Raw genomic sequence first — 54,310 nt, forward strand, 5'->3', positions numbered from 1 at the left:
GTCAAGATTAAATTCCAAAAACCCTCATCGCTTACGCGTTGAGGGTTTTTGTTTTGCGCGCTTAAAAACCTCGATGAAAACACATTTTCGTTTCTATGCATCATGCTCCTGCGTGGCTATGATGCGTGCCTTATTGCCGGGCGATTCTAAATGCTGACCTTGTTAAAGCTTCTTGCTGATGGTGCATTTCATTCTGGACAGGTCCTGGGCGAATCCCTCGGCGTAAGCCGTAGCGCCGTCTGGAAACAGCTTCAGCAGCTTGAGTCGGATCTCGGTATCGAGGTTCATAAAGTGCGTGGGCGTGGCTATCGACTGGCGACGCCTATAGTTCTTTTAGACCCTGCTGCCATAGTCGAGTCTGGAATGCCTGGCGAATGGTCTGTGCGCACATACGACTCTATCGATTCAACCAATGCAGAGGCTTCGCGGCTTATCGCCCTTGGGGCTCCAATGCCACTGCTCGTTGTTGCCGAACAGCAAACGGCCGGCAGGGGGCGGCGTGGTCGCAAGTGGGTAAGCCCATTTGCCGAAAACCTGTATTACAGCCTTGTGCTGCGCATCGATGGTGGGATGCGTCAGTTGGAAGGGCTCAGTCTGCTGGTAGGGCTTGCGGTGATGAATGTCCTGCGTGATATGGGGGTTCAGGGCGCGGGTCTTAAATGGCCCAACGATGTGCTGGTCGGGCGACAAAAAATCGCCGGTATCCTGCTTGAGCTTATTGGCGATCCCGCAGATGTGTGTCACGTGATCATCGGGGTCGGCGTGAACGTCAACATGCGTGTGTCTACCGAGGTCGATCAGTTGTGGACGTCGGTCAGGCTGCAAACGGGCGCGCCTGCCGATCGCAATACTATCGCGGCCCGCATAAGTGCTCAGCTTGAGGCTCTTCTGACTGTTCATCGTCAGGAAGGCTTTTTAGCGTTCCAGAAGGAGTGGGAGCAAGGGCATTTGTGGCAGGGAGCTGCAGTGAAGTTGCTTTCGGGAATCGAGACGGTGGAAGGGGTGGTGTTAGGCGTCGACTCACTTGGAGCGTTGCGGTTGGAAGTCAATGGTTTGGAAAAGAGCTTTAGTGGTGGTGAGCTCAGCCTGAGGTTGCGCGATGATTCTTGAGCTCGATTGCGGCAACAGCTTTATCAAGTGGCGGATAATCACAAAGAGTTGCTCAACGTTGGTCAGCGGCGGAGTAGTGGACTCGGACACAGCCTTGCTGGAGTGCCTGGGCAATCTGTCAGGCGCAGCATTCAGCGATTGCCGTCTGGTAAGCGTTCGTAGCGCGGAAGAAACGGCGAAGCTGGTTTGCGCGCTGGCAGATACCTTTTCCATTAGCCCTGTCTGTGCAGCGCCGGCGCCAGAGCTTGCCGGGGTAATCAATGGATACGACGATTTTGCACGCTTGGGGCTGGATCGCTGGTTGGCATTTGTAGGGGCTTACCACCTTGTTAAGGGTGCCTGCCTGGTGATCGATCTGGGCACCGCCATTACGTCTGACTTTGTTGAAGCGTCAGGAAAGCATCTGGGTGGTTTCATCTGTCCTGGCATGCCACTTATGCGCAATCAGCTGCGTACCCACACCCGTCGCATTCGATATGACGATGCAGAGGCTGAAAAAGCCCTGGTACGACTCGTGCCTGGCCGTGCGACGGCCGAGGCTGTGGAGCGAGGTTGTTCTCTCATGCTTCGCGGATTCGCAATGACTCAGATCGAGATGGCTCGCGAATACTGGGGGGACGACTTTGCTATTTTCGTGACAGGAGGCGACGCTGTCTTGGTTGCTGATGTGTTACCGGGCGCTCGCATCGTCCCTGATTTGGTATTCGTTGGCCTGGCTCTCGCTTGCCCTTTACGTTGAGGTCCTTATGCGTTGGTTGTTTCTTCTGCTGTTGATGCTCAATGGCTTCTATTACCTGTGGCATCAGCAGGAGGCTCCGTTGAGGGCCAAAGAGGTCATGCCTCTATCGCTGCATCGCGCCACGCAGCAGGATATCCGCCTGCTTAGCGAGTCAGATGCAAATCGAGTGTCGCAAGATGCCGACACGAAGTGTCTCTATCTGGGTGGCTTCCCCAGGCAGGAAGACGCTCGGCTGGTTGAGCAGCGATTGAACAGCCTGGATATCCAGTCACAATTTCGGCCCCTGCAATCCGGTGGCTCGACAGCCTATTGGCTGAAAATCATCCCGGAAAGTCGTCGTCTTGTAGAGGCGAGTGTCATGACTCAGCTGAGCCAGGATTTTCCGCAATTAAAAAATCAAATAATGTCGTGTGAGGCCATTGCAACTGCCGAGTAGTTTACATAGAATGGCGCCCGCTTCGCAGTGAGGTGAAAGTCTCGCGAACGAAGCAGTTAGTAGTCAACGCATGTAACCTCAGGTTTTTACTGAGAAAAAGGTTGACAGAAGGGTAGCATGAGTTGAGAATGCTGCCTCGCTTAGGAGGGGTTCCCGAGCGGCCAAAGGGATCAGACTGTAAATCTGACGTCTACGACTTCGAAGGTTCGAATCCTTCCCCCTCCACCAGATTTAGCGCGAGCTGCAAATTGCGCGGGTATAGTTTAGTGGTAGAACCTCAGCCTTCCAAGCTGATGATGCGGGTTCGATTCCCGCTACCCGCTCCATGTTTGCGGTTCATGCACTGTGTTTTGCTCTTGTAGCTCAGTTGGTAGAGCACACCCTTGGTAAGGGTGAGGTCAGCGGTTCGAATCCGCTCAAGAGCTCCATTGCTAAAGGCAGATATGAAAATATCTGCCTTTGTTTTAGGTGGTTCAGCATTGCGTGATCTGCTTGAAGCTTGTTTGAGATGGGCTGCGTGTAAGGCCTGGTTTGAATAAGGTGTTGAAAAACTCTCGTCAGGTCCGCATAATGGTCGGCCTGATTTTGCTTTTAGGTCAGTAGCTCAATTGGCAGAGCGACGGTCTCCAAAACCGTAGGTTGGGGGTTCGATTCCCTCCTGACCTGCCAGATTCCCTAGATGTAATCTGGCTTTCTTTTCACAGGATCTCCGTAGATGAATCCCAAGGCTGAAGCATCAGACTCTCGCTTTGATTTGCTGAAATGGCTCCTGGTAGTCATTTTGGTAGTCGTGGGTGTTGTCGGTAATCAGTATTACTCTGCTGAGCCGATCCTGTACCGTGTTCTCGCTCTCCTTGTGATTGCCGCAGCAGCTGCATTTGTAGCGCTGCAGACTGGCAAAGGCAAAGCTTTCTTCGTTTTGGCGAAAGAAGCGCGTGCAGAGATCCGTAAAGTCGTTTGGCCTACTCGCCAAGAAACCACGCAAACCACGTTGATCGTTGTGGCTGTTGTGCTGGTTATGGCGTTGCTGTTGTGGGGGCTTGATTCCCTGCTCGGCTGGCTTGTTTCCTCGATAGTTGGCTAAGGGTGTCCCGTGGCTAAGCGTTGGTACGTAGTGCATGCATACTCGGGTTACGAGAAGCATGTCATGCGCTCGTTGGTCGAGCGTGTGAAGCTGGCAGGCATGGAAGATGGCTTCGGCGAAATTCTGGTTCCCACTGAAGAAGTGGTTGAAATGCGTAATGGCCAGAAACGCAAAAGCGAACGCAAGTTCTTCCCTGGTTATGTGCTGGTTCAGATGGACATGAATGAAGGTACTTGGCATTTGGTCAAGGATACCCCTCGTGTCATGGGCTTCATCGGTGGTACTGCTGATAAGCCTGCTCCGATCACCGACAAAGAAGCAGAAGCGATTCTGCGTCGCGTTGCTGACGGTAGCGACAAGCCGAAGCCGAAGACGCTGTTCGAGCCGGGTGAGGTTGTTCGTGTCACTGACGGTCCGTTCGCCGATTTCAACGGCACCGTTGAAGAAGTTAACTACGAAAAGAGCCGTATCCAAGTGGCGGTGCTCATTTTCGGACGCTCTACCCCGGTAGAGTTAGAGTTCAGTCAGGTCGAGAAGGCCTAGCTGAGCTGAAATCCCATACCCCGCAGCTTAAGGCTGTGGGGTTTTTTCGTCACTGGGATATACGCGTACGTAACCGGGGAGCCTTTATAGGCGCTTGAACCCGTAATTGGAGTGCCTCATGGCCAAGAAGATAACCGCATACATCAAGCTGCAAGTGAAAGCCGCTCAGGCTAACCCTAGCCCGCCAGTTGGTCCTGCTCTGGGTCAGCACGGTGTGAACATCATGGAATTCTGCAAAGCGTTCAACGCCCGTACTCAGGGTATTGAGCCAGGCCTGCCGACTCCAGTGATCATCACTGTATACAGCGACCGTAGCTTCACTTTTGAAACAAAAAGTACTCCTGCATCGGTTCTGCTGAAGAAAGCTGCAGGCTTGACCAGCGGCTCGGCTCGCCCGAACACCGTTAAAGTCGGCACCGTGACTCGTGCTCAGCTGGAAGATATCGCTAAAGCAAAAAATGCGGATCTGACTGCAGCTGACATGGAAGCGGCCGTGCGTACCATCGCCGGTTCCGCTCGTAGCATGGGCCTTAACGTGGAGGGTGTGTAATGGCTAAGCTGACCAAGCGTCAAAAGGCAATCGCCGAAAAGATTGAAGCTGGCAAGTCCTACAACTTTGTAGACGCCGCTGCTCTGCTGACCGAGCTGTCGACTGTCAAGTTCAGCGAGTCTATCGACGTCGCTGTCAACCTGGGTGTTGATCCTCGTAAATCTGACCAGGTTGTTCGTAGCGCTACCGTACTGCCGCACGGCACCGGTAAAACTGTACGCGTTGCAGTTTTCACCCAGGGGCCTGCTGCTGAAGCTGCTCTGGCTGCTGGTGCTGATCGCGTTGGTATGGACGATCTGGCTGCTGAAATGAAAGCCGGCGATCTGAACTACGACGTCGTCATCGCTTCCCCTGACGCAATGCGCGTTGTGGGTCAGCTGGGTCAGGTTCTCGGTCCTCGTGGCCTGATGCCTAACCCAAAAGTCGGCACTGTTACTCCTGACGTGGCTACCGCTGTCAAGAACGCCAAGGCTGGTCAGGTTCGTTATCGCACCGACAAAAACGGCATTATCCACACTTCCGTTGGCAAGGTCGGTTTCGACGCAGTCAAGCTGAAGGAAAACGTTGAAGCCCTGATCGCTGATCTGAAGCGTATCAAGCCTGCTTCCTCGAAAGGCATTTACGTCAAGCGCATCACCCTGAGCACCACTATGGGTCCGGGCCTGGTCATCGACCAAGGTTCGCTGGAAGCGTAAGACAGAAATGGCGCGGCGTTGTTTGCCGCTCCGTTTTAAAGATTGGGGTCCCTGCCTGGCGGGGGCTATCCAAGACCGTAGGCGACGCAAGTCTTAAACCTCAAGCCTACGCAGATGGTGCTCCCGGTTCCTTACCGAATCAGACACCAAAACGACATCTGACTCCGGTCGGATGAAACGGTAACAAGCAGGAGTTAAACCCGTGGCAATTAAACTCGAAGACAAGAAGGCCATCGTCGCTGAAGTCAACGAGGCTGCCAAAGCTGGTCTGTCCGCTGTCGTGGCTGATGCCCGTGGTGTGACAGTCGGCGCTATGACCGGACTCCGTAAAGAGGCTCGTGAAGCTGGCGTTTACGTACGCGTTGTACGTAACACCCTGCTCAAGCGCGCTGTTGCTGACACTGAATTCAGTGTCCTCAACGACGTGTTCACCGGCCCGACCTTGATCGCGTTCTCCAACGAACATCCTGGCGCTGCTGCCCGTTTGTTCAAGGAATTCGCGAAAGGTCAGGACAAGTTCGAGATCAAGGCAGCTGCGTTCGAGGGCAAGTTCCTCGCAGCTAATCAGATCGACGTACTGGCAACCTTGCCGACCCGTAACGAAGCAATTTCTCAGCTGATGAGCGTGATTCAAGGCGCTACCAGCAAATTAGCTCGTACTCTGGCGGCTGTTCGCGACCAAAAAGAAGCAGCTGCAGCTTAAGGCTGAGTCAGATCTTTTCGCGTATTTTTGTTTATTTTGATGGTCGCGTAGGCCGTCCCCCAATTCAGGAAATTGAGTCATGTCTATCTCTCAAGACGATATCCTTAACGCCGTAGCTGAAATGTCCGTTATTCAGGTTGTAGAACTGATCAAGGCATTCGAAGAGAAGTTCGGCGTTACTGCTGCTGCCGGTTCTGCTGGTCCAGCCGCTGCTGCTGCTGTTGTTGAAGAACAAACTGAATTCAACGTCATGCTGCTGGAAGCTGGCGAGAAGAAAGTTAACGTGATCAAGGCAGTACGTGAGCTGACCGGTCTGGGTCTGAAAGAAGCCAAGGCAGTCGTTGACGGCGCTCCAGGCATCGTTCTGGAAGCTGTTGCCAAAGACGCAGCTGACAAAGCCAAAGCTACTCTGGAAGAAGCAGGCGCTAAAGTCGAGCTGAAATAAGCATCGATTTTGAGTGTCCAGCCCACGCGTTTAGCGAAAGGCTGATGGCTGGTGGCTTTTGCCACCGGCCTTTTTCCGTTATAGACGGTTGGCGCGACCAACGTTTGTAACGTGCTGTATCCACCGATGGCGGTGGCGCAAACCAAGGGGTTTGCAAGATTTTCTGGCTGCTTCCGTCGGGAGGGAGCCAAACAAGCAGGTGACCAAGCTGGGGAACGCTGATGGCTTACTCATATACTGAGAAAAAACGTATCCGCAAGGACTTTAGCAAGTTGCCGGACGTAATGGATGTGCCGTATCTCTTGGCCATCCAGCTGGATTCGTATCGCGAATTCCTGCAGGCGGGAGCGACCAAAGATCAGTTCCGCGACGTCGGTCTGCATGCAGCCTTCAAATCCGTTTTCCCGATCATCAGCTACTCCGGCAATGCTGCGCTGGAGTATGTAGGTTATCGCTTGGGCGAACCGGCATTTGATGTCAAGGAATGCGTGCTGCGCGGTGTGACTTACGCAGTACCTCTGCGAGTCAAGGTCCGTCTGATCATTTTCGACAAAGAATCGTCGAACAAAGCGATCAAGGACATCAAAGAGCAAGAAGTCTACATGGGTGAAATCCCCCTGATGACTGAAAACGGTACCTTTGTAATCAACGGCACCGAGCGCGTTATCGTGTCTCAGCTTCACCGCTCGCCAGGCGTATTCTTCGACCACGACCGTGGCAAGACGCACAGCTCCGGTAAGCTGCTTTATTCCGCGCGTATCATTCCTTACCGTGGTTCGTGGCTGGACTTCGAGTTCGATCCGAAAGACTGCGTATTCGTCCGTATCGACCGTCGTCGCAAGCTGCCTGCGTCCGTGCTTCTGCGCGCGCTGGGCTACACCACCGAGCAAGTGCTCGATGCTTTCTATACCACCAACGTATTCCATGTTCGCGGCGAAAACCTGAACCTGGAGCTGGTGCCTCAGCGCCTGCGTGGTGAAATTGCCGTTCTGGATATCCTGGACGACAAAGGCAAGGTCATTGTCGAGCAGGGTCGTCGTATCACTGCCCGTCACATCAACCAGCTGGAAAAAGCCGGGATCAAAGAGCTGGAAGTACCTCTGGACTACGTCCTGGGTCGTACGACTGCCAAGGTCATCGTGCATCCGGCAACCGGTGAGATCATTGCCGAGTGCAACACCGAGCTGAACACCGAAATCCTCGGCAAGATTGCCAAGGCTCAGGTTGTTCGTATCGAGACGTTGTACACCAACGACATCGATTGCGGCCCGTTCGTTTCGGACACGCTGAAAATCGACTCCACCAGCAATCAGCTGGAAGCGTTGGTCGAGATCTACCGCATGATGCGTCCTGGTGAGCCACCGACCAAGGATGCAGCAGAAACGCTGTTCAACAACCTGTTCTTCAGTCCTGAGCGCTATGACCTGTCTGCTGTAGGTCGTATGAAGTTCAACCGTCGTATCGGTCGGACCGAAATCGAAGGTTCGGGCGTGCTGTGCAAGGAAGACATCGTAGCGGTCCTCAAGACCCTCGTTGATATCCGTAACGGCAAAGGCATCGTCGATGACATCGACCACCTCGGTAACCGTCGTGTTCGTTGCGTAGGCGAGATGGCCGAGAACCAGTTCCGTGTAGGTCTGGTCCGTGTTGAGCGTGCAGTCAAAGAACGCCTGTCCATGGCAGAAAGCGAAGGCCTGATGCCTCAGGACCTGATCAACGCCAAGCCTGTTGCGGCAGCGGTCAAGGAATTCTTCGGTTCCAGCCAGCTTTCCCAGTTCATGGACCAGAACAACCCGCTGTCCGAGATTACTCACAAGCGTCGTGTGTCTGCACTCGGCCCTGGTGGTTTGACTCGTGAGCGTGCCGGCTTTGAAGTTCGAGACGTTCACCCGACTCACTACGGTCGCGTGTGCCCTATCGAAACGCCGGAAGGTCCGAACATCGGCCTGATCAACTCCCTGGCGGCCTATGCCCGCACTAACCAGTACGGTTTCCTCGAGAGCCCGTACCGTGTTGTTAAGGAAGGTCTGGTCACCGACGAAATCGTGTTCCTTTCAGCGATCGAAGAAGCTGACCACGTCATTGCACAGGCTTCGGCCGCAATGAACGACAAGCAAGAGCTGATCGACGAGCTGGTTGCTGTGCGTCACTTGAACGAATTCACCGTCAAGGCGCCAGCCGATGTCACCCTGATGGACGTTTCGCCCAAGCAGGTTGTTTCGGTAGCCGCTTCGTTGATTCCGTTCCTCGAGCACGATGACGCCAACCGTGCGTTGATGGGTTCGAACATGCAGCGTCAGGCTGTACCAACCTTGCGTGCCGACAAGCCGCTGGTGGGTACCGGCATGGAGCGCAACGTTGCTCGCGACTCCGGCGTTTGCGTCGTGGCCCGTCGTGGTGGCGTGATCGACTCGGTTGATGCCAGCCGTATCGTTGTTCGCGTTGCCGATGATGAAGTTGAAACAGGTGAGGCCGGTGTAGACATCTACAACCTGACCAAATACACCCGTTCGAACCAGAACACCTGCATCAACCAGCGTCCGCTGGTAAGCAAGGGTGATCGTGTTCAGCGTAGCGATATCATGGCCGACGGCCCGTCCACCGATATGGGTGAGCTGGCGTTGGGTCAGAACATGCGTATCGCGTTCATGGCCTGGAACGGTTTCAACTTCGAAGACTCCATCTGTCTCTCTGAGCGTGTAGTTCAGGAAGACCGCTTCACCACGATCCACATTCAGGAACTGACCTGTGTGGCGCGTGACACCAAGCTTGGGCCTGAGGAAATCACAGCTGACATCCCGAACGTGGGTGAAGCTGCTCTGAACAAGCTGGACGAAGCCGGTATCGTTTACGTAGGTGCCGAAGTCGGCGCTGGCGATATCCTGGTGGGCAAGGTCACCCCGAAAGGCGAGACCCAGCTGACGCCGGAAGAAAAACTGTTGCGCGCTATCTTCGGTGAGAAGGCCAGCGACGTTAAGGACACTTCCCTGCGTGTGCCTACCGGCACCAAAGGTACTGTCATCGACGTTCAGGTCTTCACCCGTGATGGTGTCGAGCGTGATGCACGTGCTCTGTCCATTGAGAAGTCGCAGCTCGACGAGATCCGCAAGGATCTGAACGAAGAGTTCCGTATTGTCGAAGGCGCTACTTTCGAACGTCTGCGCTCTGCGCTGGTCGGTCGTGTAGCAGAAGGCGGTGCTGGCCTCAAGAAAGGTCAGGAAATCACCAACGAAGTGCTCGACGGCCTTGAGCATGGTCAGTGGTTCAAGCTGCGCATGGCTGAAGACGCTCTGAACGAGCAGCTTGAGAAAGCACAGGCTTACATCGTTGATCGTCGTCGCCTTCTGGATGACAAGTTCGAAGACAAGAAGCGCAAACTGCAGCAGGGCGATGACCTGGCTCCAGGCGTTCTGAAAATCGTCAAGGTTTACCTGGCAATCCGTCGCCGCATTCAGCCGGGCGACAAGATGGCCGGTCGTCACGGTAACAAGGGTGTGGTCTCTGTGATCATGCCGGTTGAAGACATGCCGCACGATGCCAATGGCACGCCGGTTGATATCGTCCTCAACCCGCTGGGCGTACCTTCGCGTATGAACGTTGGTCAGATTCTCGAAACTCACCTGGGCCTTGCAGCCAAAGGTCTGGGCGAGAAGATCAACCGCATGCTTGAAGAGCAGCGTAAAGTTATCGAGTTGCGCAAGTTCCTCAACGAGATCTACAACGAAATCGGTGGTCGCCAGGAAGCCCTGGAAGACCTCACCGACAATGAAATTCTGGACCTCGCCAAGAACCTGCGTAACGGCGTACCAATGGCTACCCCGGTTTTCGACGGTGCCAAGGAAAGCGAAATCAAGGCAATGCTCAAACTGGCAGATATGCCGGAAAGCGGCCAGATGCAGCTGTTTGACGGTCGTACCGGCAACAAGTTTGAGCGCCCGGTTACAGTCGGCTACATGTACATGCTGAAGCTGAACCACTTGGTGGACGACAAGATGCACGCGCGTTCCACTGGTTCGTACAGCCTGGTTACCCAGCAGCCGCTGGGTGGTAAGGCACAGTTCGGTGGTCAGCGTTTCGGGGAGATGGAAGTGTGGGCGCTGGAAGCATACGGCGCGGCGTACACTCTGCAAGAAATGCTCACAGTGAAGTCGGACGATGTGAACGGCCGTACCAAGATGTACAAAAACATCGTGGATGGCGATCACCGTATGGAGCCGGGCATGCCCGAGTCTTTCAACGTGTTGATCAAAGAAATTCGTTCGCTCGGTATCGATATCGATCTGGAAACCGAATAACACGTGACGCGAATCGGGGGCAGGGCGGTATTGCCTGCTCCCCTGCTCCGCCAGGAGGAAAGCCTTGAAAGACCTACTGAATTTGCTGAAAAACCAGGGTCAAGTCGAAGAGTTCGACGCAATCCGTATCGGACTTGCATCGCCTGAGATGATCCGCTCTTGGTCGTTCGGTGAAGTTAAAAAGCCGGAAACCATCAACTACCGTACGTTCAAGCCTGAGCGTGACGGTCTGTTCTGCGCCAAGATCTTTGGCCCGGTAAAAGATTACGAGTGCCTGTGCGGTAAGTACAAGCGCCTGAAGCACCGCGGTGTCATCTGCGAAAAGTGCGGTGTTGAAGTGGCTCTGGCCAAGGTTCGCCGCGAGCGCATGGCTCACATCGAACTGGCTTCGCCGGTTGCCCACATCTGGTTCCTGAAATCGCTGCCGTCCCGTATCGGCTTGCTGATGGACATGACCCTGCGCGATATCGAGCGTGTTCTCTACTTCGAGAGCTATGTCGTTATCGATCCAGGCATGACCACCCTTGAAAAAGGTCAGCTGCTGAACGACGAGCAGTACTTCGAAGCCCTCGAAGAGTTCGGTGATGATTTTGACGCCCGCATGGGTGCCGAAGCTGTCCGTGAACTGCTGCACGCTATCGATCTGGAGCACGAAATTGGCCGTCTGCGTGAAGAGATTCCGCAAACCAATTCCGAGACCAAGATCAAGAAGCTGTCCAAGCGTCTGAAACTGATGGAAGCTTTCCAGGGTTCCGGCAACCTTCCTGAGTGGATGGTGCTGACCGTTCTGCCGGTTCTGCCGCCAGATCTGCGTCCTCTGGTTCCGCTTGACGGTGGTCGTTTCGCAACGTCCGACCTCAACGATCTGTATCGTCGAGTGATCAACCGTAACAACCGTCTGAAGCGTCTGCTGGATCTGTCTGCTCCCGATATCATCGTGCGCAACGAAAAGCGCATGCTGCAGGAAGCGGTCGATGCATTGCTCGACAACGGTCGTCGTGGTCGCGCAATCACCGGTTCCAACAAGCGCCCTCTGAAATCCCTGGCTGACATGATCAAGGGTAAGCAGGGTCGTTTCCGTCAGAACTTGCTCGGTAAGCGTGTTGACTACTCAGGTCGTTCGGTAATTACCGTAGGTCCGACCCTGCGTCTGCACCAGTGCGGTCTGCCGAAGAAAATGGCTCTCGAGCTGTTCAAGCCGTTCATTTTCGGCAAGCTGGAAATGCGTGGCCTGGCCACGACCATCAAAGCAGCCAAGAAAATGGTAGAGCGCGAGCTGCCAGAAGTCTGGGACGTTCTTGCCGAAGTCATTCGCGAACACCCGGTGCTTCTGAACCGTGCGCCAACGCTTCACCGTCTTGGCATCCAGGCATTTGAACCGGTTCTGATCGAAGGTAAGGCTATTCAGCTTCACCCGCTGGTCTGCGCCGCGTACAACGCCGACTTCGACGGTGACCAGATGGCTGTTCACGTTCCTTTGACGCTGGAAGCCCAGCTCGAAGCGCGTGCACTGATGATGTCGACCAACAACATCCTGTCGCCAGCCAACGGTGAGCCAATCATCGTTCCTTCGCAGGACGTTGTACTGGGTCTGTACTACATGACCCGTGAAGCGATCAATGCCAAGGGCGAAGGTCGTGTGTTTGCGGACCTGCAGGAAGTCGACCGGGTATTCCGCGCCGGCGAAGCGGCTCTGCACGCCAAGGTCAAGGTTCGTATCCACGAAACGGTCAACGACCGTGATGGTGGCAGCGTCAAGAACACCCGTATCGTCGACACCACTGTCGGCCGTGCGCTGTTGTTCCAGGTGGTTCCGGCCGGCCTGTCCTACGACGTCGTCAACCAGCCGATGAAGAAAAAGGCGATCTCCAAACTGATCAACCAGTGCTACCGCGTGGTTGGTTTGAAAGAGACCGTTATCTTCGCTGACCAGTTGATGTACACCGGTTTTGCCTATTCGACCATTTCGGGTGTCTCCATCGGCGTTAACGACTTCGTTATCCCTGATGAGAAAGCTCGCATCATCGACGCAGCCACCGAAGAAGTTAAAGAGATCGAAAGCCAGTACGCTTCCGGCCTGGTAACCCAGGGCGAGAAGTACAACAAGGTGATCGACCTTTGGTCCAAGGCGAACGACGAAGTCTCGAAAGCGATGATGTCGAACCTGTCCAAAGAACGCGTTATCGACCGTCACGGCGTCGAAGTTGATCAGGAATCCTTCAACTCGATGTACATGATGGCTGACTCCGGGGCGCGTGGTTCTGCTGCCCAGATTCGTCAGCTGGCCGGTATGCGTGGTCTGATGGCCAAGCCTGATGGCTCCATTATTGAAACGCCGATCACTGCGAACTTCCGTGAAGGTTTGAGCGTACTTCAGTACTTCATCTCCACTCACGGTGCTCGTAAGGGTCTTGCGGATACCGCGTTGAAAACTGCTAACTCCGGTTATCTGACACGTCGTCTGGTAGACGTGGCTCAGGATCTGGTCGTTACCGAAGTGGATTGCGGTACCGAGCACGGCCTGCTGATGACTCCGCACATTGAAGGCGGCGACGTTGTAGAGCCGCTGGGTGAGCGCGTACTGGGTCGAGTCATTGCCCGTGACGTGTTCAAGCCGGGTACAGAAGAAATTATCGTGCCTGCAGGCACTCTGGTTGACGAGAAGTGGGTCGAGTTCATCGAGCTGAACAGCATCGACGAAGTGATCGTTCGCTCGCCAATCAGCTGTGAAACCCGCTATGGCATATGCGCCAAGTGCTACGGTCGCGACCTGGCTCGTGGTCACCAGGTCAACATTGGTGAAGCTGTCGGCGTAATTGCTGCACAGTCGATCGGTGAGCCAGGTACCCAGCTGACAATGCGTACCTTCCACATTGGTGGTGCGGCAAGCCGGACCTCGGCAGCTGACAGTGTTCAGGTGAAGAATGGCGGTACTGTCCGTCTGCATAACCTGAAGCACGTCGAGCGTGTCGACGGTCACCTGGTTGCGGTATCCCGCTCTGGTGAGCTGGCAATCGCAGACGATTTCGGTCGTGAGCGCGAGCGTTACAAGCTGCCTTACGGTGCAGTGATTTCGGTGAAGGAAGGCGACAAGGTCGACGCTGGTTCGATCGTGGCCAAGTGGGATCCTCACACCCACCCAATCGTCACCGAGATGAAAGGTACTGTTACCTACGTCGGCATGGAAGAGGGCATCACGATCAAGCGTCAGACAGACGAATTGACCGGTATGACCAACATTGAAGTGCTTGATGCGAAAGACCGCCCGGCTGCTGGCAAGGACATTCGTCCTGCTGTGAAGATGGTGGGTCTGGATGGCAAGGATCTGTTGCTGCCGGGTACTGACGTGCCTGCCCAGTACTTCCTGCCGGCTAACGCCCTGGTTGGTGTGGCTGACGGTGCGCAGATCGCGATCGGTGATGTTATCGCTCGTATTCCGCAAGAGACTTCGAAGACCCGTGACATCACCGGTGGTCTGCCGCGTGTTGCCGACCTTTTCGAAGCACGTCGTCCGAAAGAGGCTTCGATCCTTGCAGAAGTCAGCGGTACCATCGCATTCGGTAAAGAGACCAAAGGCAAGCGTCGTCTGGTCATTACCCCGAACGACGGTAGCGATCCGTACGAGGAGCTGATTCCGAAGTGGCGTCACCTGAACGTCTTCGAAGGCGAACAAGTGAACCGCGGCGAAGTTATCTCTGACGGCCCTAGCGATCCACACGATATCCTGCGTTTGCTGGGTGTCAGCGCGCTGGCCAAGTACATCGTCAACGAGATTCAAGACGTATACCGTCTGCAAGGCGTGAAGATCAACGACAAGCACATCGAGACCATTCTGCGTCAGATGTTGCGTAAAGTTGAGATTGCCGAGTCTGGCGATTCCAGTTTCATCAAGGGCGACCAGATGGAATTGACTCACGTTCTGGTAGAAAACGAGCGTTTGGGCGCAGACGACAAGTTTGTCTCCAAATTCACTCGTGTGTTGCTGGGTATCACCAAGGCATCGTTGTCCACCGAGTCGTTCATTTCCGCGGCCTCCTTCCAGGAGACAACCCGCGTACTGACCGAAGCGGCTGTGACAGGCAAGCGCGACTACCTTCGCGGCCTGAAAGAAAACGTGGTCGTGGGTCGTTTGATCCCGGCCGGTACCGGTCTGGCTTATCACAGCGAGCGTAAGCGTCGCCGTGAAATGGACAAACCGACCCGTGTCAGCGCGAGCGAAGTAGAAGCTGCTCTGACCGAAGCGTTGAACTCCAGCGGTAATTGAGATTAAAGCCTCGGCATTTTCATTCGGCAGGCAGCACAATTTGTGTTGCTTGCCTTGTGAGGAGGCCGGGGCTTTGTCTTGACTGGGGGCGGGATCCTCTTTAGACTCTTGTACCCCTAAATTTGGCGGGGCTTGTGCCTCGTCATTTGCTTTTCTTGTAAGACAATAGCGTCGCAAGACAACAGTGGAGCTAGTAGATGGCAACTATCAACCAGCTGGTACGTCAGCCGCGTAAGCGTATCGTCGAGAAATCCGACGTGCCTGCGCTGCAGAACTGCCCGCAACGTCGCGGTGTGTGCACTCGTGTGTATACCACCACGCCGAAAAAACCTAACTCGGCATTGCGTAAAGTCTGCCGTGTGCGCCTGACCAACGGTTTCGAGGTTTCCTCGTACATCGGTGGTGAAGGTCACAACCTGCAAGAGCACAGCGTGGTACTGATCCGTGGCGGTCGTGTAAAAGACTTGCCAGGTGTTCGCTATCACACCGTTCGTGGTTCTCTGGATACCTCCGGCGTCAAAGGTCGTAACCAGGGTCGCTCGAAATACGGTACCAAGAAGCCTAAGTAGTCTTTGGCTTCTGTTTGAAATTGCAGATTTCTATTTTTCTGAGTCGATAAGAGTAAGGTCGGGCGCATCCTTTTCAGGATGGTGGTCCCGAGCTAACCTGAAGACCGTTTGAGGGCTTATCCATGCCAAGAAGACGCGTAGCAGCCAAGCGCGAAGTGCTTGACGATCCAAAATACGGCAGCCAGATCCTGGCCAAGTTCATGAACCACGTAATGGAAAGCGGCAAGAAAGCCGTTGCCGAGCGTATCGTTTATGGCGCGCTGGAAAAGGTTAAAGAACGCAAGAACAGCGACCCCCTGGAAATCTTCGAGAAAGCTCTCGACGCCATCGCTCCGCTGGTCGAAGTAAAGTCGCGCCGTGTAGGCGGTGCTACTTACCAGGTTCCTGTCGAAGTTCGTCCGTCCCGTCGTAATGCTCTGGCAATGCGTTGGTTGGTAGACTTCGCGCGCAAGCGCGGTGAGAAGTCTATGGCTCTGCGTTTGGCTGGCGAACTGATGGACGCCGCCGAAGGTAAAGGTGCTGCGGTCAAGAAGCGTGAAGACGTGCACCGTATGGCCGAGGCCAACAAGGCTTTCTCGCACTACCGCTTCTAATTTCAGCGTCACTAAATTTGCGAGGGCTTTATGGCTCGTACTACTCCGATTAGCCGTTACCGTAACATCGGTATCGTCGCTCACGTGGATGCTGGTAAAACCACCACCACCGAGCGCGTCCTTTTTTACACCGGCAAAAGCCACAAAATGGGCGAGGTGCATGATGGCGCCGCGACCACGGACTGGATGGTTCAGGAGCAGGAGCGTGGTATTACCATTACTTCTGCTGCTATCACTGCCTTTTGGCAGGGTTCCGAGAAGCAACACAAAGACCAATACCGCTTCAACGTCATTGACACCCCGGGTCACGTAGACTTCACCATTGAAGTTGAGCGTTCCCTGCGTGTGCTCGACGGCGCGGTCGTTGTGTTCTGTGGTACTTCCGGCGTAGAGCCGCAGTCCGAAACCGTATGGCGTCAAGCCAACAAATACGGCGTTCCACGTATCGTCTACGTGAACAAGATGGACCGTGCCGGTGCCAACTTTTTGCGCGTAATCGCCCAGATCAAGCAGCGCCTGGGTCACACCCCGGTGCCGATTCAGTTGGCCATTGGTGCTGAGGACAACTTCCAGGGTCAAATTGACCTGATGGCTATGGAAGCTGTTTACTGGAACGATTCCGACAAAGGCATGGTTCCTGTTCGTAAGCCAATCCCTGCTGAATTGCAGGAACTGGCTGATGAATGGCGTGGCAACATGGTTGAGGCTGCGGCTGAAGCCAGCGAAGAGCTGATGAACAAGTACCTTGAAGGTGAAGAACTCACCAACGAGGAAATCAAGGCCGCTCTGCGTCAGCGTACTATCGCTGGTGAGATCGTTCTTGCTGTTTGCGGTTCTTCCTTCAAGAACAAGGGTGTTCCCCTGGTTCTCGACGCCGTGATCGACTACCTGCCTGCTCCAATCGATATTCCTGCTATCAAGGGTTCCGATCCTGATAATGAGGAAATTCTGATGGAGCGTCATGCAGACGACAGCGAGCCGTTCTCGGCGCTGGCGTTCAAGATCGCTACCGACCCATTCGTGGGTACTTTGACTTTCGTCCGCGTTTACTCGGGCGTGTTGGCATCCGGCGACGGCGTGATCAACTCGGTCAAAGGCAAGAAAGAGCGCGTGGGTCGTATGGTGCAAATGCACGCAAACGCCCGCGAAGAGATCAAGGAAGTACGCGCTGGCGACATCGCGGCCCTGATCGGCATGAAGGACGTCACCACTGGTGAAACCTTGTGCAACGCTGACAAGCCAATCATCCTCGTTCGTATGGACTTCCCGGAGCCGGTTATTTCGGTTGCCGTTGAGCCAAAAACCAAGGATGACCAGGAAAAAATGGGTATTGCACTGGGCAAGCTTGCTCAGGAAGACCCTTCTTTCCGCGTCAAAACTGATGAAGAGACTGGTCAAACGATCATCTCTGGCATGGGCGAGCTCCACCTGGACATCCTGGTTGACCGGATGCGCCGTGAGTTCAACGTCGAAGCCAACATCGGCAAGCCGCAGGTTTCCTATCGTGAGCGCATCACGAAGAATTGTGAAATCGAAGGCAAGTTCGTTCGTCAGTCCGGCGGTCGTGGCCAGTTTGGTCATTGCTGGATCCGTTTTGCTCCTGCTGACGAAGGTCAGGAAGGTCTGCAATTCGTAAACGAAGTGGTGGGTGGTGTTGTTCCGAAGGAATACATCCCGGCTATCCAGAAGGGTATCGAAGAGCAGATGAAGAACGGCGTTGTTGCCGGCTATCCGCTGATCGGCCTGAAGGCTACCGTGTTTGATGGTTCCTACCATGACGTCGACTCGAACGAGATGGCGTTTAAGGTGGCTGCTTCCATGGCGACCAAGCAGCTGGCCCAGAAGGGCGGTGGTGAGTTGCTTGAGCCGATCATGGCGGTAGAGGTTGTTACGCCTGAAGACTATATGGGTGACGTGATGGGCGACCTTAACCGTCGTCGCGGCATGATCCTGGGTATGGAAGACACGGTTTCCGGCAAAGTAATTCGTGCCGAGGTTCCGTTGGGTGAGATGTTCGGTTATGCGACCGACGTCCGCTCCATGTCCCAAGGTCGCGCAAGCTACTCTATGGAATTCAAAAAATACAATACAGCGCCGTCGCACATCGTCGAAACTGTAACCAAAAAACAAGGCTGATTCAGCGCCTTTAGGCTAGGAGTTATTTGTCGTGGCTAAAGAAAAATTTGATCGTTCCCTCCCGCATTGCAACGTCGGCACCATTGGTCACGTTGACCATGGCAAGACCACGCTGACCGCTGCTCTGACTCGCGTCTGCTCCGAAGTTTTCGGTTCGGCTCGTGTTGACTTCGACAAGATCGACAGCGCACCAGAAGAGAAAGCTCGCGGTATCACCATCAACACCGCTCACGTTGAGTACAACTCGGCTACGCGTCACTACGCGCACGTTGACTGCCCAGGTCACGCCGACTACGTGAAGAACATGATCACCGGTGCTGCGCAGATGGACGGTGCTATCCTGGTTTGTTCGGCTGCTGATGGTCCGATGCCGCAAACCCGTGAGCACATCCTGCTGTCCCGTCAGGTTGGCGTTCCGTACATCGTGGTCTTCCTGAACAAGGCTGACCTGGTAGACGACGCTGAGCTGCTGGAATTGGTTGAGATGGAAGTGCGCGATCTGCTGAGCACTTACGACTTCCCGGGCGACGACACTCCAATCATCATCGGCTCCGCCCGTATGGCATTGGAAGGCAAAGACGACAACGAGATGGGCACCACTGCCGTCAAGAAGTTGGTCGAAACTCTGGACAGCTACATTCCTCAGCCAGAGCGTGCTGTCGACAAGCCGTTCCTGATGCCGATCGAAGACGTATTCTCGATCTCCGGTCGCGGTACTGTTGTGACTGGTCGTGTTGAGCGCGGTATCGTCAAGGTCCAGGATCCACTGGAAATCGTTGGTCTGCGTGACACTACTGTCACTACCTGCACCGGCGTTGAGATGTTCCGCAAGCTGCTCGACGAAGGTCGTGCTGGCGAGAACTGCGGCGTTCTGCTGCGCGGTACCAAGCGTGACGACGTTGAGCGTGGCCAGGTTCTGGTCAAGCCAGGCACCGTCAAGCCGCACACTCAGTTCGAAGCTGAAATCTACGTTCTGAGCAAAGAAGAAGGCGGTCGTCACACTCCTTTCTTCAAAGGCTACCGTCCACAGTTCTACTTCCGTACTACCGACGTAACTGGTAGCTGCGAACTGCCGGAAGGTGTAGAAATGGTTATGCCAGGTGATAACGTTAAAGTTTCCGTTACCCTGATCAAGCCAATCGCAATGGAAGATGGTCTGCGTTTCGCAATTCGTGAAGGCGGTCGTACCGTCGGCGCTGGCGTCGTAGCCAAAATCATCGCGTAAGCGTTGATTCCCAAAAAGAGCCCCCGCCACGCGGGGGCTTTTTTATTGGGTTGACACCTTGCCAGCCCGTCTATAGAATTGCGCCTCCTTTTAACGGGCGTATTGCGCTCGGTGGGAACAGCAATCTGGAGTCTGAATCCAATGCAAAACCAGCAAATCCGTATCAGGTTGAAGGCTTTTGACCATCGCCTGATCGACCAATCAACCCAGGAAATCGTGGAAACCGCGAAACGTACTGGTGCACAGGTGCGTGGTCCGATTCCACTGCCGACCCGTAAAGAGCGGTTCACCGTTCTGGTTTCTCCGCACGTCAACAAAGACGCGCGCGACCAGTACGAGATCCGTACTCACAAGCGTGTTCTGGACATTGTCCAGCCAACGGAAAAAACCGTTGATGCGCTTATGAAGCTTGATCTTGCGGCCGGTGTGGAAGTTCAGATCAGCCTCGGCTAAGACTTGGGTCTTAGTCGTGTAACGCTCTGAAATGGGCGGCCATAGCGGGTGAAAGCCCCGTACACTCATGAGGTTTACAACATGACTATTGGTGTAGTCGGTCGTAAATGCGGTATGACCCGTATTTTCACCGAAGAAGGTGTCTCCATTCCGGTCACGGTCATTGAGATCGAGCCGAATCGCGTCACTCAGTTCAAAACCGAAGAAACCGATGGCTATCGTGCAGTGCAAGTCACTGTCGGCGAGCGTCGCGCTTCGCGTGTTACAGCCGCTCAGGCTGGCCACTTCGCTAAAGCGAATGTAGCCGCCGGTCGTACCGTCATGGAATTCCGTCTTGAAGAAGGCGAGTACCAGGCTGGCGATCAGATCAACGCTGAAATCTTCGCTGCTGGTCAACTGGTTGATGTAACCGGTCAGTCCAAAGGTAAAGGCTTCCAGGGTACGATCAAGCGCTGGAATTTCCGTGGTCAAGACAATACCCACGGTAACTCCGTCTCCCACCGCGTCCCGGGCTCTATCGGCCAGTGCCAGACTCCTGGTCGTGTATTCAAGGGCAAAAAAATGTCCGGTCATATGGGCGCTGAGCGCGTGACCGTGCAGTCCCTCGAAGTGGTGCGCGTGGACGCTGAACGCAATCTGTTGTTGGTCAAGGGTGCTGTTCCTGGCGCTACTGGCGGCAACCTGGTTGTACGTCCGGCAGCCAAGGCTCGCGGTTAAGGGGAAGCTGACATGCAATTAAATGTAAATGACGCTCAGGCAATCGAAGTTTCCGAACTGACATTTGGCGGCGAATTCAACGAGACGCTGGTTCACCAGGCAGTCGTGGCCTACATGGCTGGCGGTCGTCAGGGTAGCAAGCAGCAAAAGACCCGTTCCGACGTTCGTGGTGGCGGTAAGCGCCCTTGGCGTCAGAAAGGTACTGGCCGTGCTCGTGCCGGTACTATCCGTAGCCCAATATGGCGCGGCGGCGGTACCACTTTCGCAGCTCGTCCTCAGGATCACACTCAGAAGCTCAACAAGAAGATGTATCGCGCAGCTTTGCGCTCCATCCTTGCTGAACTGGTTCGTACTGATCGTCTGGTCGTGGTTCAGGATTTCGCTGTTGAAGCACCGAAAACCAAAGATTTGCTGAACAAGCTGACTGGCATGGGCCTGACTGACGTCTTGATCGTGTCTGACGCTGTTGACCAGAATCTGTACCTGGCTGCTCGTAACCTGCCGCACGTCGATGTACGTGATGTTCAAGGTTCCGATCCAGTTAGTCTGATCGCATACGACAAGGTGTTGATCACCGTGTCGGCCGTGAAGAAATTCGAGGAGCTGCTGGGATGAACCAGGAACGCGTATTTAAAGTTCTGCTTGGCCCGCACGTTTCCGAGAAGGCTACGGTTCTGGCAGACAAAAAAGGTCAGTTCGTTTTCAAGGTTGCTACTGACGCAACCAAGCTGGAAATCAAGAAGGCCGTCGAAAGCCTGTTCAGCGTGAAAGTAGAGCGTGTTACTACCCTGAATGTTCTGGGTAAGAGCAAGCGCACTGCTCGCGGTCTGGGCAAGCGTAATGACTGGAAGAAGGCAGTTATCTCCCTTCAGCCAGGCCAAGATCTCGATTTCAGCAGCAGTGCTGAGTAAGGAAGGGGTGCATCATGGCAATCGTTAAATGCAAACCGACTTCCCCTGGCCGCCGTTTTGTGGTCAAGGTGGTCAACCAGGAGCTGCATAAAGGCGCTCCTCACGCACCGCTGCTCGAGAAAAAATCGAAGACTGGTGGTCGTAACAACAATGGTCGTATTACTACCCGTCATATCGGTGGTGGCCATAAGCAGCATTATCGTCTGGTCGATTTCCGTCGCAACGACAAGGATGGCATCACTGCCACCGTCGAGCGTATTGAATACGATCCAAACCGTACTGCTCACATTGCTCTGCTGCTTTACGCAGACGGCGAGCGCCGCTACATCATCGCCCCTAAAGGCGTGAGTGCTGGCGACCAGCTGATTGCAGGTGCTTTGGCACCAATCAAGCCGGGCAATGCTCTTCAGCTGCGTAACATTCCAGTTGGTAGCACCGTACACGGCATCGAACTGAAGCCAGGTAAAGGCGCACAGATCGCTCGTTCTGCTGGTGCTTCTGCACAGCTGATCGCTCGTGAAGGTGTGTACGTGACCCTGCGTCTTCGCTCCGGTGAAATGCGTAAAGTACTGTCTGAATGCCGTGCAACGCTGGGCGAAGTCTCGAACTCCGAGCACAGCCTTCGTTCGCTGGGTAAAGCTGGTGCCAAACGCTGGCGTGGCGTTCGCCCAACCGTTCGTGGTGTTGCCATGAACCCGGTTGACCACCCACATGGTGGTGGTGAAGGTCGTACCTCTGGTGGTCGTCATCCGGTATCGCCGTGGGGCTTCCCGACTAAGGGCGCGAAGACTCGTGGTAATAAGCGTACCGACAAAATGATCGTCCGTCGTCGCAAGTAAATAGAGGGATACGACAGTGCCACGTTCTCTGAAAAAAGGTCCTTTTATTGATCTTCACCTACTGAAGAAGATCGAAGTGGCGGCGGAAAAGAATGATCGCAAACCGGTGAAAACCTGGTCGCGTCGTTCGATGATTCTGCCACAAATGGTCGGTTTGACCATTGCAGTGCATAACGGTCGTCAACATGTCCCAGTTCTCGTGAGCGAAGACATGGTCGGCCATAAACTAGGCGAGTTTGCCGGTACCCGCACATATCGTGGGCACGTGGCAGACAAGAAAGCCAAGCGTTAAGGGGTAAGGAACGATGGAAGTAGCCGCTAAGTTGTCGGGCGCTCGAATCTCCGCCCAGAAAGCCCGCTTGGTCGCCGACCAGATCCGCGGGAAGAAGGTGGGCGAAGCGCTCAACCTGTTGGCTTTCAGCAGTAAGAAAGCCGCCGAGATCCTGAAGAAAGTGCTGGAGTCGGCTGTAGCCAACGCCGAGCATAACGAAGGCGCAGACGTTGATGACCTCAAGGTCTCCACCGTCTTCGTCAACGAAGGGCGTTCGCTGAAGCGCATCATGCCACGTGCTAAAGGCCGTGCTGATCGCATCGTCAAGCGGTCTTGCCATATCACTGTCAAGGTTGCTGACAAGTAACGGAGTCGAAGAGATGGGTCAGAAAGTACATCCCATTGGCATTCGCCTGGGAATCGTCAAGGAGCACACCTCCGTCTGGTACGCAGACGGTCGGACTTATGCGGACTATTTGTTCGCTGATCTGAAAGTGCGTGAGTACCTCCAAGACAAATTAAAAAGCGCGTCCGTCAGCCGTATCGATATCCATCGTCCGGCTCAGACAGCACGTATCACCATCCACACCGCTCGTCCCGGCATCGTGATCGGCAAGAAAGGTGAAGATGTTGAGAAGCTGCGTCAGGACCTGACCAAGCAAATGGGTGTGCCTGTGCACATCAATATCGAAGAGATCCGCAAGCCGGAGCTTGACGGTATGCTGGTTGCGCAGAGCGTAGCTCAGCAGCTGGAGCGTCGTGTAATGTTCCGTCGCGCTATGAAGCGCGCTGTTCAGAACGCCATGCGCATTGGTGCCAAAGGCATCAAAATCCAAGTGAGCGGTCGTCTCGGCGGTGCTGAAATCGCACGTACTGAATGGTATCGCGAGGGTCGTGTGCCATTGCACACCCTGCGTGCCGACATCGACTATGCCAACTACGAAGCTCACACCACTTATGGTGTGATCGGTGTAAAGGTTTGGATCTTCAAAGGCGAAGTAATTGGTGGTCGCCAAGAAGAACTGAAACCACAAGCACCAGCGCCTCGTAAAAAAGCTGCTAAGTAAGGGGTACGCCAAATGTTGCAACCAAAGCGTACGAAGTTCCGCAAGCAGATGACCGGCCACAACCGTGGTCTGGCACTGCGCGGTAGCAAAGTCAGCTTCGGCGAGTTCGCGCTGAAGTCTGTTGCTCGTGGTCGTCTCACCGCTCGTCAGATCGAGTCAGCGCGTCGTGCTCTGACCCGTCACGTTAAACGTGGCGGCAAGATCTGGATCCGTGTGTTCCCGGACAAGCCTGTTACCAAGAAGCCACTCGAAGTTCGGATGGGTAAAGGTAAGGGTAACGTGGAGTACTGGGTTGCCCAGATTCAGCCAGGCAAGGTCCTGTATGAAATCGAGGGTGTTACTGAAGAGCTGGCGCGTGAGGCTTTCGCCCTGGCTGCTGCAAAGCTGCCGCTCGCCACCTCCTTTGTTAAGCGGACGGTGATGTGATGAAAGCGAATGAACTTCGTGAAAAATCAGCACAGCAGCTGAACGAGCAACTGCTCGGCCTGCTGCGCGACCAGTTCAATCTGCGTATGCAGAAAGCAACTGGCCAGTTGGGGCAGTCTCATCTGCTCTCGCAAGTTAAGCGTGACATCGCTCGCGTGAAAACTGTGCTCAACCAGCAGGCAGGTAAGTAATCATGGCTGAAGCCGAAAAAACTGTCCGTACGCTGACTGGCCGTGTTGTCAGCGACAAGATGGACAAGACCATCACCGTTCTGATCGAGCGTCGCGTAAAGCACCCGATCTACGGTAAATACGTTAAGCGTTCGACTAAGCTGCACGCGCACGACGAAACCAACCAGTGCCATATCGGCGACAAGGTCACTATTCGTGAAACTCGTCCGGTAGCCAAGACCAAGTCTTGGGCGTTGGTTGATATCCTCGAACGCGCTGTGGAAGTCTAAGGACTAGGGGTCGGAGAAATTATATGATTCAGACTCAATCCATGCTCGATGTGGCCGATAACAGCGGCGCACGCCGCGTTATGTGCATCAAGGTGCTGGGTGGCTCCCATCGTCGTTACGCTGGTATCGGTGACATCATCAAAGTGACCGTCAAGGAAGCAATTCCGCGCGGCAAGGTGAAAAAAGGCCAAGTGATGACTGCAGTAGTAGTCCGCACTCGCCACGGTGTCCGTCGTGCTGACGGCTCCATCATCCGCTTCGATGGCAACGCTGCTGTTCTTTTGAACAACAAGCAAGAGCCGATCGGTACCCGTATCTTTGGGCCAGTGACCCGTGAACTTCGTACTGAGAAGTTCATGAAGATTGTCTCGCTCGCCCCAGAAGTGCTCTAAGGAGATCCGACATGCAAAAGATTCGTCGTGACGACGAGATCATCGTGATCGCCGGTAAAGACAAAGGTAAGCGCGGTAAGGTGCTCAAGGTTCTCGCTGACGACCGTCTGGTCGTTGGTGGGATCAACCTGGTGAAGCGTCATACCAAGCCAAACCCGATGTCGGGCGTACAGGGCGGTATCGTCGAGAAAGAAGCGCCATTGCACGCTTCTAACGTCGCTATTTTCAACGGCGCAACCAACAAGGCAGACCGCGTTGGTTTCAAAGTTGAAGATGGCAAGAAAATTCGTGTCTTCAAGTCGACCCAAAAAGCGGTTGATGCTTGAACACTGCTAGGTAGAAGGCCATGGCACGACTAAAAGAGATTTATCGGAAGGAAATCGCTCCGAAGCTTAAGGAAGAACTTAAGCTTGGGAACGTGATGGAAGTTCCGCGCGTTACCAAAATCACCCTGAACATGGGTCTGGGCGAGGCGATCGGTGACAAAAAAGTCATCGAGCACGCTGTTGCTGACCTGGAAAAGATCACCGGTCAAAAAGTCGTTGTGACTTACGCTCGGAAATCCATCGCTGGCTTTAAAGTCCGTGAAGGTTGGCCGATCGGCGTCAAAGTGACTCTGCGCCGCGATCGTATGTATGAGTTCCTGGATCGTCTGCTGTCGATCTCCCTGCCTCGGGTTCGCGACTTCCGCGGCCTGAATGCCAAGTCCTTCGATGGTCGTGGTAACTACAGCATGGGCGTAAAAGAGCAGATCATTTTCCCGGAAATCGATTACGACAAGATCGATGCTCTCCGCGGTCTGGACATTACCCTGACCACCACTGCCAAGAACGATGATGAAGGTCGCGCATTGCTGCGTGCTTTCAAATTCCCGTTCCGCAACTGATTGGAGTAGGAAAATGGCCAAGAAGAGCATGAAAAACCGTGAGTTGAAGCGTCAGCTCACCGTTGCCAAGTACGCCAAGAAGCGTGCAGAGCTGAAAGCTATCATCGTTGATCTGAACGCAAGTCCAGAAGCGCGTTGGGAAGCTACCGTAGCTCTGCAGAAGCAACCACGTGACGCAAGCGCTGCGCGCATGCGTAACCGTTGCCGCATCACTGGTCGTCCGCACGGCGTCTACCGCAAGTTCGGCCTCGGCCGTAACAAGCTGCGTGAAGCAGCTATGCGTGGCGACGTTCCAGGTCTGGTTAAAGCCAGCTGGTAAGGCGACACCTCTCGCTTCGTCCCGCCGGTTGCGCAAGTCATCGGTCGGGATGGCGCCTGAATTTGAATCAAGCCCCTTTTGGGGCTTGATTCATTTCCGGGGTAGGACTAGAATTGTCGGCTCGCCTGAGCCCGTGTTTTCACTTGCCCGGAAGTTCTCGGCGATCAAGCTGTAGCCGCAAGGCTAATTATTTTGTTTTAGGAGCGTCTAGCCCATGAGTATGCAGGACCCGTTAGCGGACATGCTAACTCGTATCCGTAATGCCCAGATGGCTGAAAAGCCCGTCGTCAGCATGCCATCTTCCACGTTGAAGGTTGCTGTAGCAAAAGTCCTGAAGGACGAAGGCTACATTGCGGGTTATCAGATCAGCAGCGAAGTTAAATCCTCGCTGTCCATCGAGCTTAAGTACTTCGAAGGCCGTCCGGTCATCGAAGAGGTTAAGCGCGTCAGCCGCCCAGGCTTGCGTCAGTACAAGTCCTCCGATGATCTGCCGAAAGTTCGTGGCGGTCTTGGTGTGTCTATCGTCTCCACCAGTAAAGGTGTGATGACGGATCGTGCTGCGCGCGCTGCCGGTGTCGGTGGCGAAGTGCTTTGCACTGTGTTCTAAGGGGGGATAAGCATGTCACGCGTAGCTAAGAACCCCGTTAAGCTGCCATCAGGCGTCGAAGTCAAACTCGTCGGCCAGCAGCTTTCGGTGAAGGGTGCCAAGGGCACTCTAGAACTGATTATCCATTCGTCTGTTGAGATTGTTGAAGAAGCTGGTGAGCTGCGTTTCGCTGCTCGCAATGGCGATCAGCAAACCCGCGCAATGGCAGGCACCACTCGTGCACTGGTTAACAACATGGTCCAGGGCGTAAGCCAAGGCTTTGAGCGCAAGCTCCAGCTGGTCGGTGTTGGTTACAAGGCGCAAGCAAAAGGCACGGTCCTGAACCTTGCACTTGGCTTTTCGCACCCGGTGGACTATGAATTGCCGAATGGCATCACCGCTGAGACCCCCAGCCAGACCGATATCCTGATTCGCGGTATCGATAAGCAGTTGGTTGGTCAAGTGGCCGCTGAGATCCGCGACTTCCGCCGTCCTGAGCCTTACAAAGGCAAAGGTGTGCGTTACGCGGACGAAGTCGTCCGCCGTAAAGAAGCCAAGAAGAAGTAGGGCATAGCAAATGACCGTCAAAAAAGTTACCCGACTGCGTCGCGCTCGCAAAGCACGCCTGAAAATGCACGAGCTGGAAGTCGTGCGTCTCTGCGTGCACCGCTCTTCGCAGCACATTTATGCCCAGGTCATCTCGGCCGACGGCAGCAAAGTTCTGGCAAGCGCCTCTACTTTGGACAAAGAACTGCGTGATGGCGCCACTGGCAACATCGACGCGGCCACTAAGGTTGGCAAGCTGGTCGCCGAGCGCGCGAAAGCCGCGGGTGTATCGCAAGTCGCTTTCGACCGTTCTGGCTTCAAGTACCACGGCCGTGTCAAAGCGCTGGCTGATGCTGCTCGTGAAGGCGGGCTGGAGTTCTAAGTTATGTCAAATCACGACCAAAAACGCGACGAAGGCTACATCGAAAAACTGGTTCAAGTTAACCGCGTGGCCAAAACCGTAAAAGGCGGCCGTATCTTCACTTTCACTGCGTTGACCGTGGTGGGTGATGGTAAAGGGCGCGTTGGCTTCGGCCGTGGCAAGTCACGTGAAGTGCCTGCTGCAATCCAGAAAGCGATGGAAGCTGCTCGCCGCAACATGATTCAGGTTGACCTGAACGGCACTACATTGCAGTACGCAATGAAGTCTGCTCATGGCGCCTCGAAGGTGTACATGCAGCCTGCTTCTGAAGGTACCGGTATCATCGCTGGCGGCGCAATGCGCGCAGTGCTGGAAGTTGCTGGTGTTCAGAACGTATTGGCCAAGTGCTACGGTTCGACTAACCCTGTAAACGTGGTTCACGCCACTTTCAAGGGTTTGAAAGGCATGCAGTCTCCTGAGTCGATCGCTGCCAAGCGTGGCAAGCGTGTTGAGGAGATCATCTGATCATGGCTACCGTTAAAGTAACGCTGATCAAAAGCATGACCGGCCGCATCCCTAATCACAGATTGTGCATTAAGGGTTTGGGTCTGCGTCGCATCGGTCACACTGTAGAAGTCCTGGATACTCCCGAAAATCGCGGGATGATCAACAAGGCTTACTACATGCTGCGAGTCGAGGGTTAATCGATGAAACTCAATGATCTGAGTCCAGCGCCGGGTTCCCGTCGCGAAAAGCATCGTCCGGGCCGTGGTATCGGTAGCGGTTTGGGCAAGACCGGTGGCCGTGGCCACAAAGGTCAAAGCTCCCGCTCCGGTGGCACTATTGCTCCGGGCTTTGAGGGCGGCCAACAGCCGCTGCATCGTCGCCTGCCAAAATTCGGTTTCGTCTCCCTGAAAGCCATGGATCGCGCAGAAGTGCGTCTGTCCGAACTGGCTAAAGTGGAAGGCGATATCGTAACTGTGCAGTCCCTGAAAGATGCCAACGTGATTAACCAGAACGTACAGCGTGTGAAAATCATGCTGTCGGGCGAAGTTACTCGCGCTGTCACTATCAAGGGTATCGCCGCCACCAAAGGTGCGCGTGCGGCTATCGAAGCAGCTGGCGGCAAGTTCGAGGAATAAATGGCTAAGCAAGGTGCTCTCTCTGCGCTCGGCAAAGGCGGTATGTCTGAACTCTGGGCTCGTCTGCGTTTTCTGTTCCTGGCGATTATCGTCTACCGAATAGGCGCACACATCCCGGTTCCAGGTATCAACCCGGACCGACTCGCAGAACTGTTTCGACAGAATGAGGGGACCATTCTTAGCTTGTTCAACATGTTTTCCGGCGGTGCGCTGGAGCGGATGAGCATCTTTGCGCTGGGGATCATGCCGTACATTTCGGCGTCGATCATCATGCAGTTGATGACAGCCGTCAGCCCACAGCTGGAGCAGTTGAAGAAGGAAGGTGAGGCTGGCCGTCGCAAGATAAGCCAGTACACCCGCTACGGCACTGTGGTTCTGGCTCTGGTTCAAGCTATCGGCATGTCCGTTGGTCTGGCGAGTCAGGGCGTCGCGTTTTCTGGGGACCTTGGTTTCCACTTTGTGGCCGTAACCACCTTCGTGGCAGGTGCGATGTTCATGATGTGGCTGGGCGAGCAGATCACCGAGCGCGGTGTCGGCAACGGTATCTCGATGTTGATCTTCGCAGGTATCGTGGCTGGTCTTCCGAGAGCGATAGGGCAGTCTTTCGAGTCTGCCCGTCAGGGTGATATCAACATTTTCGCCCTGGTTGCAATCGGTTTGCTGGCAGTAGCGATCATCGGTTTTGTGGTGTTCATTGAGCGTGGTCAGCGTCGAATAGCCGTTCACTATGCCAAGCGTCAGCAGGGCCGCAAGGTCTTCGCTGCGCAGACAAGCCACCTACCGTTGAAAGTGAACATGGCTGGCGTAATTCCGGCCATTTTCGCGAGCAGCATTTTGCTGTTCCCGGCTTCGTTGGGGTCCTGGTTCGGTCAGTCTGAAGGTCTGGGCTGGTTGCAGGACATCTCGCAGTCGATCGCTCCCGGTCAGCCGTTGAATATTCTGCTGTTTAGTGCAGGGATTATTTTCTTCTGCTTCTTCTATACGGCGTTGATGTTCAATCCGAAAGACGTAGCGGAAAACCTGAAGAAGTCCGGTGCCTTTATTCCGGGTATCCGTCCAGGCGAGCAGTCGGCGCGCTACATTGATGGCGTTCTGACTCGTTTGACCATGTTCGGTGCTCTATATATGACGGCCGTGTGTCTGCTTCCCCAGTTTCTGGTGGTCGCGGCAAACGTACCGTTCTACCTTGGCGGGACCTCGTTGCTGATCGTGGTCGTGGTTGTGATGGACTTTATGTCGCAAGTGCAATCTCACCTCGTTTCGCACCAGTACGAATCCCTGATGAAGAAAGCCAACCTGAAGGGCTACGGTGGCAGCGGCGGTATGCTGCGCTGAAGCACCCCTAAGGTTCGAGGAGTTGGTGATGAAAGTTCGTGCATCGGTGAAAAAGCTGTGCCGTAACTGCAAGATTATTCGCCGCGAAGGTGTTGTTCGAGTAATTTGCAGCGCGGAACCACGTCATAAGCAGCGCCAAGGCTGATTGTGATTTGTGCTTAAGCCCAGCAGCTAGTGCGCTGCTGGGTTGATTATTTGTTACTACAGCGATATTATCTCGCGCCCTATTTCTTGGCTTCCGGGGCGTAGGTAGCTGTCAATTGGAGTCCCACTGAATGGCCCGTATTGCAGGCGTTAACATTCCAGATAACAAGCATACTGTTATCTCGCTGACCTACATCTATGGTGTTGGTCGCACCACCGCACAGAAAATTTGTGCAACCACCGGGGTCAACCCGGCGGTGAAAATCAAAGATCTGAGCGACGAGCAGATTGAACAGCTGCGTGGCGAAGTGGCGAAGTTCACCACTGAAGGTGACCTGCGTCGCGAAATCAACATGAAAATCAAGCGCTTGATGGACCTGGGCTGCTACCGCGGTCTGCGTCATCGTCGTGGTCTTCCAGTGCGCGGTCAGCGTACCAAGACCAACGCGCGTACTCGCAAAGGTCCGCGTAAGCCGATCCGCAAGTAATCGCTCCAGCGCAACGACAGGAATCTAGTCATGGCAAAACCTGCTGCTCGTCCTCGTAAAAAAGTTAAAAAGACAGTGGTTGATGGCATCGCCCACATCCACGCGTCGTTTAACAACACAATCGTCACCATTACCGATCGTCAAGGTAACGCTCTTTCGTGGGCTACCTCCGGCGGTTCGGGTTTCCGTGGTTCGCGCAAATCCACCCCGTTCGCTGCTCAAGTAGCTGCTGAACGTGCTGGCCAAGCTGCGCTGGAGTACGGTCTGAAGAACCTCGACGTCAATGTCAAGGGTCCAGGCCCAGGTCGTGAATCCGCTGTCCGTGCATTGAACGGCTGTGGCTATAAGATCGCCAGCATCACCGACGTGACGCCAATCCCGCACAACGGGTGCCGTCCGCCGAAGAAGCGCCGCGTGTAATCCAGGAGACTGTAAGAAATGGCTCGTTACATTGGTCCAAAATGCAAACTTGCTCGTCGTGAAGGCACCGATCTCTTTTTGAAGAGCGGCGTTCGCGCTATCGAATCCAAGTGCAACATCGAAGCAGCTCCAGGCATCCACGGCCAACGCCGCGGTCGCCAGTCCGATTACGGTACCCAGCTGCGTGAAAAGCAAAAAGTCCGTCGTATCTACGGCGTTCTCGAGCGTCAGTTCAGCGGCTACTACAAAGAAGCCGCCGGCAAGAAAGGTGCAACAGGCGAGAACCTGCTGCAACTGCTCGAATGCCGTCTGGACAACGTTGTATACCGCATGGGCTTCGGCTCGACGCGTGCCGAATCCCGTCAATTGGTTTCGCACAAGTCGGTTAGCGTAAACGGCAAAACCGTTAACGTTCCTTCTTATCAGGTTCGTGCTGGCGACGTTGTTGCTATCCGCGAAAAGGCTAAGAATCAGCTGCGTATTGTCCAGGCTCTCGATCTGTGTGCCCAACGTGGCCGCGTAGAATGGGTAGAAGTAGACACTGAGAAGAAATCGGGCGTTTTCAAGAACGTACCAGCTCGCAGTGATCTATCCGCCGACATCAACGAAAGCCTGATTGTCGAGCTCTACTCCAAGTAAGGGCTAGAAAATAGGTGCATCCATGCAGATTTCGGTAAATGAGTTCCTGACACCCCGCCACATTGATGTGCAGGTTGTCAGTCCAACCCGCGCCAAAATCACTCTCGAGCCTCTCGAGCGTGGTTTCGGCCATACCCTGGGCAACGCGCTTCGCCGCATTTTGTTGTCCTCCATGCCCGGCTGTGCAGTAGTCGAGGCCGAGATTGACGGTGTACTCCATGAGTACAGCGCCATCGAAGGTGTACAGGAAGACGTCATTGAAATCCTGTTGAACCTTAAAGGTCTGGCTATCAAGCTGCACGGTCGAGACGAAGTTACGCTGACCTTGTCGAAGAAGGGTTCGGGGGTGGTTACCGCTGCCGATATTCAGCTGGATCATGATGTCGAGATCGTTAACCCCGATCACGTAATCGCTAACCTGGCGTCTAACGGCGTCTTGAACATGAAGCTCACCGTAGCTCGTGGTCGTGGTTATGAGCCGGCAGACTCGCGTCAAAGCGATGAAGACGAAAGCCGCAGCATTGGTCGCTTGCAGCTTGACTCTTCGTTCAGCCCGGTTCGCCGTATCGCATACGTGGTGGAAAACGCCCGTGTCGAGCAGCGTACTAACCTGGACAAGCTGGTTATTGATCTGGAAACCAACGGTACTCTGGACCCGGAAGAGGCTATCCGTCGCGCTGCAACCATCCTGCAACAGCAGTTGGCTGCGTTCGTGGACCTCAAAGGCGACAGCGAACCAGTGGTAATCGAACAGGAAGACGAGATCGATCCGATCCTGCTTCGTCCGGTTGACGATTTGGAACTGACCGTGCGTTCGGCCAACTGCCTTAAGGCGGAGAACATCTACTACATCGGTGACCTGATTCAGCGCACCGAAGTAGAGTTGTTGAAGACTCCGAACCTGGGCAAGAAATCCTTGACCGAGATCAAGGACGTTCTGGCTTCTCGTGGTCTGTCCCTCGGCATGCGCCTCGACAACTGGCCGCCGGCAAGTCTTAAGAAGGACGACAAGGCTACGGCCTGATCGTCGTAATCACCGAACGCGAGTTTGGTAAGGAATGAACCATGCGTCATCGTAAAAGTGGACGTCACCTGAGCCGTACCAGCTCTCACCGTAAAGCCATGTTTCAAAACATGGCGGTGTCGCTGTTCGAGCACGAGCTGATCAAAACTACCCTGCCGAAAGCCAAGGAACTGCGCCGCGTTGCCGAGCCGCTGATCACCCTGGCCAAGGAAGACAGTGTTGCTAACCGTCGTCTGGCTTTCGACCGTACTCGTTCGAAAGAAATCGTCGGCAAGCTGTTCAACGATCTGGGCAAACGCTATGCAACCCGTCAGGGCGGCTATCTGCGTATCCTCAAGTGCGGTTTCCGCACTGGCGACAACGCGCCAATGGCGTACGTCGAGTTGGTTGATCGTCCTGTCGGTGGCTCTGTAGAAGCTGCTGAATAAGACATCAGTTTGAACAGAAGACCGGGCCTTGTGCCCGGTTTTTTGTTATCTGCGTTTTAGAAACCCGAATGTCAGTGTCAATCATCCGTATTGCCATTCTCGGATTGAGTCGAAGTGATAAACAGAACCGACCTCATTTAGCCGGTTTTTCGCTTCTTTACAGCGTAATTTCGCCGCTTTTCGTCGGTTTATTGCGCTTTTCCGAGTGACCTTGCGCGACGCTTGGTTCAAACTACGTTCTTTGAAGCAGGAGTCAGGTGCGATGCAAGGCCACCCGGAAGTAATCGATTATCTCAACACGTTGCTCACGGGCGAATTGGCGGCTCGTGACCAATATTTCGTTCACTCGCGCATGTACGAAGACTGGGGCTTTTCCAAGCTCTACGAGCGTATCAATCATGAGATGGAAGAAGAGGCTCAACATGCTGACGCTCTGATGCGCCGCATTCTGATGCTGGAAGGCACGCCGCGCATGCGACCGGATGATCTGGATGTCGGCACCACGGTGCCTGAGATGCTCGCCAGCGATCTGCGTCTGGAATACAAGGTACGTGCCGCACTGTGCAAGGGCATCGCGCTCTGTGAGCTGCACGGCGACTACGTGACCCGTGAAATTCTCCGCGTGCAGTTGGCCGATACAGAGGAAGATCACACCTACTGGCTTGAGCAGCAGATGGGTCTGATCAAATCCATCGGTCTGCAGAATTACCTGCAATCGCAGTTCTGATTCAGCGTCCATAAAAAAGCTCCTGCACAGATGTGACAGGAGCTTTTTTGTATCCGGGCCCGACCGAAGCCTGACCCGTTTTCATTACGCCGGTTAAGCCCTGTCTCTGATCAACAGAGGCTTGAGGTAATGCCCGGTATACGACTGCTCCATCTCGGCGACCTGCTCAGGTGTGCCGGTCGCAATGATCTGCCCGCCTCTTGAGCCGCCTTCCGGCCCCAGGTCCACCAACCAGTCTGCCGTCTTGATGACATCCAGGTTGTGCTCGATCACCACCACCGTGTTGCCATGGTCGCGCAGGCGATGCAGGACATCCAGCAACTGTTGAATATCGGCAAAGTGCAGGCCGGTAGTCGGTTCGTCGAGGATATACAGCGTCTTGCCAGTGTCGCGCTTGGACAGCTCACGCGACAGCTTGACGCGCTGAGCTTCACCGCCCGACAGGGTGGTCGCCGATTGACCCAGCTTGATATAGGAAAGCCCTACGTCCATGAGGGTTTGCAGCTTGCGCGCCAGTGCAGGCACGGCGTCGAAGAACTCGCGTGCTTCTTCGATCGTCATCTCAAGCACTTCGTGGACATTCTTGCCCTTGTATTTGATCTCAAGGGTTTCACGGTTGTAGCGCTTGCTCTTGCACACATCGCACGGCACATAGATGTCCGGCAGAAAGTGCATCTCGACCTTGATCAAGCCATCGCCCTGACACGCTTCGCAACGACCGCCCTTGACGTTGAACGAGAACCGTCCCGGGCCATAGCCCCGCGAGCGCGATTCCGGCACACCGGCAAACAGTTCGCGAATCGGCGTGAACAGCCCGGTATAGGTCGCCGGGTTGGAGCGTGGCGTACGACCGATAGGGCTCTGATCGATGTCCACGACCTTGTCCAGATGCTGCAGGCCGTTGATGCTGTCGTGAGCGGCAGCCTCAAGCGTCGTTGCGCCGTTGAGCGCCGTAGCACTCAGCGGGAACAGCGTGTTGTTGATCAGCGTCGACTTGCCCGAACCGGAAACGCCCGTCACACAGGTCAGCAGGCCAATCGGAATGTCGAGGTTGACGTTTTGCAGGTTGTTGCCACGCGCACCCTTGAGGGTCAACGACAGCTTCTTGTTGCGGGGCGTGCGCTTGGCGGGTACGGCGATCTTCACACGGCCCGACAGGTATTTGCCGGTCAGTGAGTCAGGGTGCGCCATCACCTCGTCCGGCGTGCCTTCGGCAACGATATGCCCGCCGTGCACGCCAGCGCCAGGGCCGATATCGACCACGTAGTCGGCGAGACGAATCGCATCTTCGTCATGCTCGACCACAATCACCGTGTTGCCGATGTCGCGCAGGTGCTTGAGCGTGCCCAGCAAACGGTCGTTGTCGCGCTGATGCAGGCCAATAGACGGCTCATCGAGGATGTACATCACTCCGACCAGGCCCGCACCGATCTGACTGGCCAGACGAATGCGCTGCGCTTCACCGCCAGACAGCGTGTCTGCGCTGCGATCCAGGGTCAGGTAGTCCAGACCGACGTTTACCAGAAACTGCAAACGCTCGCGGATCTCTTTGAGAATCTTGTCGGCAATTTCGCCGCGTCGGCCGGTCAGCTTCAGCGTTTCAAAATAATGCGTGGCGTCGCCAATCGGCAGATTGGTCACCGCAGGCAAGGTCTTTTCACCCACCCACACATGACGTGCCTCGCGACGCAGGCGAGTGCCGCGGCAGTCAGGGCAGGGCTGTGTACCGAGAAACTTGGCCAGCTCCTCGCGCACGGTCGCTGATTCGGTTTCCCGATAGCGACGTTCCAGATTCGGCACGATGCCTTCGAACGGGTGCGCACGTTTGACGATATCGCCGCGATCATTCAGATAGCGGAAGTCGACACTCTGCGAGCCGCTGCCATTAAGCAGAACCTTCTGCATGTCGGCCGGGATTTCTTTGAACGGCACTTCCAGGCTGAAACCGTAGTGCTTGGACAGCGAGCCGAGCATCTGGAAGTAATAGACGTTACGCCTGTCCCAGCCGCGTATCGCGCCTTCAGCCAGCGTCAGCTCGGCGTTGACCAGCCGCTTGATATCAAAGAACTGCTTCACGCCCAGACCGTCGCAGGTCGGGCATGCGCCAGCCGGGTTGTTAAAGGAGAACAGCTTGGGTTCAAGCTCGCTGATCGCGTGGCCACAGATCGGGCAGGCGAAGCGGGCGGAGAAAATTACTTCTTCGCCTGGCTCGTCGTCCATCGGTGCGACCAGCGCAATGCCGTCTGCCAGCTTCAATGCCGTCTCGAAAGACTCGGCCAGACGCTGCTGCAGGTCGGCGCGAACCTTGAAGCGGTCCACTACCACGTCAATGGAGTGCTTCTTCTGCTTGTCCAGCTTCGGCAGTTCATCCAGCTCACACAGCCGACCGTTCACCCGCGCCCGCACAAAACCCTGCGCACGCAGCTCTTCGAATACCGAAAGGTGTTCACCCTTGCGCTCGCGAATAACCGGCGCCAGCAGCATCAGTTTGCTGCCTTCGGGTTGAGTCAGCACCAGGTCAACCATCTGGCTGACGGTCTGGGCTTCCAGCGGAATATCGTGATCCGGGCAGCGAGGCTGTCCGACCCGCGCATATAAAAGACGCAGGTAATCGTAAATCTCGGTAATCGTGCCCACGGTCGAACGCGGGTTGTGCGACGTGGATTTCTGCTCGATGGAAATGGCCGGCGACAGACCTTCGATCGTATCGACGTCCGGCTTCTCCATCATCGACAGAAACTGTCGTGCATAGGCAGACAGCGACTCGACGTAACGGCGTTGCCCTTCGGCATACAGCGTATCGAAAGCCAGCGAAGACTTGCCTGAGCCGGAGAGCCCGGTGATAACGATCAGTTTGTCGCGGGGAAGTGTCAGGTCAATATTTTTCAGGTTGTGGGTTCGTGCCCCACGTATCAGGATCTTGTCCACTGCGGCCTCGCTTGGCGGGCATAAACGACGGAGTATACGGCTCCGAGCCATCACGCGGCAAAGCGTCGCGTATGTGCTGTACAACGATGGGACTGGTAGAATCGCCGCCGGTTCACACGAGGTTATTCCATGCACGATACCCACAGCGAGCGTATGAGTGGCGGCGAGACCCGCGCAGCAGGCGGTCTGGCCCTGGTGTTCGCGTTCCGCATGCTTGGCATGTTCATGGTTTTGCCGGTTCTGGCAACCTATGGCATGGACCTGGCGGGCGCGAGTCCTGCACTGATTGGTCTGGCGATCGGCGCGTATGGCCTGACACAGGCCGTACTGCAAATCCCGTTCGGGATTCTTTCCGACCGGATCGGCCGGCGACCGATTATTTATTTCGGGCTGATCATCTTCGCGCTCGGCAGCGTAGTGGCCGCCAATGCCGACTCGATCTGGGGAATTATCGGCGGACGCGTCCTGCAAGGCGCGGGGGCTATCTCTGCCGCTGTGATGGCCTTGCTCTCTGACCTGACCCGCGAACAGCACCGCACCAAGGCAATGGCCATGATCGGCATGACCATCGGTCTGTCGTTCGCTGTCGCCATGGTCGTTGGCCCGGTCATCACCGGCGCGTTCGGGCTGTCGGGGTTGTTTCTGGCAACCGGAGGCATGGCGTTGCTGGGCATGCTGATCGTCGCGTTCGTGGTGCCCAAGGCCAACGGTCCGCTGGTGCACCGCGAATCCGGCGTCGCCAAACAGGCATTAGGCGCGACGTTGCGTCACCCGGACCTGCTGCGCCTGGATTTGGGTATCTTCGTGTTGCATGCCATGCTCATGTCCAGCTTCGTGGCCTTGCCGCTGGCGCTGGTCGAAAAAGCCGGTTTGCCCAAGGAAGAGCACTGGTGGGTCTACCTGACCGCCTTGCTGGTTTCCTTCTTCGCGATGATCCCGTTCATCATCTATGGCGAGAAGAAACGTCAAATGAAGCGCGTTCTGCTCGGCGCCGTGTTTGTTCTGATGCTGTCTGAGCTATTCTTCTGGGCATACGGCGATACGTTGCGGGCACTGGTCATCGGGACAGTGGTATTCTTCACTGCGTTCAACCTGCTGGAAGCGTCCTTGCCGTCGCTGATCAGCAAAGTTTCACCGGCGGGCGGAAAAGGCACCGCGATGGGAGTTTATTCCACCAGCCAGTTTCTTGGTTCGGCCGCAGGTGGGATACTGGGCGGCTGGTTGTTCCAGCACGGTGGGCTTGATGTGGTGTTCCTTGGCGGTGCAGCCATGGCCGCCGTCTGGCTCGCCTTCGCAGTGACCATGCGAGAACCGCCTTACGTGACCAGCCTACGTCTGCCGTTGTCGCCGCAGGCGCAGCGTGAAGCAGGCCTGGCGGAGCGTTTGATGTCCGTAGCAGGCGTGACAGATGCAGTGGTGGTTGCCGAAGAGGCAGCCATCTACATAAAACTCGACACAAAATTATTGGATCGCGCCTCTCTCGAGAAGCTGGTCAACCCAGCATCAGAAGCGTGCGAAGCCTAGGAGAACGTTATGGCCCGTGGGGTTAACAAAGTCATATTGGTCGGTACATGCGGCCAGGATCCCGAAGTTCGCTACTTGCCTAACGGTAACGCCGTGACCAACCTGAGTCTGGCAACCAGCGAACAATGGACTGACAAGCAGAGCGGCCAGAAGGTCGAGAAGACCGAGTGGCACCGTGTTTCGATGTTCGGCAAGGTTGCCGAAATCGCCGGCGAATACCTGCGCAAGGGTTCGCAGGTCTACATCGAAGGCAAGCTGCAGACCCGCGAATGGGAAAAAGACGGCATCAAGCGCTACACCACTGAAATCGTCGTCGACATGCAAGGCACCATGCAACTGCTGGGCGGCCGTCCACAGGGCGACGCTCAACAGGGTCAGGGCGGTGGCGGCAACTACAACCAGTCCGCACCTCGTCCACAGCAGTCGCGCCCACAGCAATCGGCGCCGCAGCAGTCCGCACCTCAGCAGAACTACAACCAGCAGCCGCCACAACAGCGCGATTCGCGCCCGGCGCCGCAACAACAAGCGCCGCAGCCTGCTGCTGACTTTGACAGCTTTGATGACGATATTCCGTTCTAGGCCAAAAACGTAAAAACCCTCGATCAGGTCAGTATTCGTCATCACCTGATCATCGCTTTACGTGTTTGAAACCAAGCCCTCTGCGTCGTAAAGCCAGAGGGTTTTTTTCGAGATGAGTAAACCGGTCAGGAATCCAGCCTATCTGGAGGCGGCGTGTTCGCAAACGATGGCAAGCCCGTTTGACCCTGAGCATACAGGATCGCGTAATCGGCCTGCTTACTGATGCGTATCCACATTCTCAGCCGGATAAAACTCGCCCTCGCTGCCCATCTTCTCCAACCGCTCGCGCACAATCACCTCGACGCTGGCCACTGCCGCCTGATCGTCAGGGTCGACCAGCTGCAAGCACAGGCGCCGGACATTCTGATCGTGGGTGCCCTCGCTGAGCATGTCGTGGGTGAAGATTTGCTCGCCACGCCACAGGCACAACTCAGTGTGAGTACCACCGAGCCATATCTCGTTGATTGATCTGAGGTCAGTGGTGGCCAGTTGGTCTATGGTGATCGTCTTGTCCATTGCGCTGTACCTTTTAAGTGAGTCGATGCAGGTCTGACGTGCGGGGGCAGCGGGTCGTTCCCGGCGTCGGCTGGTCATCAGCGTCAACGGTGCCAAACCAAGGCTATGGGACAAGACGCTGACGTCGGAGTTTTTTATAGTGGTCACACTATCGAATGCTTTAGTCCAAACAAGTATTTCTCGATAAAAAGCTATCGGTCTAGCCTTCGCGTCAGCTCTACATTGGCATGGAGCGAAGGAGCTGACATGGACTCGTTGGAATGCATTGCTGCCACGCCAGCACCATTTCAATCACCATAAGTTTTCGGGCACTGAGGCTGATCTGGAGGAGCGTACGCTGTCCAACGGCACGCCGTGGGGTGTCCTGCGATTTTTCATGATCTGCGACCTGATGCTTTCAACCTCAGTGATGATCGCGCGCGAAGCCGGGTGGAAAAACAAGGTCAGGCTTCTGCTGACGGGCGCCAGGGCTTATGTTCCGCTTACCGTGTTGAGCTGGAGTATATGGTATGTTTTTCTTGTGTTTCATACCGCGGATTACTTCAATGGCGCGCCGGGGTTCTATGCCGAAACTCATGGGCTAAGTGCGTGGGTGGCTGTAATGAATACGCTGGTCGTCGTGCTCATTGCCCCCAATGTACTGAGAAGCTTTTGTCTCCACTTCATTACTTCAAATATTCATTATTATGGTGATGTCGACCCTAAAAACGTTATCACTCAGACACAGGTCTTGAATAACCCATGGTTCTGGCCGTTGCAGTTGTTTTGCGCCAATTTCGGCTCGACTCACGGGATTCATCACTTTGTGGTCGGCGAACCTTTTTATGTCCGACAGATCACCGCGAGACACGCGCATCAGGCGATGCGCGAAATGGGCGTCAGGTTCAATGATGTTGCTTCGTTCTTTCGTGCGAACCGCTGGGGCGTTGTAGAAACCCCATGATGCGGTTCTCACTAGGTTCGATGCTCAGCGAGGGGCTCGATAAAGCATTTTTCTTTATCGAGCCTTGGCTGTACGAATGTCTGCAGACGTTAACTGGACTGATGTGCGTTCTAGCCGATCACCCCGCAAAAATCCCCATCAACTCCTCACGCCCGACCATCACTGTCATGGACCCTTGCTTCTGCTCGCCCTCGATTTCACACAACAACCCCGCCTCACGACAAATCACCGCACCCGCAGCGATGTCCCACAGGCTGGTGAATTTCTCCATGTACCCATCCGTTTGCCCCAGTGCAGCAAAGGCCAGGCCGATGGTGGCGCAGCGATAGCCGGCGAGGCCCCAGCCTTGCTGGCGCAAGGTCAGTTGTAGCCGCCCCAGCTCTTCGGCGTCCCAACGGGTGTTTTCACCAATGCCGGCAATGCGCAGGTGTTCTGGCGGTTGTGGGCGCACGAAAGGGATGCCATTGCGCAGCAAGCCATCGCCGGTACGGGCGGCCAGTGTGTAGCCCAGGGCCGGGTAGGCGACGACGCCTATTTCAGGCACGCCTGCCGACATGTAAGCGACGGCGATGCCCCACAGCGGTGTGCCGCGCAGGTAGTTTCCGGTGCCGTCGATGGGGTCGATGACCCAGCCGTCGGTGATGAATTCACCGCCCAATTCTTCGCCAAGGATTGCATCGTCGGGGAAGTGTTTGCCCAGTTCTGCACGAAGCAGTTGTTCGACTTCAAAGTCGGCGCGGGAGACCAGGTCTTGCGCGCTTTTGGTGGTGATGTCGAGGGTGTGGCGGTCGTTGAAATACGCCATAGCCAGGCCAGTGGCCTTTTCTACGGCTTGCATGGCGACGCTGAGTCGGTTGTTCATTGCAGGCAGCCTCCGTTTGGCAGGTTCAACAGGTCCGGGTAATCGCTGAGAATCGATTGCGCGCCGTGTTCAAGCAGGTAGCGTGCGCGTTTCGGGCTGTTGATGGTAGCCACGGCGAATTCGACGCCGCTGCTTTTCAGGCGAACAAGGTGATGGTCATCGAGCATGTCGTCAAGTACGTGGAGTATTCGGCAGTCATATTCGGCCAGCAGTGCGACCGGGTCAGCAGGCGCCACCACCGAGGCGATGGCCAGTGGTACGTCGGCCCATAACCGGCGAGCGGCAGTGAGGGAGCGCACTGAAAAACTGGAAACGAATAGCTGATCATTGTCGGCAGGCCAAAGGCTTTTGAGGATCGGCATGACCACCTCCGCCGTCTCGACGTCGTCGCCAATCGTTGGCTTGAGTTCGACCTGCAGGCCGAGCTCGAGGCGTAACGCACAGGCCACTATTTCTTCAAATGTCGGGATCTGCAGGCCAGTGAACTCCGCTGCGAACCAGCCGCCGGCGTCCAGCGTGCGGATGGCGCTCAGATCATGAAGCACGACAGCGCCGCGCCCGTTGGTGGTGCGGTCGAGCATGTCGTCATGAATCACCACAGGCTGGCCGTCACGGGTCAGTTTCACATCGATCTCGACCCACTTCGCGCCGCACTCGGCAGCTTTCTCAAGGGCCAGCAAAGTGTTTTCCGGCACGTAAGCCTTGGCGCCGCGATGGGCAATCAGAGACGAGCGGACGAGGGGAGCAGATTTGGGCATGGCGGGTCACTTGGCGGTGTGTGAGAAGGAAACGAGCAGGCGTTGGCCGCTCTCCATATCGAACAGCAGGGGCGTGGGATTGATCGCCAGCCGCACCTGGGTGCCGGGCGTCAGGTGGTGCCGGTCGGCGAGGCTGACCACGCAGCGTGTGCCGGCCAATTTGCAATACAGCAGGCTGTGGCTGCCGAGATTTTCCGAAGACTCCACCACGGCAGTCACGCCGTTCTGATCCAGCGTGAAGGTCTCGGGTCGCACCCCCATCAGCCATTTGCCTGTCCGGATGGCGCCGATACCGAGCTTTATGGGCAGGCGTTGCTCATCTGCGAGCATCAGCACGTTGTCTTCCAGACAGGTTACGGGCAGCAGGTTCATCGGCGGGGTGCCGATGAAGCGGGCGACGAATGTGCTGGCGGGATGATCATAGATGTTGGCGGGCGTACCGATCTGCTCGACACGGCCCTGGTTGAGAATCACCACTCGCTCGGCGAGCGTCATGGCTTCGGTCTGATCGTGGGTAACGTACAGAATGGTTGCGCCGGTCTGCTGGTGCAGGCTGCGAATCAACAGGCGCATTTCATGGCGTAACGCGCTGTCCAGGTTGCACAGCGGCTCATCGAACAGCAGCACCGGCGGTTTGCGAATCAACGCCCGGCCGATGGCGACGCGCTGGCGCTGACCACCGGACAGCTCGCCGGGCTTGCGTTGCAGCAGGTCCTCCAGCCCCAGCGAGCTGGCGCATTCCCGTACGCGCTGCTCGCGCTGTTTGCGCGAAACACCGGCCAGCTTGAGCGCATAGCCAATGTTGTCGGCCACGCTCATGTGCGGGTAGAGCGCATAGTTTTGAAACACCATCGCGCAGCCACGTTCCTTGGGCGGCAGACGTGTGACGTCGCGGCCGCCCATCAGAATCTGCCCTTGGCTGACGTCCTCCAGCCCGGCGACCATGCGCAACAGTGTGGACTTGCCACACCCCGACGGGCCGAGGATGACGTTCAGTTCGCCAGCCTTGAAGGTCAGGTCCAGGCCATGAAGGATGTGCCCGGTGCCATACGTTTTGTGCAGCCCTTTGGTGACAATCTGCGGCGCACAGGTAATGGGGGCGAGCGCGTTCATTTACCGACTCCGATCAGGCCTTTGACGAACCATCGCTGCATGAGCGCAATGACGAGGATAGGGGGCAGCATGCTGACCACTGCAGCGGCCATCAGCAGGTTCCATTCAGGGATTTGACTTGCATCGGTCGGCAGAAAGCTGGCGACGCCCAGCACCAGCGTGCGCATGTCCTCGCGATTGGTCGCCACCAGCGGCCACAGGTAGTCTTTCCAGGCACCGATAAACACCAGCGTGCCCAGCGCAGCGAAGTTGGTCTTCGACAGCGGCAGCAGAATGTCGATGAAAAAGCGCCACGGCCCGGCGCCATCCATTCGCGCGGCCTCGACCAGTTCGGCGGGCAGGGTCTGGTAGAACTGCCGAAACAGAAAAGTACCGGTGGCCGAAGCGATCAGGGGCAGGGCGAGGCCGGTGTAGCTGTCGAGCAGATTAATGGTCGGCACCGGCAGCCACTGGATGCCCAGCCATCGCAATACCGTGCGCAGCGGCCCGAGAAGATCACTTGCCACGGCGTACGTGGGGATGATGCGCACTTCCAGCGGCAGCAACAGCGCGCCCAGTACAGCGAAGAAAATCACTGACGTGTAACGGCTGCGAAAGTACACCACCGCAAAGGCGGTCAAGGCCGAGAGCGCCAGTTTGCCGATCACCACCAGCGTGGCGACCAATAGGCTGTTGCCCAGCAAACGCAGCAAGTCCAGACGCCGGGTAACCTGCTGCAGGTTCTCCAGCAACTGGTCGCCGGGCACGACCGCAAGGCCGTAAGTGAACAGCTGCGAGTTACTGACGGTCGCCGAGCAGACCGCCATATACAGCGGCCCCAACGCGAACACCAGACCCAGCGTCAGCAGTAAGTAGGCAACTGCATCGAGCAGCCGACTGTGCCTGATCATGTTTTCACCCCACGGCGTTTGAAGCGCGACATGAGCTTGAACTGTGCAACGCTCAACGCCACGACTGCCAACAGCATGAGCACGGAAAGTGTCGATGATCCGGCCAGGTCCAGCCCCATGAAACCGTCGGTGTAAATCTTGTAGGCCAACACGTTGGTGGTATCGCCCGGCCCGCCGTGAGTGAGGGTGTCGACCAGTCCGAAACTGTTGGACAGGCTTTCCAGCAGGTCGATGACGAACACGAACAGCAGATACGGCGCGATCAGTGGCAATTGAATATCGAGCATGCGGCGCAAGGGGCCTGCTCCATCCATTGCCGCAGCGGCGAGGTAATCGTCCGGCACCGACTTCAGGCTGGCGACCAGCATCACAAAGTTGAACGGCACCAGGCACCAGGCATACGCCGCGATCAACAGCAGCATACTTTGCACGGGGATGGCGTAGGGCGCCCAAGTACCGGGGGCGATCGCGTTGAGCCAGGCAAAAATGCCCATCACCGGATTGGCCAGCACGTGAAAGACAATGCCGATGGTCGCGCCCGATACTGCGTAGGGCCAGATCAGCAGGTTGCGAAACACCGCGTTGCCACGCAACCTCAGCTCAAGGCACAGCGCAAGCACCAACGCGATAAGGATCGAAAGCATCACGCTCGACAGGCTGAACACCAGCGTCGAGCCCAGCGATGCGAGCACGCCGGGGTCTTTCAGTACCCGCCAATAATTGCTCAAGCCGACAAAGATTTCGTGACTGCCAAAGGGGGGCACCAGATGAAACGACCACCAGAGTGCCTGGAGCGCAGGCCAATAGAAAAACAGCCCGAGCGCGAGCAACTGCGGCAGCGCGAACAGCAGCGCCAAACGCGGTTGCGGAAAATGCGCACCCGCCTTCATGGCGTTACCTCGCTCGAGTGGAGATTCTTGTCGGAGAGAGCTTGCTCGCCAAAGCGATCGTCCGCGCGCCCAGTTTCCGAGGGCTGTACGGGCCTCTTCGCGAGCAAGCGAAGCGTCGCAGGATGTGTGTCTAGAGCTGAGTTGCTGGCCTGAGCCTGGTGCATCTGTTGAAACAGGCTGAGCAGATCGTTGGCGCGCATCGTTGTCTGGCGCAGTGCGTTATCAACGCTTTGACGGCCTGCGAGCGCATTTTCCATTTCCTGCGACCAGATCAAGCGCATCAGCGTGATAAAGCCGCAGCGCAACGGAGCAGAGGGCTCCCCGTCGATATCGTTGAGTGCGGCGAGCCCGACCGCCACCGCCGAGGGCTTCTTTGTGCTGGATTGCAATCGTGCAGCCGCAGCCTGAGTGACCGGCAGGTAACCCGTCCGTGCGCTGAACATCAACTGGTTATCCGGTTGCAGTACGAACGCCAGAAATTCCGAAACCACTCGATAATCGTGCACAGAATGCCCGCGCATCACCCACAGCGAAGAGCCGCCGGGGACGTTGGCGCGGCGCTGGGTTTGAGCGTAGATCGGCAGCGCGCTCACCTCGATATCAGACTCCAGATCACCGTGCATGACATTCCAGCTGCCTGTTGAATCCAGCAGCATGGCGCAGTCGCCGGTGGCAAACGCCAGACCCTGCTGGCCGCTGCGGGTCGAGTCCTGGTGCCGCACCAGGCCTTCGGCGGTCCACCGCGCAAGGTCGGTCATCAGGCGCACGTGCGTGCCTTTGTCGAACTGATAATGGTCAGTGCCTGCGGCGCGGATCGCGACGTGCGTGCCTTGTGCGGCACTGGTCTGTTCCAGCCAGATCCACGGGGAAAACTCAGTGACGACAGGACACGTGTGGCCACTTCTCTTCAAGGCCCGCAAGGCAGTATCGAAAGCTTCCCAAGTGGCAGGCGGTTCACTGATACCCGCTGCAGCCAGCGCTTTTCGGTGCGTGTAAAACACCGCTGTCGAGGCCGCAAAGGGTTGGGCCGCTAGCGTGCCGTGATCATCAGAGTAATAGCGCCGCAATGCGGGTAGAAACGTGTCATCTGAATAGGCTCGTTGATGATCGGCCATCACCGTATCGACCGCATGCGTAGCGCCACCCAGCAGCATGTCCGGCGTGGCGACGTCATAAATCTCGACCAGTGCCGGGCCTATGCCGGCGCGATAGGCGGCGACGGTTTTCTGCAACGTCTGCTCATAAGTGCCTTGGCGAATGCAGTGCAGGCGATCGCCTTCCTCACGTTGCGCATTGAAGCTTCTGCACACGTCTGCGATGGCGCTCGCCGCCGCACCGCTGTGGCTGTACCAGAACTCAGCGGGTGCGGCGAGCGCCTGAGTGGCAAGCGGCAGCAGTGCCAGTACGGAAAAAATTCTACTGATGGAAGGCATGGGAGCACTCACAAGAACTGACTGCCATTTAATACAGCTTGTGTGTAGTATTTGTGACCTGCTCGATTTTTATTAAATTTTCATGATTGAAGTGTGCAATTGGCGACGAGCGATACACTGCTCCACACGCCGACTGTTTTAATCCTCCTTTGATTTGTAGATTCCATGCCTCTCGACCTCGACACTGTCCTTTCTTCGCACCAACCGTTGAGCCTCAATGAACGCAAACTGCTGGACATTCTTCGTCGTCGAGGCGCGATCACCCGCGCCACGGTATCGGCCGAAATGGACCTCGCGCAGCAGTCGGTACACCGCCTGATCGAAGAGTTGATCAGTCGTGGCCTGTTGCGCAGCGGCGAGCGCGTGAAAAACGGCCGAGGCCAACCGAGCCCGCGCATCGAACTGGTCAACGAGGCGGTGTATGCCATCGGCGTGTCGATCAACACCGACTCAGCAGTCGTCTGCGTAGCGGATCTGGGCTGCAACGTGCTGGAACAAGTCACCCTGCGCACGCCGCCGTTGAGCCGCAACAGCACGCTGGATTCGCTGGCGAAAACCATCGAACGCATGCTTCAGCGTAACGGCATCGAGACGGACCGCGTCATCGGTATGGGCTTCGCCATCGCCGGATTCTTCCTTGAAAACCGCCAGATCAACGCACCGGAGCCGCTGCGCGACTGGTCATTGATCGACTTGCAGCCAGTACTCGAAGAACGCTTCGGCATGCCGGTCTGGCTGGAAAACAACGCCACCACAGCCGCCATCGGCGAAAGCCTGGTGGGCGTTGGCGCCTGGGCCAGCAACTTCATCTACCTGTCGTTCAACTTCGGTTTCGGCGCAGGCGTGGTCATCAACGGTAAACCGTACTTCGGCAGCCACGGCAACGCAGGCGAGATCACCCTCTACAACGATGAAGAATCAATAAACCGCCCGGCGTTGCGCTATTTGCTGGAAGAACTGCATCAGAAAGGCGTGCAAGTGGATTCCATCGAAGACCTGCGCCTGCGCTTCGACCCCAACTGGCCCGGTGTCGATACCTGGTTGAAACGAATCCAGCCAACGCTGGACCGGCTGGTCAATGCGCTGGCGGGGTTGTTCGATCCACAGGCGGTGGTGTTTGGTGGGCAATTGCCGGCGGAACTGGGGAAGCGCCTGATTGCGGCGACGACTTTCTGGGGGACCCATCGGTATAACTCGCCACCGCCAAGGCCTCGGTTATTGCTGAGTGAAACCAATGGGGATGCGGCGGCTATCGGGGCGGCGTTGGTGCCGTTGAAGGAGCGGTTTTTTGTTTGAACCGTATAACATTTGTTTTTTTGAAATATGATTCAGTCGAATTGCCAAATAAACATTTTTTGATCCCAGAGGCCGGGACCGCAGGCGCTTATCCGCATTGAAGGTGCTATTTCAAGTTGCCCCTTGAACAGGCGAACTGCCTGAAGGTCTGTGAGGCAATCCGTACTGGGTGCAGGCATAGGGACGCTGCGCTCGACCATAAAGACTAACGACTGCCGATGGTCTTCGATTCGCACGTTGAGCTGTTTGTTCTCGCTGAAGCGACATGGCCATTGCATGTCCATTTTCACCGGGGGATCGCCCGCTCGGTTAAGTACGCAACGGCCCTTCTCATTGCTCAGGCTGAGCTGCCGACCTGCGATTTCGAATTGGGTCAATCCTGGGCTGTCTGGAGTTGTTTGATCGGCAATAGCATCAAGATTGAGGAGGCTCGCCAAAAGAATGCTGAATAACACATAGGCACGCATCGCTCAGCTCTCCGCTGTCTGGTGTGGGGCGCTCAGGTTTACACAGCCACATGCATGCTCAGGCTGTTTAGCGGCCAAGGGTGGGGTGATTGCCAAAATCGATCTCCTGATCAAATCTTATATATTCGTGCAGCACGTTCACTCGCTCGTACAGCCCGTTTTTGATTGTCCCTGCCTGCGTGTTACCAGGTCACTATATCTCAGAAATTCTGACGGGAATAAGGTCTAGTTTTCGTACAGCGCCTGGCTTGCCTGGGTTTGACGTATGATAGGTGACCGCAGCCAAGTCCAGTGGAAAAAAAGGAGTAGCTTATGGATAAGCGCAGTGAACGGCTTGAAGTGTTGAGAACGTTGATGGTGATCTTCGCTCCTGTGGGGCTTATTATTTTGATTGCTTCCAGATACCCCGCCATGATTGAGCGCAGAGTCGAGGCAAGGGCAAGCGAGCAAGCCGTTCGTCCGCAGCCGCCACTCGTTGAATCCACTCTTGAAGTAATAATGCCGGATGGAAAACGTATGAGTGAGAAAGAGGTACGGTCATTCCGTCGATTCTAAGCCTTCATCTGTCATGGTGATGACTCGGCCCTTCGACCTGGTAGTTATCGGCAACGCAAGGTGACGACGGCAGCTACTGGCCAGAAAACATCTGGTCAGATAGCCGCGCCGGGCTGATAGTGATCTTGTTATCGCGAGTGAAATAAGTCACCAGACAATGGGTTTGTCGTTCCAGTCCCGGAAGGTCCCACTGTCGGCCGGACCATGTACTTCTATCAGCGCAATAATGCGATCCGCGGAGAAAGCCGGTTCGAATAGTTGTCCATCAGGCACGTTCGCCTGGAATGGCCGAGACAGATCCGTGTCAGTCGTGCCTGGGTGTATTGCCAGTACAGTAGAGGCAGGGTTCAGGCGTTTCAATTCGATACTGGCCGTGTGCAGCAACTGGTTGAGCGCCGCTTTGCTGGCTCTGTAGCTGTACCAGCCACCCAATCGATTATCACCGATAGAGCCAACCCTCGCGGAGAGCGCCGCGAAGGTCGAAGGGTGTTTGCGCAATAGCGGGAGTAGGTGTTTAAGCAGCAGGATCGGTGCAAAGGTGTTGGTCGCGAAGCTCGCTTGCAGGCTCGCAAGCGTCACGTGTGCCAGGCCCTTTTCTGCTTTTGCGCCGTCCTGATGGAGAATGCCTAACGTACTGATAACGAGATGCAGATGATCGCACCCCTCAAGCGTCTCGCTCACGAGCGCTTCGAGGGCTTGCTCATTGCACGCATCGCAGTCGACTCGTTTCAGGCGTTGGCCATACTGTTCTGCAAGCTTTGTCAGTTCTATAGAGCTGCTGGCTTTTCGCGCTACCGCCCATACCAGAGCCACATCATCGCGCGCGAGCAAAGCCGCACACAGTGCCAAGCCTATGCCTCGGCTGGCCCCGCCTATCAGCACGTGAGCTTTGCTGTTCAGTTCGGGTATCAAACTCATAAGGCACCTTGAGGAGCATGGCTGAGGTTTTTTGACTTCGGGGCACGGCATGACGTTCAAGTAGACGGTTGCTTGCAAATAGAGACCTGAACGAAAGCGACTTGATGCTGATGAATACTCATCTGACGAAAAACTTACCGATCCACTGCTCTGCGTGTGTAATGCGCGTCGCTATTAATCAGGCCGAAACTCAACCGTCGCACCTGCCGCCTCAAGTTGTGCGCGCAAGCTGTGCAGTTGGCCTCTGGTGCCACTTGCGGCCTTTAACTCGGGCGCTCCGGCGAGTGCCAGCGCGTCCTTCAACGGCAATCCGCGACATTTGCTGACGATCTGAACAACCTTCAGCTTGTGGGGGCCTGGATCACTTACGATCAGGTTGCCTCTTTCAAAGTCGGCTGGATTATAGTCACTGATATCAGGGGAAGATTGTTCCAAAAGCGCTGTCTCCTGACGCGTATCGATGACCTCACGCCAGTATTCATTCGGAAAGCGGACCTCAGCCATGATCAAGCGGTTGAATTCGAAGGTGTCTTCATTCACCTCCGCCAATGCCTTCAGCAGGCGGCCAAAAGCTGCGAGGCTCGGTGCTATCTGAATGGCATCCCATCGTCCGGCACCGTGGACTGCGGTATAGACCGGATAACCACTTCCAGCCTCGTTAACGGCAAGGAAAACGGGATCATCCAGCCCGGTCATTGCGATGACATACCATTCGGGTTTCCAGTCGCCCTCAGCGTCGGAGACCAGGCTTTCGTCGGTATTACCATGCGTGCGAAAGCCCGCTTGAAAGTCATTGAAGCACTCAGGTTTTGCATAGTGCGTCGGTAAAGTCAGATCACCCACGACAATGCTGCTGGTCAGGAAATCTCGAATGTCTTCGTAGAATGACTTCATACGCTGATAGGCCCTCGCCGTGGGCTGAACGGTTAGCTTGGCGGTTGAAGCATACACAGTCCAAGACTGCTTCAGGCCGACTGCCTTTCGCGACCGGCGGAAAGCGACCCAAAAAAGACGTCATGGAAAGCATCGCCCTCGTTCCCTGGGTGGGGCAATCACCGCAGGAAGCGCCACGGTTGCGCGTGATAAAAAAATAAGCTTTTGTAGTGGAAACTTAGTATGGGTTACTCAGTCTGTATAAATGGTAGCATTTTGCTACTTTCGTAGTTTTGCCCGGTGCTCCAATCGCCAAAATTTAAAGGAGTCTGAGAAACTAAAGTATTCATAAGCGCTCCTGTTTGCCAGAAAATAAATGTTCGTGTGCGGTCGCACGGTCTATCGACCTTGCTTGTGATTCGATTCCTTTTGAGCGGAGCTTTCATGAAACTTAAGGTTGTTCTATTGGGGTCGATTCTTCTTGTTTCTCCCTTGTATCAGGCCTTGGCCGACAGTTGCAGTGCGAATTTGTCCGGCGGCTATACCTGCAGATACGATGATGGAACGACCTCTATCAGCAGCGCTAATGGCATGGGCGGGCTAAACACTAACTACAGCGATGGTCGCACGTCGCACAGCAGCGCTAATCTTTCAGGCGGGCAAGATACCCGCTACAGCGATGGTACGACCTCAAGAAGTACCGCTAACGTTTTTCACGGACAAGATACCGTCAACAGTAACGGCACTTGGTCGCAAAGCAGCGAGAACCTTCTTGGCGCACAAGATACTCGCTACAGCGATGGTCGCTCGTCGAGAGGCACCCCCAATCCATTTGGCGGGCAAGATACTAGCTATCGCAAGTAAGGAGTGCCGTAAACGTTTGGCCGTTCGCGCTAAACACTCATATAGCTTTCCTGGAGGGTGACGCATTTGCCCTCCAGGAGGTCTCAACAGCATACTCGCGATAAAGCTGAATTTACTGACGTAGACAGGTCTTTGCAGAACATGAATTCAAGTTGAACGTCGTTTTCGTTCGATAGCGGTCTTTTACAGCTCACTGCGACCTCCAGTGATGCAGACCTGATAGCCAGCAAGAGCTGCAACAAAATCCCAGCTTGCACCATACCCCACACAAACGCCTACCTCCTCAGCGCGATAGCCTCGGCCACAAGGCACTCCAGCGCAAACTGCTCGGTATACGTCATCTGAATCGGCGTAGTCTCGCCCTTTACCGTCCTCTCACCATCAAGAATGTAGCGAATGCGCTTGTCTGTCACGCCGATGCGTTTGGCGATCCACGAGGGGGTTTGCCCGATGCGTGAAATCAGCTTGTCGGCGTATTCGGTGGACGGGTTGTAGAGTTCTGCGTTGGGTGTCATGTGATGTCCAGATAAAGGTCGGCGCTTGGTAGGTGCTGAGTATGCAGCACGATGCGCTGTTCGTCGCCATGAGGGCTGGCAACCAACGCTTATTGGGCATCGACTGGAAGATTGCCCTCGCGAGCAAGCAAAACGTCGCCCGGCTCGCCCCCACAGTCAGCAAAAAATCAAAGCTTCACCCCCAACGTCACAAACGCGCTGCGCGGCGTGCCTACCTGCAGAATCTGCAAATTGCCTGACGGATCGGCAGCCGCACTGGCGTCTGTGTTGAGGGTGGAGATGTAGCGTTTGTCAAACAGGTTGACCATGTTCAGCGAGACGGTGGTGTCTTTCAGGGCACCGAGTTTGCCGAAGTCGTAACCGAGGTTGGCGTTCGCCAGCCAGTAGCCACTGACGCTGGAGTCATTGGTGTAGGTGTAATAGCGCTTGCTGATGTAGTTGCCTTGCAGGCCAGCGTTCCAGTGTTCCCAGTTCCAGTCCAGGCTGCTCGAATACATGAGTTTCGGTGTATCGACGACGGTCTTGCCTTTCACCTGCACGGTGCTGCCGCCACTGGCGTAGTCATCGTCGTAAGTGCTGTGGTTGTAGGACATCGAGTTGGACCAGCGCCAGTTTTCAGTGGGCGTCAGGCCCAATGACAGCTCCAGGCCTCGACTGGTCACCGAGCCGACGTTGGCCACGCCGTTCTGGCAGATGACGATGCCGGTGCAGTTGGTGATCGCCACCAGGCGGTTGTCGAACCTGGTGTTGTAGACCGCGGCGGAGGCCGAATACAGCTTGGTGCTGCGGCGCAAGCCGAGTTCGACGGTTTTCGAGGTTTCGGGTTTCAGGTCCTTGAAGCCGTTCTGCGCATCGACTGCAGTCTGTGTGGTGAAGAACGGGCTGTAACCGCCACTCGGAAAAGCCGCCATGTTTTCCGAGTAAGAGGTGAACACTTCATCGCTGTCGTTGAGTTTGTAGGTCGCGCCGATCTGCGGCAGAAATCTGTCACGCGCCTCCAGCGAGCCGCTGGCATAACCGCCACCTTTGCCTTTGGCCGTCGAGGTGGTCACGGTATTTTTTGCGCCGAACTCAAGTTTGAGCCGGTCATCAAGGAGGGTGTAGGTGTCACGCAGGTAGAACTGTCGTGTCAGGTCGTTGTAACTCTGGTCCAGCACGGTGGCCGCCAGCGGCAGGCCGTTGGTTTTGACGATATGGTTTTGCGGCGTCGCATTGGTGGTATCGAACAGATAACGGGCGATGTCGTTCTTGTTCGACTGAATCCAGAACCCGCCCTGAATTTCGTGCTGGCCCAGGAAGTAGGTCAGCGAACTCTGGAAGCCGGTTCGGTCGATGCCGTAAACGGTGCTGCGAATTGCGTTGCTGGGCACGGTGGTAGCGCCGCTGGTGTAGACAAACGGATAATAGGAGTTGCCCCGGCCCGAGTCGTGGTGGTGATAGACCGTGGCGTCCAGCACCAGGTCATCGGTCAGCGCGAAGTTGCCGTTGAGGATATCCAGTTCGTCATCACGCAGGCTGCTGGCGTTGTAGGTTGCATCGCCTGCGCTGGTCACGCCGCCGGTATAAATGCCATTGGCCGCGTTGACCGCGCGCGGCCAGTCCGGCGTGTAGTAGCTCCAGTTGTAGCCTAGCCGCTGGATGATGCTTGGCGACAGCGACGGCAGGTTGGCTTCGTCGTGGGACGAGGTGCTGTGAAAAAAGCTCACGCGGTTGTCGCCGAAGTTGTAGTTGATCTTGGCGTTCACGGCGTCGGATTTTTGCGGGTTGTTGTGGCCTTTCCAGGCATCGGCGTCGTATTTCTCTCCAGACACGTAGGCCGACAGGCCGTTGTATTCGCCCGTGTCGACACGCATGAACGTGCGTGAAGTGTCGTAGCTGCCCAGAGTCTGCGACAACTGTGCGCCGAATTCTTTTTCGGGGTTGGAACTGGTGAACTGGAGGGTGCCGCCCAGGTCGCTGTTCGACGCTGTCCCCAGCGAGCCTATGCCGGGCGCTACTTCACTGGCTGCGATGTTTTCCGCGATGATCGCCCGGGTAATGCTCAGGCCGTTGAAGTTGCCGAAGCTCATGTTGCCCAGCGTCACGCCGTCCAGTGTGTAGCCCAAGTGGTGCATGTCAAAGCCGCGCAGGCTGATGCGCTGGCTGCCTTCTTCGCGGCCCAGCGGGTCGCCAGACTGGAAGTTGACGCCCGGCAGGCGTTGCAGGATTTTCATCGGGCTGGTGCCTGCGGAGTAAGCCTTCACATCCTTTTGTGTCACGCGCTGTACCTGGCGTGTTTCGCCCTGACCGATGACCGAAACGGTGCCCAGCGTCATGGCTGCGGCATCGTCGCTGGCGGGCGGCGCTACAGGTGCCTGCACGTTGTCGTCGGCCTGAATGAACGGGCTGATCAGGCACAGTGAGTTCAATGAAATCAGC

The 54,310-nt window shown here is 55.8% G+C and carries 61 protein-coding genes, 4 tRNA genes and 2 pseudogenes (1 of these 67 cut by a window edge); 54 read left to right on the forward strand and 13 right to left on the reverse strand.

All coding sequences use genetic code 11. The features are described from left to right. The first annotated feature begins 150 nt into the window (after positions 1-150). The 48 genes from birA (at position 151) to bfr (ending at position 33,968) form a co-directional block, all read left to right on the forward strand. Positions 151-1,110: a bifunctional biotin--[acetyl-CoA-carboxylase] ligase/biotin operon repressor BirA gene (birA, locus tag QRN38_RS24635; protein ID WP_057417495.1), complete on the forward strand. Its 960-nt coding sequence runs from the start codon at positions 151-153 to the stop codon at positions 1,108-1,110. Next, entirely contained in the window at positions 1,100-1,849 is a 750-nt protein-coding gene (locus QRN38_RS24640) for a pantothenate kinase (protein WP_057417496.1), read from the forward strand. The genes birA and QRN38_RS24640 overlap by 11 nt, the downstream gene beginning before the upstream one ends. Positions 1,850-1,856: 7 nt before the next feature. Further along, on the forward strand, positions 1,857-2,285 hold the full coding sequence (locus QRN38_RS24645; protein WP_005768916.1) for a hypothetical protein: 429 nt from the start codon (positions 1,857-1,859) through the stop codon (positions 2,283-2,285). A 143-nt stretch (positions 2,286-2,428) separates the two neighbouring features. Continuing rightward, a tRNA-Tyr gene (locus QRN38_RS24650) sits at positions 2,429-2,513 on the forward strand. A gap of 24 nt (positions 2,514-2,537) precedes the next feature. Then, positions 2,538-2,611: transfer RNA gene (locus QRN38_RS24655), tRNA-Gly, on the forward strand. 26 nt (positions 2,612-2,637) lie between these two features. Beyond that, positions 2,638-2,713: transfer RNA gene (locus tag QRN38_RS24660), tRNA-Thr, on the forward strand. Between the two features lie 165 nt (positions 2,714-2,878). Continuing rightward, positions 2,879-2,954 (forward strand) — tRNA-Trp (locus tag QRN38_RS24665). 46 nt (positions 2,955-3,000) lie between these two features. After that, positions 3,001-3,369: a preprotein translocase subunit SecE gene (gene secE, locus QRN38_RS24670; RefSeq protein WP_005768918.1), complete on the forward strand. Its 369-nt coding sequence runs from the start codon at positions 3,001-3,003 to the stop codon at positions 3,367-3,369. A gap of 9 nt (positions 3,370-3,378) precedes the next feature. After that, positions 3,379-3,912 (forward strand): transcription termination/antitermination protein NusG, encoded by a 534-nt coding sequence (nusG, locus tag QRN38_RS24675; RefSeq protein ID WP_003317113.1) that lies wholly within the window; start codon positions 3,379-3,381, stop codon positions 3,910-3,912. 118 nt (positions 3,913-4,030) lie between these two features. Further along, complete coding sequence (gene rplK / locus QRN38_RS24680) at positions 4,031-4,462, forward strand: 50S ribosomal protein L11 (RefSeq protein ID WP_002555500.1); 432 nt, start codon at positions 4,031-4,033, stop codon at positions 4,460-4,462. Continuing rightward, positions 4,462-5,157, forward strand: coding sequence for a 50S ribosomal protein L1 (gene rplA, locus QRN38_RS24685; RefSeq protein ID WP_003317112.1), 696 nt, complete (start codon positions 4,462-4,464; stop codon positions 5,155-5,157). Before rplK ends, rplA begins: the two co-directional genes overlap by 1 nt. A 202-nt stretch (positions 5,158-5,359) precedes the next feature. Then, positions 5,360-5,860 (forward strand): 50S ribosomal protein L10, encoded by a 501-nt coding sequence (gene rplJ / locus QRN38_RS24690; protein WP_004397081.1) that lies wholly within the window; start codon positions 5,360-5,362, stop codon positions 5,858-5,860. A gap of 79 nt (positions 5,861-5,939) precedes the next feature. Then, positions 5,940-6,305: a 50S ribosomal protein L7/L12 gene (gene rplL, locus QRN38_RS24695; RefSeq protein WP_005768921.1), complete on the forward strand. Its 366-nt coding sequence runs from the start codon at positions 5,940-5,942 to the stop codon at positions 6,303-6,305. 221 nt (positions 6,306-6,526) lie between these two features. Next, positions 6,527-10,600: a DNA-directed RNA polymerase subunit beta gene (gene rpoB, locus QRN38_RS24700; protein ID WP_010205378.1), complete on the forward strand. Its 4,074-nt coding sequence runs from the start codon at positions 6,527-6,529 to the stop codon at positions 10,598-10,600. A 64-nt stretch (positions 10,601-10,664) separates the two neighbouring features. Then, positions 10,665-14,864 (forward strand): DNA-directed RNA polymerase subunit beta', encoded by a 4,200-nt coding sequence (rpoC, locus tag QRN38_RS24705; RefSeq protein ID WP_004397078.1) that lies wholly within the window; start codon positions 10,665-10,667, stop codon positions 14,862-14,864. 197 nt (positions 14,865-15,061) lie between these two features. Further along, the gene (gene rpsL, locus QRN38_RS24710) at positions 15,062-15,433 is read left to right on the forward strand and encodes a 30S ribosomal protein S12 (RefSeq protein ID WP_002555494.1); all 372 of its coding nucleotides are present in this window, start codon (positions 15,062-15,064) and stop codon (positions 15,431-15,433) included. A gap of 122 nt (positions 15,434-15,555) precedes the next feature. Beyond that, positions 15,556-16,026 (forward strand): 30S ribosomal protein S7, encoded by a 471-nt coding sequence (gene rpsG, locus QRN38_RS24715; RefSeq protein WP_004397077.1) that lies wholly within the window; start codon positions 15,556-15,558, stop codon positions 16,024-16,026. 30 nt (positions 16,027-16,056) lie between these two features. Beyond that, positions 16,057-18,162 (forward strand): elongation factor G, encoded by a 2,106-nt coding sequence (gene fusA, locus QRN38_RS24720; protein WP_005768927.1) that lies wholly within the window; start codon positions 16,057-16,059, stop codon positions 18,160-18,162. Positions 18,163-18,193: 31 nt separating this feature from the next. Then, positions 18,194-19,387 (forward strand): elongation factor Tu, encoded by a 1,194-nt coding sequence (gene tuf, locus QRN38_RS24725; RefSeq protein WP_007245455.1) that lies wholly within the window; start codon positions 18,194-18,196, stop codon positions 19,385-19,387. Between the two features lie 141 nt (positions 19,388-19,528). After that, positions 19,529-19,840, forward strand: a complete 312-nt coding sequence (gene rpsJ, locus QRN38_RS24730; protein ID WP_002555491.1) for a 30S ribosomal protein S10 — start codon at positions 19,529-19,531, stop codon at positions 19,838-19,840. A gap of 81 nt (positions 19,841-19,921) precedes the next feature. Beyond that, on the forward strand, positions 19,922-20,557 hold the full coding sequence (gene rplC, locus QRN38_RS24735; protein ID WP_004397052.1) for a 50S ribosomal protein L3: 636 nt from the start codon (positions 19,922-19,924) through the stop codon (positions 20,555-20,557). A gap of 12 nt (positions 20,558-20,569) precedes the next feature. Further along, positions 20,570-21,172 carry a 50S ribosomal protein L4 gene (rplD, locus tag QRN38_RS24740; RefSeq protein ID WP_002555489.1) on the forward strand — a complete coding sequence of 201 codons (603 nt, stop codon included), beginning with the start codon at positions 20,570-20,572 and terminating at the stop codon, positions 21,170-21,172. Then, positions 21,169-21,468, forward strand: a complete 300-nt coding sequence (gene rplW, locus QRN38_RS24745; RefSeq protein WP_002555488.1) for a 50S ribosomal protein L23 — start codon at positions 21,169-21,171, stop codon at positions 21,466-21,468. Before rplD ends, rplW begins: the two co-directional genes overlap by 4 nt. A 14-nt stretch (positions 21,469-21,482) precedes the next feature. Further along, positions 21,483-22,307, forward strand: a complete 825-nt coding sequence (gene rplB, locus QRN38_RS24750; RefSeq protein ID WP_004397049.1) for a 50S ribosomal protein L2 — start codon at positions 21,483-21,485, stop codon at positions 22,305-22,307. A gap of 16 nt (positions 22,308-22,323) precedes the next feature. After that, on the forward strand, positions 22,324-22,599 hold the full coding sequence (rpsS, locus tag QRN38_RS24755; protein WP_004883670.1) for a 30S ribosomal protein S19: 276 nt from the start codon (positions 22,324-22,326) through the stop codon (positions 22,597-22,599). Between the two features lie 13 nt (positions 22,600-22,612). Further along, the gene (gene rplV / locus QRN38_RS24760; protein WP_002555485.1) at positions 22,613-22,945 is read left to right on the forward strand and encodes a 50S ribosomal protein L22; all 333 of its coding nucleotides are present in this window, start codon (positions 22,613-22,615) and stop codon (positions 22,943-22,945) included. A 13-nt stretch (positions 22,946-22,958) separates the two neighbouring features. Further along, on the forward strand, positions 22,959-23,645 hold the full coding sequence (rpsC, locus tag QRN38_RS24765; RefSeq protein WP_003176422.1) for a 30S ribosomal protein S3: 687 nt from the start codon (positions 22,959-22,961) through the stop codon (positions 23,643-23,645). Between the two features lie 12 nt (positions 23,646-23,657). Next, positions 23,658-24,071: a 50S ribosomal protein L16 gene (gene rplP, locus QRN38_RS24770; protein ID WP_002555482.1), complete on the forward strand. Its 414-nt coding sequence runs from the start codon at positions 23,658-23,660 to the stop codon at positions 24,069-24,071. Next, positions 24,071-24,262: a 50S ribosomal protein L29 gene (gene rpmC, locus QRN38_RS24775; protein ID WP_002555481.1), complete on the forward strand. Its 192-nt coding sequence runs from the start codon at positions 24,071-24,073 to the stop codon at positions 24,260-24,262. The genes rplP and rpmC overlap by 1 nt, the downstream gene beginning before the upstream one ends. A 2-nt stretch (positions 24,263-24,264) precedes the next feature. After that, a complete protein-coding gene (rpsQ, locus tag QRN38_RS24780) occupies positions 24,265-24,531 on the forward strand; it encodes a 30S ribosomal protein S17 (protein ID WP_002555480.1) in 267 nt (88 codons plus the stop codon). Between the two features lie 23 nt (positions 24,532-24,554). Then, complete coding sequence (rplN, locus tag QRN38_RS24785) at positions 24,555-24,923, forward strand: 50S ribosomal protein L14 (protein ID WP_002555479.1); 369 nt, start codon at positions 24,555-24,557, stop codon at positions 24,921-24,923. A gap of 11 nt (positions 24,924-24,934) precedes the next feature. After that, positions 24,935-25,249, forward strand: coding sequence for a 50S ribosomal protein L24 (gene rplX, locus QRN38_RS24790; RefSeq protein WP_002555478.1), 315 nt, complete (start codon positions 24,935-24,937; stop codon positions 25,247-25,249). Between the two features lie 20 nt (positions 25,250-25,269). Further along, entirely contained in the window at positions 25,270-25,809 is a 540-nt protein-coding gene (gene rplE / locus QRN38_RS24795; RefSeq protein ID WP_004397032.1) for a 50S ribosomal protein L5, read from the forward strand. A 13-nt stretch (positions 25,810-25,822) separates the two neighbouring features. Beyond that, a complete protein-coding gene (gene rpsN, locus QRN38_RS24800) occupies positions 25,823-26,128 on the forward strand; it encodes a 30S ribosomal protein S14 (RefSeq protein WP_002555476.1) in 306 nt (101 codons plus the stop codon). 214 nt (positions 26,129-26,342) lie between these two features. Next, positions 26,343-26,735: a 30S ribosomal protein S8 gene (rpsH, locus tag QRN38_RS24805; protein ID WP_002555475.1), complete on the forward strand. Its 393-nt coding sequence runs from the start codon at positions 26,343-26,345 to the stop codon at positions 26,733-26,735. Between the two features lie 12 nt (positions 26,736-26,747). Beyond that, a complete protein-coding gene (gene rplF / locus QRN38_RS24810) occupies positions 26,748-27,281 on the forward strand; it encodes a 50S ribosomal protein L6 (protein ID WP_005768939.1) in 534 nt (177 codons plus the stop codon). Between the two features lie 10 nt (positions 27,282-27,291). Then, positions 27,292-27,642 (forward strand): 50S ribosomal protein L18, encoded by a 351-nt coding sequence (gene rplR, locus QRN38_RS24815; RefSeq protein ID WP_002555473.1) that lies wholly within the window; start codon positions 27,292-27,294, stop codon positions 27,640-27,642. Between the two features lie 3 nt (positions 27,643-27,645). Continuing rightward, positions 27,646-28,146 (forward strand): 30S ribosomal protein S5, encoded by a 501-nt coding sequence (gene rpsE / locus QRN38_RS24820; protein ID WP_003317099.1) that lies wholly within the window; start codon positions 27,646-27,648, stop codon positions 28,144-28,146. A 2-nt stretch (positions 28,147-28,148) separates the two neighbouring features. After that, on the forward strand, positions 28,149-28,325 hold the full coding sequence (gene rpmD / locus QRN38_RS24825) for a 50S ribosomal protein L30 (RefSeq protein WP_002555471.1): 177 nt from the start codon (positions 28,149-28,151) through the stop codon (positions 28,323-28,325). 3 nt (positions 28,326-28,328) lie between these two features. Next, on the forward strand, positions 28,329-28,763 hold the full coding sequence (gene rplO / locus QRN38_RS24830) for a 50S ribosomal protein L15 (protein WP_002555470.1): 435 nt from the start codon (positions 28,329-28,331) through the stop codon (positions 28,761-28,763). After that, complete coding sequence (secY, locus tag QRN38_RS24835; RefSeq protein WP_002555469.1) at positions 28,764-30,098, forward strand: preprotein translocase subunit SecY; 1,335 nt, start codon at positions 28,764-28,766, stop codon at positions 30,096-30,098. Between the two features lie 28 nt (positions 30,099-30,126). Continuing rightward, positions 30,127-30,243, forward strand: coding sequence for a 50S ribosomal protein L36 (gene rpmJ / locus QRN38_RS24840; RefSeq protein ID WP_002555468.1), 117 nt, complete (start codon positions 30,127-30,129; stop codon positions 30,241-30,243). A 130-nt stretch (positions 30,244-30,373) separates the two neighbouring features. Next, on the forward strand, positions 30,374-30,730 hold the full coding sequence (rpsM, locus tag QRN38_RS24845) for a 30S ribosomal protein S13 (RefSeq protein ID WP_002555467.1): 357 nt from the start codon (positions 30,374-30,376) through the stop codon (positions 30,728-30,730). 30 nt (positions 30,731-30,760) lie between these two features. Next, positions 30,761-31,150: a 30S ribosomal protein S11 gene (rpsK, locus tag QRN38_RS24850; RefSeq protein WP_002555466.1), complete on the forward strand. Its 390-nt coding sequence runs from the start codon at positions 30,761-30,763 to the stop codon at positions 31,148-31,150. Between the two features lie 18 nt (positions 31,151-31,168). Then, positions 31,169-31,789: a 30S ribosomal protein S4 gene (rpsD, locus tag QRN38_RS24855; protein WP_002555465.1), complete on the forward strand. Its 621-nt coding sequence runs from the start codon at positions 31,169-31,171 to the stop codon at positions 31,787-31,789. 22 nt (positions 31,790-31,811) lie between these two features. After that, positions 31,812-32,813, forward strand: a complete 1,002-nt coding sequence (locus QRN38_RS24860; protein WP_002555464.1) for a DNA-directed RNA polymerase subunit alpha — start codon at positions 31,812-31,814, stop codon at positions 32,811-32,813. Positions 32,814-32,854: 41 nt separating this feature from the next. After that, the gene (rplQ, locus tag QRN38_RS24865; protein WP_004397026.1) at positions 32,855-33,241 is read left to right on the forward strand and encodes a 50S ribosomal protein L17; all 387 of its coding nucleotides are present in this window, start codon (positions 32,855-32,857) and stop codon (positions 33,239-33,241) included. 262 nt (positions 33,242-33,503) lie between these two features. Then, on the forward strand, positions 33,504-33,968 hold the full coding sequence (bfr, locus tag QRN38_RS24870; RefSeq protein WP_005614296.1) for a bacterioferritin: 465 nt from the start codon (positions 33,504-33,506) through the stop codon (positions 33,966-33,968). A gap of 93 nt (positions 33,969-34,061) precedes the next feature. On the opposite strand, the gene uvrA is transcribed toward bfr, so the two are convergent. Then, complete coding sequence (gene uvrA / locus QRN38_RS24875) at positions 34,062-36,896, reverse strand: excinuclease ABC subunit UvrA (RefSeq protein WP_005614297.1); 2,835 nt, start codon at positions 36,894-36,896, stop codon at positions 34,062-34,064. Between the two features lie 129 nt (positions 36,897-37,025). Between uvrA and QRN38_RS24880 the strand changes: the two genes are divergently transcribed. Next, positions 37,026-38,420, forward strand: a complete 1,395-nt coding sequence (locus QRN38_RS24880; RefSeq protein ID WP_005768949.1) for an MFS transporter — start codon at positions 37,026-37,028, stop codon at positions 38,418-38,420. A 9-nt stretch (positions 38,421-38,429) separates the two neighbouring features. After that, positions 38,430-38,999: a single-stranded DNA-binding protein gene (locus QRN38_RS24885; RefSeq protein ID WP_003426596.1), complete on the forward strand. Its 570-nt coding sequence runs from the start codon at positions 38,430-38,432 to the stop codon at positions 38,997-38,999. 216 nt (positions 39,000-39,215) lie between these two features. Here the strand turns inward: QRN38_RS24885 and QRN38_RS24890 are convergent, their stop codons facing one another. Continuing rightward, on the reverse strand, positions 39,216-39,515 hold the full coding sequence (locus QRN38_RS24890) for a hypothetical protein (RefSeq protein WP_010205374.1): 300 nt from the start codon (positions 39,513-39,515) through the stop codon (positions 39,216-39,218). A gap of 268 nt (positions 39,516-39,783) precedes the next feature. Between QRN38_RS24890 and QRN38_RS24895 the strand changes: the two are divergent. After that, positions 39,784-40,458: pseudogene (locus QRN38_RS24895) on the forward strand (hypothetical protein); the annotation flags it as partial. A 118-nt stretch (positions 40,459-40,576) separates the two neighbouring features. Here the strand turns inward: QRN38_RS24895 and QRN38_RS24900 are convergent. From QRN38_RS24900 to QRN38_RS24925, 6 genes are read right to left on the reverse strand one after another with little or no spacing between them, the layout of a single operon-like run. After that, positions 40,577-41,320 carry an inositol monophosphatase family protein gene (locus QRN38_RS24900; protein ID WP_005614319.1) on the reverse strand — a complete coding sequence of 248 codons (744 nt, stop codon included), beginning with the start codon at positions 41,318-41,320 and terminating at the stop codon, positions 40,577-40,579. Beyond that, the gene (locus tag QRN38_RS24905) at positions 41,317-42,078 is read right to left on the reverse strand and encodes a glycerophosphoryl diester phosphodiesterase (protein WP_057417497.1); all 762 of its coding nucleotides are present in this window, start codon (positions 42,076-42,078) and stop codon (positions 41,317-41,319) included. The genes QRN38_RS24900 and QRN38_RS24905 overlap by 4 nt, the downstream gene beginning before the upstream one ends. A gap of 6 nt (positions 42,079-42,084) precedes the next feature. Beyond that, a complete protein-coding gene (locus QRN38_RS24910; protein ID WP_057417498.1) occupies positions 42,085-43,191 on the reverse strand; it encodes an ABC transporter ATP-binding protein in 1,107 nt (368 codons plus the stop codon). Then, entirely contained in the window at positions 43,188-44,081 is an 894-nt protein-coding gene (locus QRN38_RS24915; protein ID WP_005768960.1) for an ABC transporter permease subunit, read from the reverse strand. The genes QRN38_RS24910 and QRN38_RS24915 overlap by 4 nt, the downstream gene beginning before the upstream one ends. Beyond that, positions 44,078-44,971 carry a carbohydrate ABC transporter permease gene (locus QRN38_RS24920; protein WP_005768962.1) on the reverse strand — a complete coding sequence of 298 codons (894 nt, stop codon included), beginning with the start codon at positions 44,969-44,971 and terminating at the stop codon, positions 44,078-44,080. The genes QRN38_RS24915 and QRN38_RS24920 overlap by 4 nt, the downstream gene beginning before the upstream one ends. Beyond that, positions 44,968-46,404, reverse strand: a complete 1,437-nt coding sequence (locus QRN38_RS24925) for an extracellular solute-binding protein (protein ID WP_057417499.1) — start codon at positions 46,402-46,404, stop codon at positions 44,968-44,970. Before QRN38_RS24925 ends, QRN38_RS24920 begins: the two co-directional genes overlap by 4 nt. A 165-nt stretch (positions 46,405-46,569) precedes the next feature. Here QRN38_RS24925 and QRN38_RS24930 point away from each other — a divergent pair, with 165 nt between their 5' ends. Continuing rightward, complete coding sequence (locus QRN38_RS24930; RefSeq protein ID WP_057415853.1) at positions 46,570-47,700, forward strand: ROK family transcriptional regulator; 1,131 nt, start codon at positions 46,570-46,572, stop codon at positions 47,698-47,700. A gap of 32 nt (positions 47,701-47,732) precedes the next feature. Here the strand turns inward: QRN38_RS24930 and QRN38_RS24935 are convergent. After that, a pseudogene (locus tag QRN38_RS24935) lies at positions 47,733-48,263 on the reverse strand (hypothetical protein). 216 nt (positions 48,264-48,479) lie between these two features. Between QRN38_RS24935 and QRN38_RS24940 the strand changes: the two are divergent. Further along, a complete protein-coding gene (locus QRN38_RS24940; RefSeq protein ID WP_057417500.1) occupies positions 48,480-48,722 on the forward strand; it encodes a hypothetical protein in 243 nt (80 codons plus the stop codon). Positions 48,723-48,869: 147 nt separating this feature from the next. On the opposite strand, the gene QRN38_RS24945 is transcribed toward QRN38_RS24940, so the two are convergent. Continuing rightward, positions 48,870-49,640 carry an SDR family NAD(P)-dependent oxidoreductase gene (locus QRN38_RS24945; RefSeq protein ID WP_007245468.1) on the reverse strand — a complete coding sequence of 257 codons (771 nt, stop codon included), beginning with the start codon at positions 49,638-49,640 and terminating at the stop codon, positions 48,870-48,872. 174 nt (positions 49,641-49,814) lie between these two features. Then, positions 49,815-50,534 (reverse strand): hypothetical protein, encoded by a 720-nt coding sequence (locus QRN38_RS24950; RefSeq protein WP_007245469.1) that lies wholly within the window; start codon positions 50,532-50,534, stop codon positions 49,815-49,817. 423 nt (positions 50,535-50,957) lie between these two features. Between QRN38_RS24950 and QRN38_RS24955 the strand changes: the two genes are divergently transcribed. Further along, positions 50,958-51,377, forward strand: a complete 420-nt coding sequence (locus QRN38_RS24955) for a hypothetical protein (RefSeq protein ID WP_005768976.1) — start codon at positions 50,958-50,960, stop codon at positions 51,375-51,377. 275 nt (positions 51,378-51,652) lie between these two features. Here QRN38_RS24955 and QRN38_RS24960 read toward each other — a convergent pair whose 3' ends face one another. Both QRN38_RS24960 and QRN38_RS24965 read right to left on the reverse strand, forming a co-directional pair. Further along, positions 51,653-51,892 carry a hypothetical protein gene (locus QRN38_RS24960; RefSeq protein WP_005768979.1) on the reverse strand — a complete coding sequence of 80 codons (240 nt, stop codon included), beginning with the start codon at positions 51,890-51,892 and terminating at the stop codon, positions 51,653-51,655. A gap of 167 nt (positions 51,893-52,059) precedes the next feature. Continuing rightward, positions 52,060-54,310: the 3' portion of a TonB-dependent receptor gene (locus tag QRN38_RS24965; RefSeq protein WP_057417501.1), read on the reverse strand. 56 nt of this gene lie beyond the right edge of the window; 2,251 of the gene's 2,307 nt are visible here — the last part of the coding sequence; the start codon falls outside the window, past its right edge; its stop codon occupies positions 52,060-52,062.

It is taken from the genome of Pseudomonas sp. CFBP2511 (genome assembly GCF_030209255.1).
Lineage (GTDB): Bacteria > Pseudomonadota > Gammaproteobacteria > Pseudomonadales > Pseudomonadaceae > Aquipseudomonas > Aquipseudomonas avellanae.

Bases quoted from the DNA above. Each gene is read 5' to 3' on its own strand.
- rplN (WP_002555479.1), top strand. From the start codon at position 24,555: ATGATTCAGACTCAATCCATGCTCGATGTGGCCGATAACAGCGGCGCA.
- QRN38_RS24955 (WP_005768976.1), top strand. From the start codon at position 50,958: ATGAAACTTAAGGTTGTTCTATTGGGGTCGATTCTTCTTGTTTCTCCC.
- rplB (WP_004397049.1), top strand. From the start codon at position 21,483: ATGGCAATCGTTAAATGCAAACCGACTTCCCCTGGCCGCCGTTTTGTG.
- QRN38_RS24930 (WP_057415853.1), top strand. From the start codon at position 46,570: ATGCCTCTCGACCTCGACACTGTCCTTTCTTCGCACCAACCGTTGAGC.
- QRN38_RS24640 (WP_057417496.1), top strand. From the start codon at position 1,100: ATGATTCTTGAGCTCGATTGCGGCAACAGCTTTATCAAGTGGCGGATA.
- fusA (WP_005768927.1), top strand. From the start codon at position 16,057: ATGGCTCGTACTACTCCGATTAGCCGTTACCGTAACATCGGTATCGTC.
- rplW (WP_002555488.1), top strand. From the start codon at position 21,169: ATGAACCAGGAACGCGTATTTAAAGTTCTGCTTGGCCCGCACGTTTCC.
- birA (WP_057417495.1), top strand. From the start codon at position 151: ATGCTGACCTTGTTAAAGCTTCTTGCTGATGGTGCATTTCATTCTGGA.
- QRN38_RS24950 (WP_007245469.1), bottom strand. From the start codon at position 50,534: ATGAAGTCATTCTACGAAGACATTCGAGATTTCCTGACCAGCAGCATT.
- rplL (WP_005768921.1), top strand. From the start codon at position 5,940: ATGTCTATCTCTCAAGACGATATCCTTAACGCCGTAGCTGAAATGTCC.
- rpsQ (WP_002555480.1), top strand. From the start codon at position 24,265: ATGGCTGAAGCCGAAAAAACTGTCCGTACGCTGACTGGCCGTGTTGTC.
- QRN38_RS24890 (WP_010205374.1), bottom strand. From the start codon at position 39,515: ATGGACAAGACGATCACCATAGACCAACTGGCCACCACTGACCTCAGA.
- QRN38_RS24905 (WP_057417497.1), bottom strand. From the start codon at position 42,078: ATGCCCAAATCTGCTCCCCTCGTCCGCTCGTCTCTGATTGCCCATCGC.
- rplP (WP_002555482.1), top strand. From the start codon at position 23,658: ATGTTGCAACCAAAGCGTACGAAGTTCCGCAAGCAGATGACCGGCCAC.
- QRN38_RS24885 (WP_003426596.1), top strand. From the start codon at position 38,430: ATGGCCCGTGGGGTTAACAAAGTCATATTGGTCGGTACATGCGGCCAG.
- rpmD (WP_002555471.1), top strand. From the start codon at position 28,149: ATGGCTACCGTTAAAGTAACGCTGATCAAAAGCATGACCGGCCGCATC.
- QRN38_RS24860 (WP_002555464.1), top strand. From the start codon at position 31,812: ATGCAGATTTCGGTAAATGAGTTCCTGACACCCCGCCACATTGATGTG.
- rplQ (WP_004397026.1), top strand. From the start codon at position 32,855: ATGCGTCATCGTAAAAGTGGACGTCACCTGAGCCGTACCAGCTCTCAC.
- rpsL (WP_002555494.1), top strand. From the start codon at position 15,062: ATGGCAACTATCAACCAGCTGGTACGTCAGCCGCGTAAGCGTATCGTC.
- rpsK (WP_002555466.1), top strand. From the start codon at position 30,761: ATGGCAAAACCTGCTGCTCGTCCTCGTAAAAAAGTTAAAAAGACAGTG.
- QRN38_RS24940 (WP_057417500.1), top strand. From the start codon at position 48,480: ATGGATAAGCGCAGTGAACGGCTTGAAGTGTTGAGAACGTTGATGGTG.
- rpsM (WP_002555467.1), top strand. From the start codon at position 30,374: ATGGCCCGTATTGCAGGCGTTAACATTCCAGATAACAAGCATACTGTT.
- rpsC (WP_003176422.1), top strand. From the start codon at position 22,959: ATGGGTCAGAAAGTACATCCCATTGGCATTCGCCTGGGAATCGTCAAG.
- rpoB (WP_010205378.1), top strand. From the start codon at position 6,527: ATGGCTTACTCATATACTGAGAAAAAACGTATCCGCAAGGACTTTAGC.
- QRN38_RS24645 (WP_005768916.1), top strand. From the start codon at position 1,857: ATGCGTTGGTTGTTTCTTCTGCTGTTGATGCTCAATGGCTTCTATTAC.
- rpsJ (WP_002555491.1), top strand. From the start codon at position 19,529: ATGCAAAACCAGCAAATCCGTATCAGGTTGAAGGCTTTTGACCATCGC.
- secE (WP_005768918.1), top strand. From the start codon at position 3,001: ATGAATCCCAAGGCTGAAGCATCAGACTCTCGCTTTGATTTGCTGAAA.
- QRN38_RS24900 (WP_005614319.1), bottom strand. From the start codon at position 41,320: ATGAACAACCGACTCAGCGTCGCCATGCAAGCCGTAGAAAAGGCCACT.
- QRN38_RS24945 (WP_007245468.1), bottom strand. From the start codon at position 49,640: ATGAGTTTGATACCCGAACTGAACAGCAAAGCTCACGTGCTGATAGGC.
- rpsE (WP_003317099.1), top strand. From the start codon at position 27,646: ATGTCAAATCACGACCAAAAACGCGACGAAGGCTACATCGAAAAACTG.
- QRN38_RS24920 (WP_005768962.1), bottom strand. From the start codon at position 44,971: ATGAAGGCGGGTGCGCATTTTCCGCAACCGCGTTTGGCGCTGCTGTTC.
- rpsG (WP_004397077.1), top strand. From the start codon at position 15,556: ATGCCAAGAAGACGCGTAGCAGCCAAGCGCGAAGTGCTTGACGATCCA.
- QRN38_RS24925 (WP_057417499.1), bottom strand. From the start codon at position 46,404: ATGCCTTCCATCAGTAGAATTTTTTCCGTACTGGCACTGCTGCCGCTT.
- QRN38_RS24915 (WP_005768960.1), bottom strand. From the start codon at position 44,081: ATGATCAGGCACAGTCGGCTGCTCGATGCAGTTGCCTACTTACTGCTG.
- rpsN (WP_002555476.1), top strand. From the start codon at position 25,823: ATGGCCAAGAAGAGCATGAAAAACCGTGAGTTGAAGCGTCAGCTCACC.
- rplR (WP_002555473.1), top strand. From the start codon at position 27,292: ATGACCGTCAAAAAAGTTACCCGACTGCGTCGCGCTCGCAAAGCACGC.
- rplD (WP_002555489.1), top strand. From the start codon at position 20,570: ATGCAATTAAATGTAAATGACGCTCAGGCAATCGAAGTTTCCGAACTG.
- bfr (WP_005614296.1), top strand. From the start codon at position 33,504: ATGCAAGGCCACCCGGAAGTAATCGATTATCTCAACACGTTGCTCACG.
- rplO (WP_002555470.1), top strand. From the start codon at position 28,329: ATGAAACTCAATGATCTGAGTCCAGCGCCGGGTTCCCGTCGCGAAAAG.
- rpmJ (WP_002555468.1), top strand. From the start codon at position 30,127: ATGAAAGTTCGTGCATCGGTGAAAAAGCTGTGCCGTAACTGCAAGATT.
- rpsD (WP_002555465.1), top strand. From the start codon at position 31,169: ATGGCTCGTTACATTGGTCCAAAATGCAAACTTGCTCGTCGTGAAGGC.
- rplX (WP_002555478.1), top strand. From the start codon at position 24,935: ATGCAAAAGATTCGTCGTGACGACGAGATCATCGTGATCGCCGGTAAA.
- QRN38_RS24960 (WP_005768979.1), bottom strand. From the start codon at position 51,892: ATGACACCCAACGCAGAACTCTACAACCCGTCCACCGAATACGCCGAC.
- QRN38_RS24910 (WP_057417498.1), bottom strand. From the start codon at position 43,191: ATGAACGCGCTCGCCCCCATTACCTGTGCGCCGCAGATTGTCACCAAA.
- rplK (WP_002555500.1), top strand. From the start codon at position 4,031: ATGGCCAAGAAGATAACCGCATACATCAAGCTGCAAGTGAAAGCCGCT.
- QRN38_RS24880 (WP_005768949.1), top strand. From the start codon at position 37,026: ATGCACGATACCCACAGCGAGCGTATGAGTGGCGGCGAGACCCGCGCA.
- rpsH (WP_002555475.1), top strand. From the start codon at position 26,343: ATGAGTATGCAGGACCCGTTAGCGGACATGCTAACTCGTATCCGTAAT.
- rplF (WP_005768939.1), top strand. From the start codon at position 26,748: ATGTCACGCGTAGCTAAGAACCCCGTTAAGCTGCCATCAGGCGTCGAA.
- rpmC (WP_002555481.1), top strand. From the start codon at position 24,071: ATGAAAGCGAATGAACTTCGTGAAAAATCAGCACAGCAGCTGAACGAG.
- rplE (WP_004397032.1), top strand. From the start codon at position 25,270: ATGGCACGACTAAAAGAGATTTATCGGAAGGAAATCGCTCCGAAGCTT.
- rplA (WP_003317112.1), top strand. From the start codon at position 4,462: ATGGCTAAGCTGACCAAGCGTCAAAAGGCAATCGCCGAAAAGATTGAA.
- rplC (WP_004397052.1), top strand. From the start codon at position 19,922: ATGACTATTGGTGTAGTCGGTCGTAAATGCGGTATGACCCGTATTTTC.
- secY (WP_002555469.1), top strand. From the start codon at position 28,764: ATGGCTAAGCAAGGTGCTCTCTCTGCGCTCGGCAAAGGCGGTATGTCT.
- rplV (WP_002555485.1), top strand. From the start codon at position 22,613: ATGGAAGTAGCCGCTAAGTTGTCGGGCGCTCGAATCTCCGCCCAGAAA.